The 57,671-nt window shown below is 64.3% G+C and carries 55 protein-coding genes, 1 tRNA gene, 1 rRNA gene and 1 pseudogene (1 of these 58 running past the window's edge); 23 read left to right on the top strand and 35 right to left on the bottom strand.

The window, feature by feature from the left end:
• The 15 genes from CH289_RS21905 to CH289_RS21835 form a co-directional block, all read left to right on the top strand.
• Positions 1-89: the end of a hypothetical protein gene (locus tag CH289_RS21905; RefSeq protein WP_256977433.1), read on the top strand. It extends 1,189 nt beyond the left edge of the window; the window shows 89 of its 1,278 coding nt (coding positions 1,190-1,278); its start codon lies beyond the left edge, outside the window; its stop codon occupies positions 87-89.
• A 47-nt stretch (positions 90-136) separates the two neighbouring features.
• Entirely contained in the window at positions 137-760 is a 624-nt protein-coding gene (locus CH289_RS21900; RefSeq protein WP_256977431.1) for a hypothetical protein, read from the top strand.
• A gap of 22 nt (positions 761-782) precedes the next feature.
• On the top strand, positions 783-1,448 hold the full coding sequence (locus CH289_RS21895) for a hypothetical protein (RefSeq protein ID WP_094728569.1): 666 nt from the start codon (positions 783-785) through the stop codon (positions 1,446-1,448).
• A complete protein-coding gene (locus CH289_RS21890; RefSeq protein ID WP_094728567.1) occupies positions 1,445-2,749 on the top strand; it encodes a MinD/ParA family ATP-binding protein in 1,305 nt (434 codons plus the stop codon). The genes CH289_RS21895 and CH289_RS21890 overlap by 4 nt, the downstream gene beginning before the upstream one ends.
• Positions 2,750-2,787: 38 nt before the next feature.
• Positions 2,788-4,872: a cutinase family protein gene (locus CH289_RS21885; protein WP_094728577.1), complete on the top strand. Its 2,085-nt coding sequence runs from the start codon at positions 2,788-2,790 to the stop codon at positions 4,870-4,872.
• 162 nt (positions 4,873-5,034) lie between these two features.
• Positions 5,035-6,732 carry a peptidoglycan DD-metalloendopeptidase family protein gene (locus CH289_RS21880; RefSeq protein ID WP_094728565.1) on the top strand — a complete coding sequence of 566 codons (1,698 nt, stop codon included), beginning with the start codon at positions 5,035-5,037 and terminating at the stop codon, positions 6,730-6,732.
• Entirely contained in the window at positions 6,729-7,328 is a 600-nt protein-coding gene (locus CH289_RS21875) for a hypothetical protein (RefSeq protein ID WP_094728563.1), read from the top strand. The genes CH289_RS21880 and CH289_RS21875 overlap by 4 nt, the downstream gene beginning before the upstream one ends.
• A 49-nt stretch (positions 7,329-7,377) precedes the next feature.
• Positions 7,378-7,797 (top strand): hypothetical protein, encoded by a 420-nt coding sequence (locus CH289_RS21870; RefSeq protein ID WP_094728561.1) that lies wholly within the window; start codon positions 7,378-7,380, stop codon positions 7,795-7,797.
• A gap of 75 nt (positions 7,798-7,872) precedes the next feature.
• On the top strand, positions 7,873-8,625 hold the full coding sequence (locus CH289_RS21865) for a hypothetical protein (protein WP_094728559.1): 753 nt from the start codon (positions 7,873-7,875) through the stop codon (positions 8,623-8,625).
• An 8-nt stretch (positions 8,626-8,633) separates the two neighbouring features.
• The gene (locus tag CH289_RS21860) at positions 8,634-10,847 is read left to right on the top strand and encodes a hypothetical protein (RefSeq protein WP_094728557.1); all 2,214 of its coding nucleotides are present in this window, start codon (positions 8,634-8,636) and stop codon (positions 10,845-10,847) included.
• Between the two features lie 8 nt (positions 10,848-10,855).
• A complete protein-coding gene (locus CH289_RS21855; RefSeq protein WP_094728555.1) occupies positions 10,856-12,439 on the top strand; it encodes an SCO6880 family protein in 1,584 nt (527 codons plus the stop codon).
• Between the two features lie 16 nt (positions 12,440-12,455).
• Positions 12,456-13,949, top strand: coding sequence for an ATP/GTP-binding protein (locus CH289_RS21850; protein ID WP_094728553.1), 1,494 nt, complete (start codon positions 12,456-12,458; stop codon positions 13,947-13,949).
• A complete protein-coding gene (locus CH289_RS21845; protein WP_094728551.1) occupies positions 13,946-14,125 on the top strand; it encodes a hypothetical protein in 180 nt (59 codons plus the stop codon). The genes CH289_RS21850 and CH289_RS21845 overlap by 4 nt, the downstream gene beginning before the upstream one ends.
• A complete protein-coding gene (locus tag CH289_RS21840) occupies positions 14,122-15,966 on the top strand; it encodes a type IV secretory system conjugative DNA transfer family protein (protein WP_094728549.1) in 1,845 nt (614 codons plus the stop codon). The genes CH289_RS21845 and CH289_RS21840 overlap by 4 nt, the downstream gene beginning before the upstream one ends.
• Complete coding sequence (locus tag CH289_RS21835) at positions 15,963-16,622, top strand: hypothetical protein (RefSeq protein ID WP_094728547.1); 660 nt, start codon at positions 15,963-15,965, stop codon at positions 16,620-16,622. The genes CH289_RS21840 and CH289_RS21835 overlap by 4 nt, the downstream gene beginning before the upstream one ends.
• A gap of 255 nt (positions 16,623-16,877) precedes the next feature.
• Here CH289_RS21835 and CH289_RS21830 read toward each other — a convergent pair whose 3' ends face one another.
• From CH289_RS21830 to mobF, 4 genes and pseudogenes are all read right to left on the bottom strand, one after another.
• On the bottom strand, positions 16,878-17,957 hold the full coding sequence (locus tag CH289_RS21830; RefSeq protein ID WP_094728545.1) for a hypothetical protein: 1,080 nt from the start codon (positions 17,955-17,957) through the stop codon (positions 16,878-16,880).
• 164 nt (positions 17,958-18,121) lie between these two features.
• On the bottom strand, positions 18,122-19,132 hold the full coding sequence (locus CH289_RS21825; RefSeq protein ID WP_143545121.1) for a hypothetical protein: 1,011 nt from the start codon (positions 19,130-19,132) through the stop codon (positions 18,122-18,124).
• Between the two features lie 182 nt (positions 19,133-19,314).
• Positions 19,315-21,612, bottom strand: a complete 2,298-nt coding sequence (locus CH289_RS29065) for an ATP-dependent DNA helicase (RefSeq protein WP_462052413.1) — start codon at positions 21,610-21,612, stop codon at positions 19,315-19,317.
• Between the two features lie 597 nt (positions 21,613-22,209).
• Positions 22,210-23,355 (bottom strand): annotated as a pseudogene (gene mobF, locus CH289_RS29060) (MobF family relaxase); the annotation flags it as partial.
• A gap of 245 nt (positions 23,356-23,600) precedes the next feature.
• Here mobF and CH289_RS21815 point away from each other — a divergent pair.
• Both CH289_RS21815 and CH289_RS21810 read left to right on the top strand, forming a co-directional pair.
• Complete coding sequence (locus tag CH289_RS21815; RefSeq protein WP_094728539.1) at positions 23,601-24,086, top strand: hypothetical protein; 486 nt, start codon at positions 23,601-23,603, stop codon at positions 24,084-24,086.
• Between the two features lie 196 nt (positions 24,087-24,282).
• Positions 24,283-24,486, top strand: a complete 204-nt coding sequence (locus CH289_RS21810; protein WP_143545120.1) for a hypothetical protein — start codon at positions 24,283-24,285, stop codon at positions 24,484-24,486.
• Between the two features lie 160 nt (positions 24,487-24,646).
• On the opposite strand, the gene CH289_RS21805 is transcribed toward CH289_RS21810, so the two are convergent.
• The 9 genes from CH289_RS21805 to CH289_RS21765 all read right to left on the bottom strand — a co-directional run bounded on the left by CH289_RS21805 (position 24,647) and on the right by CH289_RS21765 (position 30,804).
• On the bottom strand, positions 24,647-24,982 hold the full coding sequence (locus tag CH289_RS21805) for a hypothetical protein (protein ID WP_094728535.1): 336 nt from the start codon (positions 24,980-24,982) through the stop codon (positions 24,647-24,649).
• A 41-nt stretch (positions 24,983-25,023) separates the two neighbouring features.
• A complete protein-coding gene (locus CH289_RS21800; RefSeq protein WP_094728533.1) occupies positions 25,024-25,296 on the bottom strand; it encodes an urea amidohydrolase in 273 nt (90 codons plus the stop codon).
• Entirely contained in the window at positions 25,293-25,832 is a 540-nt protein-coding gene (locus CH289_RS21795) for a DnaB-like helicase N-terminal domain-containing protein (RefSeq protein ID WP_094728531.1), read from the bottom strand. Before CH289_RS21795 ends, CH289_RS21800 begins: the two co-directional genes overlap by 4 nt.
• Before the next feature lie 90 nt (positions 25,833-25,922).
• Positions 25,923-26,228: a hypothetical protein gene (locus CH289_RS21790; RefSeq protein ID WP_094728529.1), complete on the bottom strand. Its 306-nt coding sequence runs from the start codon at positions 26,226-26,228 to the stop codon at positions 25,923-25,925.
• Between the two features lie 184 nt (positions 26,229-26,412).
• On the bottom strand, positions 26,413-26,979 hold the full coding sequence (locus CH289_RS21785) for a hypothetical protein (RefSeq protein WP_094728527.1): 567 nt from the start codon (positions 26,977-26,979) through the stop codon (positions 26,413-26,415).
• A gap of 437 nt (positions 26,980-27,416) precedes the next feature.
• The gene (locus CH289_RS21780; protein WP_094728525.1) at positions 27,417-28,277 is read right to left on the bottom strand and encodes a DUF2637 domain-containing protein; all 861 of its coding nucleotides are present in this window, start codon (positions 28,275-28,277) and stop codon (positions 27,417-27,419) included.
• Positions 28,274-28,606, bottom strand: a complete 333-nt coding sequence (locus CH289_RS21775) for a hypothetical protein (protein ID WP_094728523.1) — start codon at positions 28,604-28,606, stop codon at positions 28,274-28,276. The genes CH289_RS21780 and CH289_RS21775 overlap by 4 nt, the downstream gene beginning before the upstream one ends.
• A 17-nt stretch (positions 28,607-28,623) precedes the next feature.
• A complete protein-coding gene (locus CH289_RS21770) occupies positions 28,624-29,412 on the bottom strand; it encodes a ParA family protein (RefSeq protein ID WP_094728575.1) in 789 nt (262 codons plus the stop codon).
• A gap of 1,194 nt (positions 29,413-30,606) precedes the next feature.
• Positions 30,607-30,804: an excisionase family DNA-binding protein gene (locus CH289_RS21765; protein ID WP_019664588.1), complete on the bottom strand. Its 198-nt coding sequence runs from the start codon at positions 30,802-30,804 to the stop codon at positions 30,607-30,609.
• A gap of 165 nt (positions 30,805-30,969) precedes the next feature.
• Here CH289_RS21765 and CH289_RS21760 point away from each other — a divergent pair, with 165 nt between their 5' ends.
• Positions 30,970-31,578, top strand: coding sequence for a helix-turn-helix domain-containing protein (locus tag CH289_RS21760; protein ID WP_256977426.1), 609 nt, complete (start codon positions 30,970-30,972; stop codon positions 31,576-31,578).
• On the top strand, positions 31,571-32,779 hold the full coding sequence (locus tag CH289_RS21755; RefSeq protein ID WP_094728518.1) for a site-specific integrase: 1,209 nt from the start codon (positions 31,571-31,573) through the stop codon (positions 32,777-32,779). The genes CH289_RS21760 and CH289_RS21755 overlap by 8 nt, the downstream gene beginning before the upstream one ends.
• Positions 32,780-32,961: 182 nt before the next feature.
• On the opposite strand, the gene CH289_RS21750 is transcribed toward CH289_RS21755, so the two are convergent.
• Positions 32,962-34,014 carry a hypothetical protein gene (locus tag CH289_RS21750; protein WP_256977425.1) on the bottom strand — a complete coding sequence of 351 codons (1,053 nt, stop codon included), beginning with the start codon at positions 34,012-34,014 and terminating at the stop codon, positions 32,962-32,964.
• A 140-nt stretch (positions 34,015-34,154) separates the two neighbouring features.
• Positions 34,155-34,361: a hypothetical protein gene (locus CH289_RS21745; RefSeq protein ID WP_008720325.1), complete on the bottom strand. Its 207-nt coding sequence runs from the start codon at positions 34,359-34,361 to the stop codon at positions 34,155-34,157.
• Between the two features lie 126 nt (positions 34,362-34,487).
• On the opposite strand from CH289_RS21745, the gene CH289_RS21740 reads away from it, so the two are divergent.
• The 4 genes from CH289_RS21740 (at position 34,488) to CH289_RS21725 (ending at position 37,989) form a co-directional block, all read left to right on the top strand.
• The gene (locus CH289_RS21740) at positions 34,488-35,303 is read left to right on the top strand and encodes a DNA/RNA non-specific endonuclease (protein WP_094728516.1); all 816 of its coding nucleotides are present in this window, start codon (positions 34,488-34,490) and stop codon (positions 35,301-35,303) included.
• A gap of 65 nt (positions 35,304-35,368) precedes the next feature.
• Positions 35,369-35,875, top strand: coding sequence for a hypothetical protein (locus CH289_RS21735; protein ID WP_094728514.1), 507 nt, complete (start codon positions 35,369-35,371; stop codon positions 35,873-35,875).
• Positions 35,872-36,513, top strand: a complete 642-nt coding sequence (locus CH289_RS21730; RefSeq protein WP_256977424.1) for an RES family NAD+ phosphorylase — start codon at positions 35,872-35,874, stop codon at positions 36,511-36,513. The genes CH289_RS21735 and CH289_RS21730 overlap by 4 nt, the downstream gene beginning before the upstream one ends.
• A gap of 426 nt (positions 36,514-36,939) precedes the next feature.
• A complete protein-coding gene (locus tag CH289_RS21725; protein ID WP_094728510.1) occupies positions 36,940-37,989 on the top strand; it encodes a ComEC/Rec2 family competence protein in 1,050 nt (349 codons plus the stop codon).
• Positions 37,990-38,788: 799 nt separating this feature from the next.
• Here CH289_RS21725 and CH289_RS21715 read toward each other — a convergent pair.
• The 20 genes from CH289_RS21715 to rrf form a co-directional block, all read right to left on the bottom strand.
• Entirely contained in the window at positions 38,789-39,145 is a 357-nt protein-coding gene (locus tag CH289_RS21715) for a hypothetical protein (RefSeq protein WP_462052412.1), read from the bottom strand.
• A 399-nt stretch (positions 39,146-39,544) separates the two neighbouring features.
• Positions 39,545-39,618: transfer RNA gene (locus CH289_RS21710), tRNA-Pro, on the bottom strand.
• 82 nt (positions 39,619-39,700) lie between these two features.
• Positions 39,701-41,146, bottom strand: a complete 1,446-nt coding sequence (gene der, locus CH289_RS21705) for a ribosome biogenesis GTPase Der (protein ID WP_019667868.1) — start codon at positions 41,144-41,146, stop codon at positions 39,701-39,703.
• On the bottom strand, positions 41,143-41,841 hold the full coding sequence (cmk, locus tag CH289_RS21700; protein ID WP_020113240.1) for a (d)CMP kinase: 699 nt from the start codon (positions 41,839-41,841) through the stop codon (positions 41,143-41,145). Before cmk ends, der begins: the two co-directional genes overlap by 4 nt.
• The gene (locus tag CH289_RS21695; RefSeq protein WP_019667870.1) at positions 41,841-42,944 is read right to left on the bottom strand and encodes a pseudouridine synthase; all 1,104 of its coding nucleotides are present in this window, start codon (positions 42,942-42,944) and stop codon (positions 41,841-41,843) included. The genes cmk and CH289_RS21695 overlap by 1 nt, the downstream gene beginning before the upstream one ends.
• 11 nt (positions 42,945-42,955) lie before the next feature.
• Entirely contained in the window at positions 42,956-43,639 is a 684-nt protein-coding gene (gene scpB, locus CH289_RS21690) for an SMC-Scp complex subunit ScpB (RefSeq protein ID WP_019667871.1), read from the bottom strand.
• Positions 43,632-44,471 carry a segregation and condensation protein A gene (locus tag CH289_RS21685; RefSeq protein WP_019667872.1) on the bottom strand — a complete coding sequence of 280 codons (840 nt, stop codon included), beginning with the start codon at positions 44,469-44,471 and terminating at the stop codon, positions 43,632-43,634. Before CH289_RS21685 ends, scpB begins: the two co-directional genes overlap by 8 nt.
• A gap of 3 nt (positions 44,472-44,474) precedes the next feature.
• The gene (locus CH289_RS21680; protein WP_026348255.1) at positions 44,475-45,374 is read right to left on the bottom strand and encodes a ParA family protein; all 900 of its coding nucleotides are present in this window, start codon (positions 45,372-45,374) and stop codon (positions 44,475-44,477) included.
• Positions 45,375-45,679: 305 nt separating this feature from the next.
• The gene (gene xerD, locus CH289_RS21675; RefSeq protein WP_020113238.1) at positions 45,680-46,594 is read right to left on the bottom strand and encodes a site-specific tyrosine recombinase XerD; all 915 of its coding nucleotides are present in this window, start codon (positions 46,592-46,594) and stop codon (positions 45,680-45,682) included.
• Between the two features lie 7 nt (positions 46,595-46,601).
• On the bottom strand, positions 46,602-47,258 hold the full coding sequence (locus CH289_RS21670) for an NUDIX domain-containing protein (RefSeq protein WP_020113237.1): 657 nt from the start codon (positions 47,256-47,258) through the stop codon (positions 46,602-46,604).
• Entirely contained in the window at positions 47,255-49,000 is a 1,746-nt protein-coding gene (locus CH289_RS21665; protein WP_020113236.1) for a CTP synthase, read from the bottom strand. Before CH289_RS21665 ends, CH289_RS21670 begins: the two co-directional genes overlap by 4 nt.
• 152 nt (positions 49,001-49,152) lie before the next feature.
• On the bottom strand, positions 49,153-50,097 hold the full coding sequence (locus CH289_RS21660; protein WP_026348256.1) for a copper transporter: 945 nt from the start codon (positions 50,095-50,097) through the stop codon (positions 49,153-49,155).
• On the bottom strand, positions 50,094-51,278 hold the full coding sequence (steA, locus tag CH289_RS21655) for a putative cytokinetic ring protein SteA (protein WP_026348257.1): 1,185 nt from the start codon (positions 51,276-51,278) through the stop codon (positions 50,094-50,096). Before steA ends, CH289_RS21660 begins: the two co-directional genes overlap by 4 nt.
• Positions 51,279-51,467: 189 nt before the next feature.
• Complete coding sequence (gene recN, locus CH289_RS21650) at positions 51,468-53,234, bottom strand: DNA repair protein RecN (protein ID WP_027499081.1); 1,767 nt, start codon at positions 53,232-53,234, stop codon at positions 51,468-51,470.
• Between the two features lie 2 nt (positions 53,235-53,236).
• Positions 53,237-54,193, bottom strand: a complete 957-nt coding sequence (locus CH289_RS21645; protein WP_020113233.1) for an NAD kinase — start codon at positions 54,191-54,193, stop codon at positions 53,237-53,239.
• A complete protein-coding gene (locus CH289_RS21640; RefSeq protein ID WP_020113232.1) occupies positions 54,190-55,017 on the bottom strand; it encodes a TlyA family RNA methyltransferase in 828 nt (275 codons plus the stop codon). The genes CH289_RS21645 and CH289_RS21640 overlap by 4 nt, the downstream gene beginning before the upstream one ends.
• A 1-nt stretch (position 55,018) precedes the next feature.
• Positions 55,019-55,234 carry a hypothetical protein gene (locus tag CH289_RS21635; protein ID WP_019667883.1) on the bottom strand — a complete coding sequence of 72 codons (216 nt, stop codon included), beginning with the start codon at positions 55,232-55,234 and terminating at the stop codon, positions 55,019-55,021.
• A 58-nt stretch (positions 55,235-55,292) separates the two neighbouring features.
• The gene (locus CH289_RS21630) at positions 55,293-56,309 is read right to left on the bottom strand and encodes an HAD-IIA family hydrolase (RefSeq protein ID WP_020113231.1); all 1,017 of its coding nucleotides are present in this window, start codon (positions 56,307-56,309) and stop codon (positions 55,293-55,295) included.
• Entirely contained in the window at positions 56,306-57,199 is an 894-nt protein-coding gene (locus CH289_RS21625) for a tetratricopeptide repeat protein (protein WP_020113230.1), read from the bottom strand. Before CH289_RS21625 ends, CH289_RS21630 begins: the two co-directional genes overlap by 4 nt.
• A gap of 385 nt (positions 57,200-57,584) precedes the next feature.
• A 5S ribosomal RNA gene (gene rrf, locus CH289_RS21620) occupies positions 57,585-57,671 on the bottom strand; the annotation flags it as partial.

The raw sequence follows: 57,671 nt of genomic DNA, 5'->3' as shown, positions 1-57,671 counted from the left end.
AGCAACCCACCGTTGCCGATGTCGTCGCCGCGGCCGGTCCTGCCCTCGACCAGGTGGGCGCCACCCTCGCCGGCCTGCTGCCCGCCTGACCTGCTTCTTCGTCCCAGAGTATTCACGCCAGGAAGGACTACGCCAGATGTCGCGACGCTCCATGGCATCCCCGATCCCCAGTGCCACCGGCCCTGCCCGATCAGGGATGTCATCGGGTGGGCCATCACCCCACCCCACCAAATCCCGCTCTCGCCGCCGCCGACGACTGCTGTTCGCCTACCTCGCTGTCCTTGCTCTGATCTTCGGAGCGCTGATCGCCGCGTTCACGGGCGACGACGACTCCGAGACCACCGCGACCCCTGCTGTAGCCCTTCCCACCAGCGCCGTCCCGTCGACGACCGCGACCGTGGCCGCTGGCCCGGATTGCTCGATGCCCGCCGGGGATCAGAACACCGGCGAAGGCGTCATCGCCGCATTCGAACACGCCTACTACGTACAACGTTCCGGCGCAGCAGCCCACGCACTGGTCTCCCCCAACGCTCCATCGAGCGCCCCGTACACCGTCGTGACCAACCTCGACGCCGGGATCGCCACTGTCGCAGAAGGCACGACCTATTGCTTCGATATCGACCCGCTTCGCCCTGGGGTGTTCACCCTCACCCTCACCGAATCCGGTCCAGGCGGCCCCGGCACCCAGTATCGCCAACGCATCACCACCACCACCGAGGTCGACGGCCGCTACGTCATCGCCTCGATCGACCAAGCCTGAACCCACGAGAGGACCACTTCACATGACCAGTGCAGCCAACGAATGGGATCAGGCCGCCGCCGCTGTCCGCGACGCATCGCAGGACCTACGCACCGCAGACAGCGCAGACCTGCGAGCCTGGGCCGAACAGACAGGACTGTTCAGCCGCTCCATGTGGCCGAAGATCAAGCGCGAGCTCTACAAGCAGCTCGACGTCGACTACGACACCCTCCGCGCTCAGGAAGGCGAACAGGTCGCCGAGCAAGTCGCCCAAGCCGCGGTATCGGCACCGCTGATCGAACTCTTCACTGCCGGAGACGAACGCGGCAGCTTCGCCGTTGTCGGCAACGGTGAGGACACCGCCTGGTACGGCACCTTCCACGCCAAAGATGCCGTCTTCCGCCACGGTAACCAGGACTCGGCCGACGACTCCGCAGCCGGAAAAGCAGCGTTTCTCGCCGGCAAGCTCCGCGACGAACTCGGTGTATCCGCGATCCGGCTGATCCTGCACATCTCCAACCCGAACGTCGACGGCACCCGGTTGGCCGCGATCGCAGCCAAGAGCGGCGTCCACCTCGAGCGTCTCGACATCGACGACGACAACCCCGCCGCGGTGTGGTGCGAAGTCCCCGGACACCGCGCCTGGCAGGCGATTCGACTCAGCGACCTACTCGTCGAAGACGAGGAAGCAGAGGAGGTCAGCCGATGACCACCCGCGACCCCCACCACCCCGACTCCGAACACGAGGACAACAAAGTATCGGATTACCAAGCCGAATCGGCGGTCAACCTGCGCAATCAACGCTTGCGTCGTCCCGAAGCAGAGACCGATACCACCGAATCAGAGAGCGCCACAGCCGAATCGGACCAGGTGCCGGACCCCTACGGCGTCGGCCAGGACGCACTCGCGGCGGTAGAGACCCCAGACGTCGACCCCGACACCCTCTACCGGGCGAGGATGTTCGACCGACAGGACGAGGACCCGACCGTCGAACCCGCGACCTGGGGACTGCGCGGACGCGTCAACGCAGCACTCGGCATGCACATGCGCCCCAAGAGCGACACCCCGGAGGTCCGGTTCCGTCAGTCCGTTCACACTGTGCAGCAACCACTTCCGGGATGCTCGGTAGTGTCGGTGATGAACCCGAAAGGCGGCGCCGGTAAGACTCCGACCGCACTGATGCTCGGAGCGACATTCGGCAAGCACCGCGGCCAGGGTGTCGCGGTGTGGGATGCCAGCGAATCGACCGGCAGCCTCGGTGATCGTGCGGCCCGCACGACCGATCCGGAGTTGACGGTGTGGGACCTGCTCGCTCATGCGGGCGAACTCGCGTCGACGTCGGCGGTGTCCGGATCGCTGAACTCGTTCCTGCGCCGCCAACCCACGATGGACGATGTTCTCGCATCCGATAATTCGACCACCCAGTCGCGCAGTATCGGGTGGGACGAGTGCGCGGCGATCATGGCGGTGCTGCGTCGACACCGGGACCTGATCGTCGTCGACACCGGCAACAACCCGCTCGCGGAGAACTGGCAGTGGGCGATGCAGCATTCCGATGTTCTCGTCGTGCCCCTTCCTCTGCGGATGGACATCGCCAAGCAGGTGTATCTGATGCTCGACGGTGTCGCGGCCCGCGGTTACGGGCACCTGCTGGCGCAGACGGTGATCGTGACCTGCACGACCCCAGACTCCTCCCCGGAACTCTCGCAGGTGATCTTCGACGATCTCAGCGACCTCGGTATCGCCGCACACAACTTCGTCGAAGCACCGTACGAACCGGCGTTGGCGCGGGGTGGGCGGATCTCGTACAAGGATCTGCCCACCGCGACCATCGAGGGCTACACCAACGTCACTGCGCTGGTGGCCGACACCCTCGGCGACGCACGCCGCAAAGCCGCGTTCGAGTACTCCGATCCGTTCGCCCCCGAATCGCTCTATCGACATCCTCCGCAGGAAAACCTCTCGCAGCTCGCGCAGTGGGAGCGGCGACGACCTCGCCGCGGAGCGTGACCCGTTTCGAGTCCGTGTTCAGCACCCCAGGGAGAACCATGATCAGCAGCACCACCACTCGCGCCGGTAGCCGGTGGCATCGACCTCTCGCACAGATGGGCGCGGCGCTGGCCGCAGCATCGTTACTGGTGGCCACCGCGGTAGTACCGGCCGGTGCCGCGCCGTCGCAGTCCGCTGCGAGCTCGTGCGCGAAGTACGTCGCGGTCATGACTCCGGGCACCTGGGAGACAACCGCGGCCGCGAACCCGACGGTCCCGGTGGGGATGCTCAAGACGGTCGGTGAGGCACTGAAAGCGAAGTACGGCAACCAGATCGACGTCCTCTACCCCGCCTACTCGGCGTCGGCGTTCGATCAGGGCCGCACCTACGCTGACAGCAAGAAAACCGGTAAGGATTCGATCAACAACATTCTCACCTCGGCGTGCGCGAGCGCGAAGTTCCTGCTCGCCGGCTACTCCCAGGGCGCCGACGCCGCCGGCGACATCGCAGCGGAGATCGGCAACGGCCTCGGCGTGATCCCCGCCGCCCGAGTGCTCGGTGTCGGACTGGTCGCCGACCCGCATCAAGGAACCGCCGGCGGCACACTCGTCGGCCCGAAAGTCGACGGCCAAGGCATCGGCGGTGTCCGGCCCGAAGGCTTCGGCTCCCTCGCCCCACTGGTGCGCCAGCTCTGCGCACCGACGGACCTGTACTGCTCGACGAACGCCGGCACCGACGGACTGATCGCCGGTCTCGGCAAGGTCCTCGCCAACCCCACCGACAGTGAGAGCGCCGCCGCAACCGGGCCGTCGGCGTCCCTGACGATCGGCGGCTCCGCTCAAGGCGGGGTCACCGGCAGCACAGCGGCATCAGCAGGCTCGGCTGCGCAGGCCGGAACGACCGCGGCACCCGGTACCGGCACCGACGATTTCGCGTCCTCGCTGGTCTCGGACTTCTCCCGCGTCGACCTCACCGGCGCCGCGAGCACGGCGTCGGGCCTCTCTGATCGCATCGGATCGCTCCCGGAGACGGTCGGGGCGAACCGCTCGCAATCCCAGGTCGCCGGAGTCGAAGCCTCCGCTACCTCACTCGCCAATACTTTGTCCCCGGTCGCCGACATTCAATCGGTGATCGCCGCCAACCCCGGTATCCGGTCCGCGCTCGACACCGCCGCCGACGGCACACCGGAGAAGCAGACCGCAGGCGTGCTCAATGCGCTCGACCAGATCGACATCGCCGGAGCAATCAGCACGGCCACCTCGATCGCGGACACTGCTTCCACGGTGCTCGGCGGCACCGGCACCACCGCCGGGCTCGCAGACTCCGCGCAGGCACTCACCGGTCAGATCGCACCGTTGCAGTCCGTGGCACCGGATGCACTGACCTCGGCGACACAGGTCCTCTCACTGCTCAAGCCGAAAACGGTCGTGGGCCAGATCGTCAACGTCGCCACCGGCTTCTCCTCGATGGACTACCAGGGCATCGTGAACAACCTGATCGCGTTGCCGCAGAAAGTCGCCGCTCTCGACGTCCGCGAAGCGCACCGCATCGCCGGGGAGCTGAACAACCAGTTCGCACCGATCGTCAAGATGGCCGCCGGGGTGGATCTGCACACTCTCTCCGCCCTGGTGGCGATGATCCCGGACCCGTCCGGATCCGCACAGATCGCCTCACTGGTCCTGGGATTGCTCGGAGGCGTCGATGTCATCCGGTTGGCCAACGACATCGGGGCGATCCAGGAAGTCGGCTGGAAGATCCTCGAAACCGGCAACCTCGCCGCCGCCGCAGAACTCCTTCCGATCGGGCTCGATCTCGCCTCCGTCGCCATCGGCGTCGTCTCCGGATCCGGATCGAAGACCAGCCCCGACCAGCTCGGCGCGCAGACACAGGTCACAGGACAGTCTGCTGCGATCGGTCAGCAGGCATCGAGCGGCGACTTCGCCAGTCTCGCAGGCTCCCTCGTCTCCCTCGCGTCCTCTCCGGGCGCGGGTGATCTGACCGAGCTCGTCGGCGCGGGCATCGATGCCGCAACGTTCTTCGCCTCCGGAGCGCACCAGTCCTACAGCGACTTCACAGTCGACTCCACCGGCCGCAGCGCTCTGCAGTGGCTGATCGACTTCTTCACCCAAAAGCTAGGAGGCTGAACTACTTCCGACAACTCACTAGGCGGTGGGTCGAAGGTCGGCAGCCGGGCGGGCAGCCAGATCGACGACCACAACGCACATCACGCAGAGCACAACACAGCACAACCGGTGTCCGGGCGGGCATCGATCACATTTTGTCGATCGAATGAAGGACATGCACCCATGGCAGGATCGCAGAACGGCAAAGGTACGGCAGCGGGCGCGCTCAGCGCACTGCTGATCGCCGTCATCGCCGCGATCGCCTTCATCGGTGTCCTCTCCGGAGACCGGACACCACCAGACGACGAAGGCACCTGCCTACCCACCGGCGCTACGACTGCCCCACATTCGGGCACCGTGGTCATGCCGCTCCGCGAGGGCACCTACCAAGCGACGAGCCCGTTCGGGCCGCGCACCAACCCGGTCACCGGCGCCCAGGAAGGCCACCAGGGGCAGGACTACTCCGCCGCCACCGGCACCCCGATCTACGCGGCCACCGACGGCACCGTCGCAAAAGCCGGTCACGCCAGCGGTTTCGGTAACTGGATCATCATCGACACCACTGTCGACGGACAATCCCTCTCCACCGTCTACGGACACATGAACGACGACGGCGTCGACGTCACCGAAGGCGGCACCGTCACCGCCGGTGATCCGATCGGAAAAGTCGGCAACGCCGGACAATCCACCGGACCGCACCTGCACTTCGAGGTCTGGCCCGGAACCCGCCTCGCAGACGGCTCCAGCGCGGTCGATCCGGTGGCCTGGCTCGCCGCCTCCGGCGCTGCGGCACCCTCCGACACCGGCAGCGATGTCCTGGCCGCCGACACGAGCAGCCCGACCACCAGCCCATCGGCCGCGCCGCCGAAGCGGGCATCGAGCCGCGACGTGGCACTGGCAGCGTCGGCGAAACCCGGATGCGGCCAGCCCACCGGAACCACGGGACTGCGGCCCGGATCGGTACCCGCGGACTTCGAACCCTGGATCGTGAAAGCCGGCACCGTCTGCCCCGAGGTCACCGCACCGATCGTCGCAGCCCAACTCGAACAGGAGGGCGGCTTCGACGTCAACGCCCACAACGCCGGATCCGGCGCCGACGGGCCAGCACAGTTCATGCCCGCCACCTGGGCCGCGAAAGCCGTCGACGGCGACGGCGACGGCAGCAAGAGCACCCGCAGCATCCCCGATGCGGTGATGACCCAAGCTGCCTACGACTGCGAGCTCGCGGGCATCGCCAAGGAGTCCCTCGCCTCCGGCGCGCTGACCGGCGATCTGACCGAGCTGTACCTGTCGATGTACAACTGCGGCCCCGGCGCCACCCTCTCGCAGGGCCGGGTCTGCCAGAACACCGAAACCCTCGACTACGTCGCGAAGATCCCGCGCGCCGCGGCCGAGAAGTTCTCCGTCGCCGTCGCGGTCCACGACGCCGGCCCCGGTCTCGTGGCCGGTGGACCGTTCGGGAACAACGTCGTCGCAGCCGCGATGGCCTGGCTCGGCACCACCTACGCCTGGGGCGGCGGAGACCAGGGCGGACCGACCAAGGGTGTCAGTGACGGCGGCGGCCGCGCGGACATGATCGGCGACTTCGACAAAGTCGGCTTCGACTGCTCCGGCCTGGTGCTCTACGCCGTAGCGCAAGCCTCCGGTGGGGCGATCGTTCTCCCGCACCAGGATTCCGCGCAGATCGCCGATCCCCGCGGCCGCGTCGTCGCCACCGCAGCAGAACTCGCGCCCGGCGACATCATCCAACCCCACTCCGGTCACATCTTCATCTGGCTCGGAAACAACCAGGTCGTCGAGGCTCCCCAGTCCGGCGACGTCGTCAAAGTATCCGACTGGACCCCGCCGCCCACCGGCCTGACCGCACGGAGATTCGGATGATCACCACCCGCACCATGCTCGTAGCACTGCTGCTCACCGCCGCAGTCCTCACCGGCTGCACGGACACCACCGGGGCGAACAACGACGGCCAGACGATGCCCAGTATCCCGGCGCAGCAATGGAACCCCGGCTCACCCGATCCGCAGGCGAATGACCCGGTCCGCACTCCCGCCCCCGCCGCGACCGCACTACCGAAGACCGCTCCGGCTGTCGACCGGGAAGATCCCGACGCCGTCGCGGCCGCGGCGTTGTCGATCTGGTTCACCTGGAACACCGCCGTCGACAGCGGACCCAACGATGCAGCGGCCCGCACCGCACCGCTGCTCACGGCCGACTATGCCCGCGAAATCACCTCCACCACAGCGCAATCGAGCCCCGGCGCCCAGTGGCTGTCCTGGGCCGCCGACGGCGTGGTCCTGACCCCGGCCTTGACCGTCGACGACGAACCGACACCGCCGCAGACCGAGGAGCTCGCCTACCGCGCCTACCGCGTCACCCAGAGCGTCGCCGGCGCGCTAGTGAGCGAATCGATCGTCGCAGTCGTGCTCCGACACGGCACGGACGGTTGGGCGGTGAGCCGCATTCAAGACAAATAGCGCTCCTCGAACCCTCACCGACCCCCGTTCCGTTGGAAAGGAAAGTGCCATGAAACTCACCACATCACCCGCGCCCATCACGGCAGGGCGCCCCAATCACCGAATCCGCCGCGTACTCGCAGTGCTCACGATCACCACAGCGCTGACCGTCCTCGCCGGCGGTATCGCCTCCGCTCAAGCAGTCAACCCCTTCGACGGGGTCAGCCCCGATGTGAGCTTGTTCGGACCCGCATTGAATCAGACGTGGAAGCGCCTGTTGGCCGCAGTGTGGGGTGCGTGCATCGCTTTCGCCGGGTTCTCCGTTTTGACCTCGTTCCTGAAGGTCCGCAAAGCCCGCGGCCGGAACATGCCGAGCGATCTCTCGGACGCCTCCGATGACCTGAAGCTCTCGTTCTACATGTTGGGAGGCACCGCGGCCGTATCTCCCATCGTCGGGGCATTGCTGTTCCTGGTTCAGCCTGCCGCCTGATCCATCCGACCCCATTCGACACCCCGTCGATCGACCCCACCGATGCGGCTGCAGCCGCAGAAAAGAGAAGTACTCATGGGAAACGACTACCGCAACGTCACCTCCGACACCTCCGGCCCCGTCCCTTCCGACGCAACCCGTGCAGCCTTTGCACGCACCGACCCTGGACGCAACTATCGGCGACGAGCGCCGTTCGTCGCCGCGGCCGCCGGCATCGCCGTCTTGGTGATTGCACTTGTCTTGGTCATCACGCTCGGTGGCGGCTCGGCACGTGATGGCAACGGCGGAAGCAGTGACGCTATCCGCGCCGTGCACGGACCGACCACGGTCAACGACGGTGTGCCCAGCGGCTACACACGCGACGAGCAGGGAGCATCGACCGCCGCGGTCAACACCATTCAGGCAATCGCGCAGGCCGGTCAGGGCCGTGTCGAGATGAACGATGTGCGCTCGGCCATGATCGTCGCTGAGCCGGGTCGAAATCTCGCCGATGCTCTCGCTATCGAGAGCAACCGCGACGAAGACGACGATGTGCTCTCGCTTCTTCCCGGTGCGGTGACGGTCACCTCGTTCACCCAGGATGCCGCCCAGGTGTCGATCTGGACGATCGGGGTCGGACAGTCCGAGATCAACGACACCGGCAAAGTCGCTGTCTCGACGACATATTCGACCACCGACCTGTCCCTGGTGTGGCAGGAGGGGGATTGGAAGGCCCAGGACTGGTCGTTCCGGCAGGGCCCTCGCCCCGAGGACGCCTCCTACCCGACCGCTGATTCGACTCTCGGTGGCCAGTTGACCGCCGGGTACTACACCTTCTACATCGACTAGGAGAGAACATGATTCGTCGTCTCGTTCTAGCAGTGGTCATCGCCGCTCTGGCGGCCCTGTTCGGGCCGTCCGCACTCGCGTCCGCACAACCGACGCCAGTGCCCGAACCCGGTGCGGTGACCGGCCAACAAACCGCAACCCGGCTACCGGAACACTTCCCTGCCGATCTGAAGAAATTCATCGGCGGCACAGAGGAATTCAAGACCGGTCCGTGGTTCACCGGCAACTGCAAGGAACAAGGCGGCGACCTCGGGCTCTACATCTCCGAAGCTCTCTCGAACGAGAACCGGCTCATGTACTGGACCGCGCCGGACGAGCAGAAGGTCGACATGATCGGCGGCGCCACCCTTTCTGCGGGCAGTGAAAACGCAGCCATCGACACCGTCGACGAGGCGAAGAAAGCCGTCGCCGACGGCGCCGAACCGCCTGACGACGCACTCCCGACCGTCTTCCCGGCCGGCGATACGAGCTTTCATCCACCGACCGGTACGTGCGCTGCCGATCTGACCCGGTGGGGTACGAAAGAGTGGAGCACCTGGGGCTTCGCGTGGGCGACGACTCCCGACGCGGACTCTCTGACAGCGATCGAGGAGCTGCCCGGCGCCGACATAGTTCCCGACGCCGCGTGGTCGGACCCGTGCTCGGAGGGGTCCGGTGACCAGTACTGCATGCACGCCTTCTTCGTCGACTGCGGACAAGCGAGCTCGGAACGCGATGTTCGCCAGTGCCAGGACTGGAATCTGGCGATCGGACGGCTGTTCATCGGCACCGCCAACTGGATCGATCAGAACACCGGTTTCACCGAACGGGTCAAGCAAGCGGCGAGCATCGTCATCGAGTCGACGCCGCAGTACAAGCTCGGCAAAGCCTACGTACAGGCATTCTCCTGGGTCACCGGTGTCGCGGGTGATGTGGTCGATTTCGTCACGGACCCCGCCACCGTCATCGACGACTGGGCCAACTCGACCAAAGCCGGAGCGCTCTCCCTCACCGACGCAGTCCTGCGAGGGCTGACCAGCACCGGCGACTTCGATCCGACCCAACCCTGGTTCCTGACCTGGTACGTCGCCTCGACAGGGCTGGGAATGATGGTGATGTCCTTCGCGGTGTTGATCGCGATCGCCCGATCGCGGCAGAAGGGCTCCCCGGCCGAGCTGGTTGCGAACGTCTTCGGCTATCTCCCGGCCGGGTTCATGATGATGCTCTTCTCCCTCACGGCAGCTCAGTTTCTGATCGAGATCGCCAAGGCCGTCACCGACGGGATCACCGCGTTGTCCGGATCGACGGTGACGGAGATGGTCGAGAACATCTACAACTCCATGTCCGCGATGAACAGCGAAACCGTCGTCGGTGGATCGATCGTCGGGTTCCTCTTCTTCGGTCTGCTGCTGCTCGGCGCTCTGTCGGTGTACCTCGGGCTGCTGATGCACCAGATCGGCCTGCCACTGGCCGCGTGCGTCGCCGGAATCGGGTACGGCATGTGGGTACACCCCACCTGGCGCGTCAAAGCGCTACGCCCGGTGCTGACCTTCGTCGGCTTGGTGTTCAGCAAACCGCTGCTGTTCCTGGTCATCTCGATCGTGCTCGCCGCAGCGAACAACGGACTGCTCAACGGCGGCGGCGGATCCGGCGATCTGACCTCCCTCGGGTCCCTCGCTCTGGTCGGGACGGCCATGGTCGTCGTGGGCCTCGCACCCTGGGCACTGCTCAAGTGGGCACCGATTCTTCCCACCAAAGCGGATTCGGAAGGTTTCGGCTCCGGCGGTGGGTCGATCGCCGGCGGTGTCGTCGGCGGTCTCGGGAGCTCGGCGCTGTTCCGTAGCCGCAGCGGCGGAGGAAGTAGCGGGGGCGGCGGCGGAGGAAGTAGCGGGGGCGGCGGCGGAGTAGATGGTGCCCGGCGCTCGACACCCTCGGGCAGCGGTGTCGACGCGGCCACGCGTACGCCCCACGCAGCCGAGTCCGGTGGATCACACGCCGGCGGCGGTTCTGCTCCGCACACCCCGCAGCACGACGGCGCCGCCGCCGCATCCACGGCCGGTGGTGGTGGTTCGAAGATCGGCATGGCCGGACGGCTCGGCGGCAAGCTCGCCGCGGGCTCGGTCGGGGCCGTGGCCACCGCAGGCGCGGTGGCGGTGCCGATCGCCGCGCAGTCCGCGGCCGCGGCGATGAACAAAGCCAAGAGCTCCGCCGAATCCTCGGCGTCGGAATCGGAAGGCAGGTAAGTACCCGGATGAGTACCGACACCACGCACGAGAGCGTGCAGCGCACCTCGATCCTCGGCGGCGAGATCGCCCGCCGCGGGTTGACCGGAATCGCGGCACCGGTGCTGATCACCTGGTCGACCGCCCTGGTCGGCGGGATCACCGCGTACTTCGTCATCGGCGGCGGCACCCTCGCCGTCGGGTTCGTCGCGCTGCTCTGGCTCGGGGTGTTCGCGGCGACCTTCGAGTTCGGTGATCGCTCCTACGCGGCCACGACACTGCACAGCCTGCGCACCTGGTCGCGCACACGCCGCGGCGAACACATCTTCCGGCACCCACTCGATCCTGCCTACGGTCAGCCCGGCCTCGACCCAGGCTGGGAGTACCCGGTCCCGTTGGGCCGCACCGAGCCTCTCGACGTCGCGGGCACCGGGTTGGACGAGATGTTCATCGTCCGCACCGCCAACCCAGGCGAGCGGCCTTACTGCACGGTCGTTCTCGCCGTCCAAGGCCTCGCCGGAGGTTTGCGCACCGATGCCGCGTGGGCGAGCACGTCGGAGAAGTTCGGCCGGTTCGGAGCCTCACTGGCCAAGGCGACCTCACTGATCCGTGGAATTCAGATCCTGCACCGCTCGATCCCCGCGGACCTGACGATGCACGAGGACTGGGTCGAGCACCAGGTCGAAGCCCTCGGCGACCTGCGGTTGTCCGCACCGGTCGCCTCGTACGGAAACCTGCTCGACACCATCCGCCCGCACACCGAAGAACACCGCGCGTACGTGGTGCTCAAGTTCCCGCAATCGGATGCGTTCGAAGACGCAGCATCTCGCGCTGCAGGCGGTAAGAACGCCCGCTTCGAAGGTGGCATCGCCCAGGTCGTGCGTGATGAGACGATGCGGGCGGTCTCCAAACTCGTCTCCGCCGGATTCGGGCGCGTGGAAGTCCTCGGAGAGCAGCGCACCTGCGCGGTGATCCGCGCGTTCATCGACCCCACCCACCGGCTCGACCGGCACCAAGGCGCACGGTGGAGCAACTGCTGGCCCTCCTATATCGGCGGCGAGAACGCTGCGGTGATATCCGGCCGCTGGCACACCCGCGTGGGAATCATGCCGCCGGCGAGCATCGAACCGGTCGAACTCGGCCCACTGTGGCTGGCGCCGCTGTTGACCGGTGTCTCCCCCGACCCTGGCGACGACGAGACAGCACCGTCGCCGACGATCCGAACCATCAGTGTCCGAATGGATTTCGTGCGCGACAAGATCGCCCGCGAGAGCGCATCGCACGACTTCACCCAGGACGAGGCCGCCCAGGAAACCCAACGCCGCAGAGGCAAGATCGGTGACGGGTCGAGTGAGGTGATGGCGACCGCATCGGGCCGACGTCGCCAGGACCTGAAGCCCGGATCCGGGCATCACGGCGTCATCTACTCGATGGCGATCGCCGTCACCGGGCGCGACGAGGACGACCTCGAGCGTGCCTGCATGCGCGTGAGCGAATCGGCCGACGAGTCGGCGATCAAGACCATCGATTGGCAGAGCGATGACCACGACGTCGCCCTGTTCGCGACCTTGCCCCTCGGCCGCGGTCTGGCCGTCACGCGATACACCAAGTAGGCCTGGAGCATTCGACATGCCATCTTCCGCCACCACCGGCCCGGCGACCCATTCGCGGCCATCTGCACGGGGCCGCAGCCGACTGTTCGCAGACACCGCGCAGCACCTCGGCGAGGGCACGCGTGTTGTCGATGCCGTCGACACTCTCCCTCGTCCGGTAGCCCGCAGGAAACCGCCCCGTCGCCGCAAGATCCTCGACCGGTTCGGGTGGTACGAACCCCGCCCGGAAGGTGCGTGGACTACCACAAGGCAGGGCGAAGCACTGAACCTGGCGATCAGTCGCCGCAGTGTTCGCCATCAAGGCCCGATCACCGGATTGAACCGGATTTCACAAGATGTGGTGATCACCGATCCGTTCGAGCTCTACGGCACCGACATCTCCAACATCAACGTCTGCATGGTCGGCGACATCGGCAAGGGTAAATCGTCGCTGATCAAGACCGGTTCCTGCTGGCGGCAACTCATTTTCGGCCGCCAGGTGGTGGTGATGGACAAGAAACGACAGGGCACCGAGGGTGAATACTCGGTGTTCGCGCGCGTGCTCGGCGTGCAATCGGTCCGGTTCAAAACCGGCGGCGGCGGCGCACGGTTGAACCTGCTCGACCCGGCGATCACCACCGGCGGTGAACACGCCGGAGGCCTCGACGGCGTCACCCCGGCCGGTCAGGAAGCGCTCGTGCTCGCCGTACTCGCCGACACGATGGAACGCCCGCTGACCACCTCGGAGAAAAGCGCCGTCGGCCGGGCACTCGAACTGGTCAACCAGGAAGCCGCTGCCGCCGGCCGCGAACCGATCCTCGAGGATCTCGCGCGTCGTCTCATCGAACCCCGGAGCGGCGACGGGGATTACTTCGGTGACCGCTGGGCGCAGCGATCCCTCGAATGGGGATACGAACCCGGCCTGGCGCTGCTACGCCTGGTCGACCGCGACCTCAAGGGCCTCGTCGACGCACCCACCTCCCCGGAGGTCCGCGAAGCGCTCGAGCATCCGTTCGCGCACTTCGACATCTCCGCCCTTCCGACCGAAGGACCCGCGCTGAGGGTGGTGATGACCGTCATCAACACCTGGCTCGCCAACCTGCTCGCTGCCCGCTCGTCGATATCGAAGCAGACCATCCTCATCGTCGAGGAAGGCTGGCACGTCGCCGAGGGTTCGACCGGCAGCGTCTTCCGATCCAACATGAAACTCTCACGCGGACTCGGGCTCTCGACCGTCTCTGCCTTCCACCATCCCTCGGACATGTCCAAGGACTCCCCCGCACGAGCGCTCATGCAGGAAGCGGGAATCGTGTTCCTGTTCGCGCAGGAACGCTACGACGACGCCCGTGAAACCGCCGAGATGTACCACCTACCAGCGGGATCGGTGGAAATCATCATGGGCCTCGGCCAAGGCGAATGCCTGGTCAAGATCGGATCCGCCGACCCCATCCTGATGGAACACGTCCGCTCCCCCGAAGAGATCGCACTGACCAACACCGACGAAGCCGTGAAAGGAACGAGAGCCGCATGAACCCACCACAGGTGATGACCGAACAATCACCGCCGGCCGACGCACTCCTGCACTGGGCTGCATTGATCGCCAAAGCCGCTGTCCTCGACGGCTTCATCGACCTCGATTCCGAGGCCCGAAACGACATTCCCCGTATCGGGTTCCGAACTACTCCCGCGAAAGGACAAGTCCGATGACGCGCAGGACGCCGCCGCCGCGGCCGAGAGAGCCGATCATCGCGTCCGAGGCGGTGACCATCGCCGTGTTCGTGGTCGGGTTGCTGTTCGCGGTCGTCGGCGGCGGACTGGTCTCCTCCGTGGCCGCGGGCACGGTCGTTGCGATGCCGGGCAACGGCGGCGAGCTCGCCGAGATCTTTCTCGGCCTGATCACCCATCCCGGCGATCCCGCCTCGGGCTGGCCCGACGGCGCCCAACCCGGTCCGGCGTGGATCACCTGGACCTGCATCATCGTTCTCGGCGCCGCGTATACGGCCGTCGCACTCTGGATCAACTCCGAACTCGACGACCGGCGCTTTCGCCGCGAGCAAGCCGAACGCGGTTTCGCCACCCGCAAGGACCTCGCCCGCGCCGGCATCGACGCCAAAGGCGTGCGTAAGGCCGCGACGCAAACCCGAGCATCGCTCAAAGACGTCTCACCCTCTCGGCTCGATCCCGCGGAGGTGGCGATCCTGTTGGGCTACAACGTGATGGATCCCGATGTCGCGGTGTATCTGAGGCAGAACGACTGCATGCTCGTCGAAGGTGTCACCGGATCCGGAAAGACCTGGCGGCTGGCGTATCAACGCTGCATGGACGCACCCGGCCCGCTCCTGGTCACCACGACCAAGGTCGATCTGATCTCCGCGACCTACGAGCACCGATCCGCGCTCGGTGAGATCGGGATCTTCGATCCGGACAACATCACCGGCTGGCCGACTCGGCTGCGCTGGTCCATTCTCTCCGGGTGCCAGGACCCCGACGTCGCAATCCGCCGCGCCCAAGCACTGGTCGGGGCGATGCCGATGGGAGATACGAAGAACGGCGGCTACTGGGAAGACAAGGCCGTGGTGCTGCTGCGCTGCTACCTCCACGCAGCGGCGATCAGCGGCGCGGGCCTGGGCACCCTGCGGGTGTGGGTGAACTCCCGCAAGGGCCGTGAGCCACGCGAGATCCTCGCCCGGTCGATGCCGGAATGGGAAAGCGAACTCGCCCAGATCCTCGACTCCGGATCGGACTCCTCCGACGACATGATCGGCGCCGCCAGCAGACTGCTCGCACCGCTCGCCTCGCAGGCGTTGATGGAGGCGATCGACGTCCCGATCCACCAGTCGTTCGACATCGAGGCGTTCATCCGGTCCGGTGCCGACACGCTGTATCTGGTCTCCAAAGGCAAGGACAACTCGGCCGCACCGTTCGTCGCCGCGCTGGCCACAGAAGTCCACTACCTCGCCGATCGATACTCTCAAACGCTGCCCGGTGGCCGATTCGATCCCCCGATCCGGTTCGAGCTCGACGAAGTCAACAACGTCGCGCCCATACCGGGTCTGCCGGATCTGATGTCGGACTCCGGTGGCCGCGGCATCACCATCCACGCTTACGCCCACAACGAGGAACAGAACAAGCTGCGGTGGGGCCCGGTCGCGGGCAAGATGTTCGCCGACAACTCCCCCGCCCGTTTGATCCTCCCTGGTCTCAAAGGTGAGGAATTGCAGGCGATCTCACGGATGCTCGGTGACCGGTTCGAGTGGCAACCCTCCGGCAACAAGCAGAGCGGGCCGACGCTGCGGGAAGTCCCGATCATGACTCCAGCCGAGATCCGCACGATGGAGCCCGACACCGGGCTGCTGATCTACCGGAATGCGCCGCCGATCCTGGTGTCTCTGCGGTCGGTGTGGGACGACAAGGACACCCGAGCCGCGGTCCTGCATTCGCAGGAGGTGTTCGGCGACATCGTCTCCGGCCGGGAATCAGTCCATCGTGCGGAGCGATCTGTTGCCGTTGTTCTCGACAAGGTCAGTGACGGGACGCAGGTCTCGTGACCGCCGCCCAGGAATCCGCGGAGGAAACCGAGGAGCTCGAACCGTCCCGGTTCACCTGGCGCTACCTCGACACCGAGCAGGCCCGGCAACTGTGGGAGGAGTTGATCGACTGGACGGCGTGGATTCGGGAGCGCTACGAGCTCGAGGTCAAGATCCCGCCGTGCTGGTACCGCCACAGTCCCGTCGTCGAAGAACTCTCGGCATTGATGGTGGCCTGGACCGACGCCTACTACCGGGGCGATGGGTACCGCGACGACCTCACCGCCTGGCACACGCAATGGTTCTGGCCGGTCGTGCACCGTATCCGCACGATCAGCGACTTCGAGACGTGCACCCATTCCCGGTGCGCGCACCGGCCGGTGCAGCCTGCCACCCTCGACGGCCTCGACGAGTTCATCGCCGCCGACGTCGACGGCCGTCCCCCGCCGGCGCCGACGCCTGCACCGGTCCCGACTCGGTCGCTGCAGCCGGTGGCGGACATCACTTCCGCGCAGGAGGTGCGCAGCATCCCGGCCGACGATATGGAGATGGCGATCGACTCCGGCCTCGCCGAGCCGGTCGACCCCGCCGATCCCGACAGCGATGTGAGGTTCGAGGACCTCGTGTGGAGGTTTCACGGCCGACTCGGCGCGTGGATTCCCGCTCCCCCGACCTGACAAAAGCTGCGGTTCGACACTCCAGGGGTGTCTGCACGCTGATGTGCATCCCGCCCGGATACATCACGTGCATCTCAGGCATCGCCGCCACGGGCGTTGCACCGCTGGCCTCCGATCGACCGAACATCTCGTCCACCCGCCCGGACGGTATCCGGTCGATCGGCGGCCGCTCGACGGCAAATGCACCAACACCCGTCCAGGGTGCTGGTGCATTTGTCTTTGTCTTTGTCTTTGTCTACGGGGTACCGCAGCCGCTCACATCGACGGCCGTCGATGCTCTATCTGATGTGTTGTGTCCATCCGGTTCTGGTGACGCTGGTGTTCCGCCGCGTCGGTTGCACGCGGCGCCGGCTGTTTCGGTTCGCGTCGAATTCCGCGATCGGCCGGATTCGAACGCTGGTGCGCTCGCTGACGTAGATCGGCTTCGGTCAGTGTCATCGCCGGCAGAGGGGTGCTCGACTTCACGGACGGTCTGCTCGTCGACGGGTCACCCCATTCTTGGATCCGTGCCAGCGACATCGTGGTCGAGAAGTTCTGGTGCAGATCGAAGAACTTCTCGAAGGTGTCCCAGGCGTCGATGGCGGGACTGGTCTTCATGGCGGTGGTTGCCTGATCGAGCTCGGCTATCGCGCGTTGGGTGTGCGCTCCTCCGGGCCAGGTGCGCAGCTCGTGGACCCTGGCGTCCTCGGTCCATTCCGCTGTCTGCGCTCCGATGAGTTCACCGGTCGGGCACAGCCGTTGAACAGTGTTTTCGCGCCGAGCATTCAGATCGGAGATCAGCACTCGGTGGTGGTCCTCCAGGACCGCCAGGTGACTGCGGGCCGCCATCGTCGCGGTCGGTGTTTCGGCCAACCGAAGGGCTGCGATGTCTCGCCGGACGGCGTCCATCTGAATCACCGCCCCGACGTGATCGACATGGAGATCGCCGTAGTGTCCGAGAGTGGAATCGGCGTGAAGGTCGTGCCGCATCGCTGCCGGCATGATTGCTCCGTGCTCTTGATGGAGTTCGGCGGCGAGTTCCTCTGGGCTCGACGCGAACTGCCACAGCTGCTCATCGGGTGTGAGGTTCGGCCATTCGACATACCCGTGATAGGCCGGTTGGCAGATCTCACCTGGTTGAGGGAAGTCGGGACTGTTTCTGCCCAGCTGCAGTCTGTTCTCGAGGTGGTCGTAGAATTTTTCGCTCAACTGGGGCCTGGTTGTCCATGCAGTCAGGACGTGGCCGTCGGATAGCGCAAATTCACGGAATGGCGAATCGATCTGCAGTATGCCGTCGTCTCGGTACTGCAGCATCATCAGTTCGTAAGGGTCGTTGCTGTTGTTGTAGCGAGCCATTGCCCATGCTCCTCGTTCACGGATGACGCGCGTGCCTGCATCGGCTCGCGCACGGTCTGTCGATCTCCTGGCGTGGTGTTACTTCTGGCTCGTTGCTGCTGCTGGCGGTGCGCACATGGACGGGCCTAGGCCCGCGAGCGCGGTACTTTGTGAACCTTGCGACCTCACATCGATGGCCGGCGACGCTCTGCTTGGGTCGCAGTGTTCATCCGGTACTGGTGTCGCTGGTGTTCTTCGTTGTCATTGGCCCGCATCACCGGCCGTTTCGGTTCGCGTCGGATTCCGCGGTCCTCGGCCTCGTTTTTGGCCTGTCCGCACACGCGCCGATCTGCTTCGGTGAGCGTCCTCGCCTCTGGCGATAACGGATGTACCGCCGACGGACGGCTCTGGTCACCCCATTCCCGAATCCGGGCCTGAGACATGATGTTCGAGAAGTTATCTTTCAACGCGCGCACTGCGGCCGGGTCGTCGATCGCCTGCGGATCGAAGGACGGCTTGTTGGCGATGATCAGGCGGTCGAAGTCGGCAGCCGCGCGGGCGGCGTGTTCTCCGCCTGGCCATGATTTCAGTTCTCGGATGCGGGTATCGCGAATCCACTGCTCAGACTGCGCAGCGATCAGCTCATAAGGCAAGCAGTGTCGTTGATTGGTCTCCTGTCGTCGCGCGTCGAGATCCGCAAGCAGCGTTTGATGGTGTTTCTGCAGCACCGCCAAATGTGTGCGGGCCGCGATGGCACTGTCCGGCGTTTCGGCCTGACCGAGTGCCGCCGCATCGCGTTTCAACGATTCCATCTGCACAACCGCACCGAAGTGGTCGACGTGAAGATCGCCGTACCTGGCGACCGTGGAGTCGGCATGCAGATCCTGAAGCATCGATACAGGCACGGTCACCCCCTCTTCGCGTTGCAGACTCTCCGCGAGCTGTTCTGGATCACGCATGTACTCCCATGTGTCACGGGGTGTCAGGTTCGGCAGCGCGAGGTCTGCATGAAAGCTCGGCGTGCACAGTTCGCCCGGCTGTGGGAATCGTTCGTCGTGTCTGGACATGCCGAGAACACCCTCGACATACTCGAACAGCTCCGGGGACAGTTCCGGGCGGGTTACCCACGTGCGCAGCACCCTTCCGTCGGTCATGTTGGCAGTTCGTGTGGGTGCATTGATCTGTTCGTTGCCCACACGCAGCTGCCACAGCTCGTACGGATCGTCGTCGTTAATGTAGTGGGCCATCGGGGAGCTCCTCACTCACGAAGGAACGCGAACCAGTTTCGTGGCACGCGCATGGCGTGGTTCTTCTGACTCGGTGCTGCTTCTGGCGCGGTGGAGCTTCTGGCGTTGGTAGGACTTTGTTGCCGATGGGGTCAGATACGTGGCCCGCGGTTCGGTCCTGATCTCCGGGCCTGTTGTCGGCGGAGTTGTTCGCGGCGTTCGGCTTTGCGTTCCTCGGCGGCGCGTCGCTGTTCGGCGGCGCGTTGTTCTGCTGCCTCTCGGCGAGCGCGGTCGGTGACCACGATCGGATCCGGACGCGGCGGTATCGGTGTTCCCGCCGGCGCGGAGCCACTGGCGGTGCGCACGCCGATCTGCTCCCGGACGGGCAGTGTCTTGAGGCGGGCGTTGACCTGATCCCATGCGCGGGCGGCGTCGCCGTGGTCGGGGCGATCACCGATGAGGGTGCGGTCCGTGTCGATGCCGAATTGCTCGCGGTAGGCACCGACCTGCGCGGCGGTGAGCTGCCATTTGAGGCGGTCCCCGCCGGAGTCGGGTAGATCGCCCAGATGTCTTGTCCAGGCGGGTTGCTCGTCGGCGGCGCGCTGCCCGAGTTCGCGGGTACGGTGGGCGATTTCGCTGTAGCGGCGGCGCGTCCAGGCGACCAATTCCGGGTCGACGCCGTCGCGGTTCTGCATCGGCGGCAGCACCCATGTCGGTGCGCTGTGGTCTCGTGCTTCGCGTCCGAGGGGCCAGCGTCGTTCGGCGTCGTCGAGTAGCTCCGCTGCGCTCGGGTCGGGGTGGGTGATGCCACGGCGTAGTTCGACGATCGCGGCGTGGGGGTCTTTGCCTGCTCGTTCGGCGTTGCGTAGGTGGGCTGCGAGTTCGGGCCAGGAACCGGCGTCGTCGAGGATCGACTCGGCCTGCTCGCCGAACTGGGTCCGCACGGTCGGTTCGACGGTCTTCGCCCAGACGTTCATTTCGTCGGCACCGGTCGCGATGTACTTTTCCAGACGCCAGTGCATCACCGCCGACACCGAGTCCGCGGTGCTCAGTTCACGCTGTAAGCGGGCAGCATCGAGGGTTGGGCCGGCGTCGAGACCTAGTTGCTCGACGCGGCGATACTGACGGACGAACGAATCCCACTCCGCTTCGGAGGTCATCTTCGCGGTCAGCTCCGGTCCCATCCGATTACGCACGATAGCTTCGATGCGATGGGCGTCGATGACGTCGTCGGCGTACTCGTAGCCGCCGACGTTGTAATCCAGACGCAGATGCGCGATCGCTGCCTCACGTTGCTGTTCGGTGGCGGAGGTATCCGAGCCGTCGCGGCCGATGACGGTGCGTACGACTTCGTCGGCGATCTTCTTATCAGGGTGCACGTGGATCAGGTGCGGGTCGACGATCCGGTCGATCGGCACATACAGCTGATTGGCCGCACGTCCGCGGGTCAACGCGACGTAGAGGGCTTGCCGGTTCATTGTGTCGTCGACGAGCACGTGGACGGCGTCGACGGTTATGCCCTGAGCGCGGTGGATCGTGGTGGCGTAACCGAGCTCGCAACGCTCGCGCACGTAGTCGGCGGGCAGCCGGACCCGTCCCCCGTGATCGAGATGGCGCACCGACAACGACCCGTCGCGGTGCGCTGTTTCCACGGTCCACAGATCACCGTTGCGGACGCGTTCACCCTGGGTCCCGGTCACGCGCAGGTCCCTGTCGTTGAGACGGGTGACGACGGTGTCGCCCTTCGAGGCGCGGAGCCCGTCGGAGAGGTCGTTTCCGCCTTTGGCGACGACACCGCTGATGATGCGATCGGTGCGGGCGCGGTCGTTGAGATCGCGAACCGTCTGGTTGCTGCTGGCGATCATCAGCGAGGTCGTTTCGTCGTCGGCGCCGGCGGACCAGGCGGTGAACACCTTCTCGGCGAGCTCGTCGGCCATCCCGTGCTGCACTCGGTCTTTCGCGGCGTACCAGGCGGCAACGGAGGTGTCCCCAGCCCGCAACCGCAGGGAGATCTCGGCTTCTTCCTTGTCTCGGAATCGGTGGACGTCGACCAGTTCGGGGGCGGCGGATTCGCGGGCGATCATTCGCAGTGCGCCGCCGGTGTCGACGGCGGCGAGTTGCTGCGGGTCACCGAGGAGCCGAACGATGGCGCCGCGTTCGGCGGCGATATGGGTGAGTCGGTCGAGGTCGTGGGTCGACGCCATCCCCGCTTCGTCGACGAGGATCATCGCCCCGGGTGTGATGCCGGTGTCGAGGCCGTGCTCGCGGCGGGTGAGGACGTCGGCGATGGTGCGTCCGGTCACCTCGAGTTCGTCACCGAGGACGCCGGCTGCTTTCGCGGACGGGCCGAGGGCGATGACGTCGTATCCGGTGGCGCGCCAGGCGTCGACAGCGACGCGCATAGCGGTGGTCTTGCCGGTTCCGGCCGGCCCGATACCGGCGCCGAGCAGTGCCCCTGAGAACAGGAAATGCTCGACCAGCGCCCTCTTGTCGGCGCCGAGGTCCCAGCCTTTGCGGGCAGTGTGCGCGGCCAGCGCGGAGTGGTAGGCATCGGCGGTGGCCATGACCGCGGTCGGTGTGTGCGCGGCTCCCACGAGCCGGTGTTCGGCCGCGAGGATCGCTGCGTTGGTGTAGGTCTGGTTGCCGTGCACGGTCAGGATCGAGGCACCGTCACTGCGTTGCAACGCTGCCGGTGCCGCGTCGACCTGGCGGGTCAACCGGATCGAGTGCGCGCCGAGCGCGGACTCAGTGATCCGCTCGACGACGGTGTCTCTGCTGGTGTCGGTGTCGAAGACGATGCCACGTAGTTGGCGTTGCACTTCGGCTTCGATATGCCAGCGGTTCCAGGTCGCCCGCCCTCTTGCCACTCGCTCGACGACAGTTCCGGCGATCTGTCGGTAGTCCAGATTCTCGGCGGACGTTTCTGTGACCGCATGCCCGACACAGCCGCGCAACGCTTTCGACAGGGTCCGTGCACCCAGGACACCGACGGCGCGGGTATGCCATTCAGCGCGTTGCGCGGCCAGCGACGTCGCCGGCGGTTTCTGCTCGCGGGTTTCCAACGTCGCTTTGTCCGCAAGGCGCATCTGCATCGTCTTCGACGGGTCCTTGCCGTGCACGGTGCGGTAGTCACCGACGAGTTGCTTGAGGCGGCGTTCGATCGCGTCGCGGCGGGAGAACTCGCGCAGCAGTTCGGGCGGGACACCGTCGATTTCGCGTACCGGCCTCTTGTTGGCGCCGATACCAGGACGGTCGGTAAACCTCGCTCCGATCTCGCGGGTGACGTACTCCTCGATGAGGGTGTTGTAACGCTCGGATGCGGACACAGCGAGCTTGTGCAGTACGCGCCCGTCAAGGCTGCGCCACTTGCCGTCGACGCCTTTGACTTTGGTGGAGATAGCGACGTGGGTGTGCAGATTCGGATCGCCGTTGCGGTTGTCGCGGTGATCGAAGCGGGTGTACATCAGGCCGGTGGATTCGATCTGTCCGACACCGGCTTTCCCGACGCGGGTGTAGGAGGCGTTGTCCTCGACCCATGCCACTGCGTCGGTGACCGCGGCGGAGTGTGCGCGTTCGATACCGCGTCGGACGTCGTCATCGCCGAGGCCCCAAAGCACGGACACGGATTTGACGGGGGTGAACACGCAGTCGTAGCCGGCGACGGGTTGGCGTTCGCGTCGTTTCTGCGAGGCGATATAGCGGGTCAGTTCGTCTTCGGTAGCCGGTGAGCGTCCGACTTCGCGATGGAACTCGTCGGCGCCGAGTCGGTATCGGATCTGTTGGCATTCGTCCGCCGACAGAACTCGTCCGAGACTCCTGTGATCACTGTCGATCTCGGCACGAATACGTTTCATCAGCGGGACTTCATTGCGGTACACAGCATATCTTCGGCCCAACCTGACTTTGTCCACCGCATCATCCGCGGCGGCACCTTGGGCGACGAGTTCAGCAGTCAGCGCTTCGGCTTCGGGATGTAATCCTTCCCCGAACAATGCTCTCATCTGGTCCTCACGGACTTCCCCTTCGACGCCGAGTTCGGCGGCCGCGCGGCCTCCCCACAAGCCGGGGGGTGTGCCCTCGGCGGTGTAGTAGTCCGTGAGGTTCTGGCCCTTCTTCGCAGTGACGTCACCGACCGCGACTTCGCGTGTGAGGTAAGTATATCCGTCGCCCGCGTGAAGTGGATGGACGGTCATCATGACGCCACCATAAGCGCTCGGCGCCCCACAGTCACTAGTAGTGCAAGAGGTGTGTGACGTTTGTTCTGAAATTTCGGAGACGATTCGAACAAATCTCGAGTAGACAATATCTGGATCTCGAACGAACACGGACTGACATGGACAGCTGAGGACGAAACTGGCAGCTGGACAGAGCATTCGGCGATTGACTCGTAGCGTCGCATGCCTTCGCCGGTCGGCGGTTCGGCGGTACCCTGGCCGGTATGACTCCCTCAAACGGTGGACTCGTCAGCGCGCGGGAACGTGCTCGGCGCGCGAACGCGCAGCGACTGGCGGACGCACAATCGCGATTGAAGAATCAGGAGCAGGATTTGATTACTTATTTCGATGCCACCCGCGACGAACGACGGATCACGGACGATGTGGCACAAAGAATCGCGCGGTTACGGCGAGATGCTCAGTCCAAACTCGACTCCGCCTATCACCGACGCGCCGAAGCACTCGCTGCACTCAAGAAGCGCGGTGAAACATACTCCAGCATTGCAACGTTGGTCGACCTCTCAGTTCCGGAAGCGACGCGGCTGATCAAATCGACGATGGCCGCGAAGACAACCGGCAGGATCGACGCTCCCCGCGAATCGGCAGACGGCCGAGGTGCCTCGGGCAACGAGGCCGCAGATCGCACCGGCAATAGCGATCCCACAGCAGCTGCAGCTGCCCCGGTGGATGAAGCTGCCTGGACGAAATAGAGCGGACGGGCGCAGCACGGCCTGGCAACGAGCGCTCTAGCTGCGGCGGTCATTGCTCCCGCACGCGTCGAACGTTCTTGGTTCGAAGCAACACACTTGCAGTGCAAGAACGGACACGAGCGCGAACGGGACCGTGGGCTCATTTTGTGTCGGTGGCGTGGTGTTCAATCCAACCTGTGCGGGAGGAGGTGAATTCATGATCGCAATTGTTGTCATTGCTGGCATCGTCATCGCAGCGCTGTGGCGCGCGGGCGAAACCGAGTCTGGGTGGCGTTTCGCACCTCTGCGCGCAACCGGGCTCATTGCCGGGGGCGTGTTTCGCGTCGGCGTGTTCATAGCGACGATCGTGTTGGCGTTCGTCGTCGCTGCCATCGGTGGCGCGTTGCGCAGCACCTTTTGACACCCAACTCCAGGTTTGATGATTGGGTGAATCTGCAGGGGTTGTCGGGGCGGATGTCGCCGGTTCCGTCTAAGCCGTGAGACTGCTGCAACGTTCAGAATCTGTAGCGCTCGAATGAAACGCGCATTGATGACAGACCGTCGAGCCGACGTCGTACGTATCAGATCAGTACGTCATGCGCCCATTCATACACCCAGCGTGGCAACAAAGGTGCTTCGAACGCTGCGGTCGCGAAGTCCGATCCGCTGCGAACTGCGTCCTCGGGGATCTTGTCGACTGTGCGTGACCCGAAAGATCTAGCCGCGACGATCCACTGTCCTCGGTGGTGTACTCGAATCGCGGTCGACACCGCGCGCCGGCCACCGGAATATCCAGCGGTGAGCTCGTGGCAGTCCCATTCGACGTGTTGGTTCTGTCCGAAGAAGTACGTCAACGTCTCGGCGAACGATGGCCCGTACAGGGCACCTCGATCGGTGTCGATGCGAATGAATTTCACGGTGTGAGCCCTTCAATTGTCCGCGCTGTTCCGAAGTGTGGTCAGAACAGGGCGATTTGGCCGCGGTTGGCGAGACCGTCACGGAACGCTCGAAATTTGCTCAGGAGGTCTGCAGAGACTGAATCGGTGTGACCGATAGACCGTGCGATGTCGCCGAGCGTCTCGCCGGCGGCCATCGCGTCGTCGATCTCGCGGCCGGCAGCAAGATCCTCTACGCCTTCTAGATCAAGTTGCTCGACGTCGGCGGTGGTGAATCGGCTCTGCGTGATGGCAGCGCGCCGCCGCTCGTCGTCCAGCTCCGCTCGCGCGTTCATACGGCGCCGCCGCTGCGGAAAGCATTCAGGCGGTTCGTCGCTGCACGTTGCGCTCTGCCGATGTCGACGAGCTGGTCGAACAGGTACTCCTCCGGCGCCTCCTCCGCTAGTTGCTGAATTTTGATTCCCGCGTCGAAGAAGCTGCGGCGATAGCTTTCCGATAACACCATGCCTGCGTAGTCGGTGGCCGATGCACCGCATGCGTTCGCTGTGGTGGCGTCGGTCAACGCTCTCCGCAGCCGCGCACCACGGTGTCCACTGGCACCGGCCCGGGTGAGGACAGCAAGAACGCTCGCAGGATCGTGCGGACGACTGCCGACCACTAACTCCTGCACGACGCCGTACAACTCCCGATAAGCGGGATGATAGAAATCGTCGGCCTGCAGTGCTCCTGCGATACGCGCGCATTCGTCGCTGTCCTGCAGCCACATCAAAGCGCAAATCGCCAGCGCTTCCGGTGCCGTCTCCGGACGGTCGGTGAGGTCCGTGTCGTCTTCGCCGTCGCCGGTGGGTTCGACTGCTCTCAGCGCGGTCATCTGTTCGCCTCGTTTCTTTGTCGCGGATCACTTGCGGAAATGGTGAATACGAGACGTCGAATACGGTTTCCGTCTCGCGGTGGGATGGGGTCAGATGTAGAGGAGGTTCGGTGGTGCGGTGCCGTCGAATTGCTCGAGGCTGTCCAGGACGGCGTTGTAGTTTTCTGGCCTATAGCGACCGAGTCCGACGATGAGGGCGCAGGTTCCGTCGAGTGTGACGAGGTAGGACGGCGGGCTGCCGTTGTCTTGCGATGCGTGCTCGCGGGCGTCGAGGAGTGCGTAGCGGACTGCATCGGCGGCTGCGCGCTTGGCAACGGCAAGGTTGGGTTCTGCTCCGGTGGCGGTGAGGATTTCGGGATTGTCCTCGGGGTGGGTGGTGACGGTCCAGGTGATCATCGTCGGTGGATCCTTTCGCTCGTGCCAGCTAGCTTCTTGCCTTCGAGCGTCGCACGGGCGACCCGGCGAGTCGTTCGACGCGAAGACTATTTCCGCGCCGTGTGGATAACTGCCGTGTCGGATCAGCCTGTGGATGAAACCTGTTCGGCCCCGGGGCGCGGGGCCGAACGTGTGGTATCGGGTGTCAGACTTCGTCGAAAACGTCGAGAAGTTTCGCGGGGTCACGGCGGTAGCGGCCACCGTCGAGAAACACTCCGATCGCCGCGCGGTGGACGCGTCGAAGTTCGGCCATGAGGGTGTCGTATCCGATGCGGTCGGTGATGCGCCAGGTAACGGGTCCCATGTGCAGGTCTACCCAGTGGATGGTTCGGCGTTGTTCGGGGCTGTAGCGGTGGTTCGGCACTGCAGTGTGTTCAGGGCTGCCGAGCCAAAGTACAGCGACAGCAGCGGCACCGAATTCTGCTCCGGGTTGGGCAGGGTGGGGAGTCTGTCCGTCGGCTCCGGTGAGTGCGGCACGTACGGTGGCGAATCCAGTGATGACGGCGGAAACAGTTTCGGCGCTACGGAAGGTCATCATGACGTGGCCTAGTGCGACGATCATCTGCGCTTCGTCGGTGGCCGCAGCGGTGACGGTGACGGTAGCCTCCTGGGGTCCCGCGACCAGGACCGTGGTGTGAGTGACGATTCCGGTGGTCCGGGCGTTGTGCGCGGCGGTGGTCTTGCGTCCTGTACGGGAGATGTTCTGCGGCATGTCGGGCTCACTTTCTGTTGCGGGACCGGCTCCCCCGGCCCTTTCGCTCTGCCAATTTCTTTCGCCGTCATCTGGCTCGAAGGAGAGAAGGCGGTGCACTGGACCGGCGTCCTAGGCCTGATCCGGAAAGTTTTCAGCCGTAGGCGCTTTGAAAAGTTTCCGGAGCCCATCGGGCCGGAGCGAAGCGGAGTCAGGGCTGGGTAAGACGGGTCAGGGTGCCGCATGCTCGACCGGAGCCAGATGTGCGAAGGAAATTGCTCTTCTTCAGTGCGGAGCGCAGCGGAGTTCAATTCGGAGGCCACCGAAGGTGGCCCCAGGGCAGTACCGGTTCGAGGCGCAACGGACCGTCGCGGGCGACCACCTCACGGCCAGCAACAGTCCGGGGCGATTGTGCGGGAGCGACGAAAGCATGGTGGCTCGATGCCGCGGCAGCACTCTTATTCCACCGAAATTCGATCAGGCTCCGTGTTCGGCTCGTCATCGAACTCGAATTGCCCATACCCAGAGGCGTTTGCGCCCCCTGCGTTGGTCTCTTCCCACTTTCGATATCGACGCATCGCAGTCGATGCAACGGAACCGTCCGTCTCCTTACCGATTCGTGCCCACGACCATTCTCGGTGTGCGTGCCTGAGCCGTACTGTCTCCGCAACCTCTGGTGTCAAGGCGTCCGCGTGCCCGGAAGGCGAGTCCTCTGACTGACCGACGACATGCTCCGCCTGAGGCTCGTCGTCCAGTCCCCCTCCGTGCTGGCTGGCCTCGCCCCTTGTCCAATCAGAATCATCTGACAGTGCACTCGGAGCGGACTCTGGCTTTACAACCTCGCGCGGTGCTCGAAGGATCACAGCGAGCACCTCGGTCATGGCAAGGAGTGCAATGGGCGCAATGGTGGCAATACCCGCCGACACCACGGCTGGAAGCAAGGTCGAACTCAACACCGCATGGTACGAGTTACCTGCAATGGACGCTGTTGCAGCGACACGCATGATCGACACAACGAAACGCCTGCCCCTGACCGTGCGTTCATCGGTGTGGTTCGACAAGGCAATTGCGGTCACTGTCGTCGAGACGATTGCACCGTCCAACACGACTGGAATCACCCACGCCTCGTATTCGCCAATTCCGGCCATGACCGCAAGGTCTCGCAACACAGCGAAACTGAGCCAGAACGATGCACCCGCAATGCCGACCGTGAGTGCAACGGCCGTGGCAAGCGCCCACTGCAGAATGCCCGGATGTATCGCAACGCCGTCGGAGTCGCGGGCCGTAGACGGCGGATTGGCATGATGCCTCCGGCTCATCGGATTCTCGGTCCTCGGGCGAGTGGACCTGTTCGTTGCGGGAACGGCTGGCCGTCGTTGAAGTTGTTGCGCAACAACTCCAAGTACTCCTCGACCGCCGCGTTCACGAGGTCCGACGGGCCCCGCGGTGCACCAGGTGTTGCAGACAACGCTTCGGCTGCATTGAGCAGATCCTCCACAGTGGACTCGTACAAGTAGTACGAACGCTTCCGCTTCGCGGTGTCAGCTGAGTGTTGCGCAACGGTCTGCGTCGAGGCGACGGCGCCAGGTGACCGTTGCGCGTCCTCCGGCAAGTCGACCGGGCTCGAACCGGCGAGTGCGCTCTTCATTCGTTCGGGCCGGGCCATCACAGCTGCCCATTCACGAGCAACGTGAGAGTGTCGCGGTAGATCGTCGACAGACTGCGTGACTGAGTTGTCCCCCAGTCGACAAGACTTGTCTGCGCCTCCATCGAGTCTTTGATGACTACCCGCTTGGGAACAGTGTCGCCGAGTACGTTGATGCTGGCAGCGATCTCGACAAGTTGTTCTCGGCCGCTGATCGTCCCGATCTCATGGAGGTTGACGATTGCACCGAACATGTCGAGGTCCGGGTTGTAGCTACGTTTGACCGCATCGATGGTGCGTCGCAATCGCGCCAGTCCGTTGGCGGAGAACAGCGCCGACTGAGTCACGACGACGGCCGTGCGTGCCGCAACGAGCGCGTTGATTGTCAGCAGATCCAGGCTCGGCGGGCAGTCGATGAGGACAACGTCGTAGACGCCTCGGACGAGATCGAGTGCGTCGCGCAGCCGCCGTTCACGGCCGGCGCCGGCGATGACCAGTTGATCACGGACATAAGCCAAAGACTCGTTCCCTGGGACGGTGGGCACAAGGTCGACGCCAGGCCAGACGGTGGGGACGACCGCGTCGGCGATCGTCGCTTTCGACGACTCCGAGAGGACATCGGCAACACCGATGTCATCGCGCTCGAGCTGCAGCTTGGCGAGAACTGTACTGACGTTGCCCTGGGGATCTATGTCAACGACGAGCGCGCGCCGGCCAGCCTGGGCTGCGGCGTAGGCGAGGTGAAAGACCGTAGTGGTCTTGCCGACTCCACCCTTTTGATTGCAGAACGCGAAGATCTCAGCGGGCATGGTGGGTCTCACTTCCATTGGATGAGTCGGGTGAATTGGGGGTGATGCGAGAATGGGATGTCATGCGCTCCGTGGAACCGTGGGATGAGTGACCCCCCGTGCACGCATTGGATGCATTACGGGTAACGGATGCGATACGCGCGTCACGTGCAATAGGTGAATTACGCGCCGCACTGGCATAGGAAGCGTTTGCTACCAATACTTCCCGTGCGCGAATCTCATCCCCGACGGCCATCGGCGGTACTACATCCATTGGACGTTTTACGGCCGTTGCCAGTGAGTCATCTGTGGCACTCCTTGCGGGTAATACAGGCACAGCGGAGACGAGATGCACTCGACACTCATCACAGGGAGGCACCCGTTCCCTCCAACTGCGCTGGGCGCTCCTTATGAACAAGCACTGGACAGAGTTTCTCGGGTGCACATGAGGCCGAATTTGTTGTCTTGGTTGGGTCCTCGGTAGATCGATACCGGTGACCGATACGAAGAACGGAACTGCGGTTGTTTTTTGACTCCTGTGCGGATGGTGGTCTGACGAGTCGGACGATGCAATGCAGGTGGTTTGTGGAGAGCTCAACTGGTACCTCCCGTAGTGGTGACGTAGGAAAGACAAGGGACTTCGTTCGTTCCTTCTCGGACCCCCCATGGCCCTGAGCCAATTTCCGCACCCACGTTGTCCGCTCCACGCCCGGTAGCCCCGCGCCGTGGTGGGCGCGCGGCTAATCGGTATCGCCACCCGGACGATGATCAGTCGAACAGGCGGTGCCTCGGGGCCGGTCTCCGAGGATTTACAAAGGGTGCACAGGCCGGCGGCAGGCTGGTTGTTCGTCGGGCTCTGCCAGAAAACGACGCTACGACAAGCTCTTATCGACAGCTGTCGACGGCACGCAGGACCCGCGTAGGGTCGGGCGATAGCGACATGCGCGTAAGCAGTTTGTACGCAGGTGGATTCACCGATATGTGGGTGAATCCAACCTGCACTCGTCCCGCTCTGCGTCTACGAAGTTCTCGACTGCATCTACGGATGAGTGCGGCAAAACGCCTTGTGAGGCGGATCAAGACCGATTAGAATTGGTGGATGAAACTCCTTCCTGCAAGGTAGAGGTTTCGACGACGCCCTCGGCCTCGGTGCTGGTTACACCGAGATTCGCCGGGGGCGTCTCTAGTTCATAAGGGTCTGGCGTGAGCGGCATGTCAGGCAACGCCCGAGCTGGCGCGTGCCGCTTCCTCGAGTCCGACGATGTATTCATCGATGGCTGTGTCGGGGATCAGTCGCCGCTTACCGACCTTGACGCTGCGGATTTCACCGGCGGCGAGCTTGTTGAACAGGTTGGAGCGTCCGAGGCCCGTGCGGGCCATCGCTTCCTGGACCGAATAGAGCTGACGAGACATCGAGTTTCCTTTCTTCGATTGTGTAGTTTCACCACAATCGAAGACGCTTTCGCGACTAGTCCATGTGGTTCCACCACAAGGTAGCAATTTAGTAGCGTTGCCACAACATCTTCGAGAAATCAGCTAGAATGCGTTCTTATGACACAGTCCTGGGCTGAGCAGATCGTGGCCCGAGTTGCCGGCGAAGTTCGGCGACTCAGAGGTAAGGAGCACTCTGCGCTCTCCGCGGCCAAGCTCGCCGACCGCACCTTTGATATCGGTTTCGGCATTTCACGTTCAGTGGTTGCCGACCTGGAGACTGGCCGCAAGAAGAGCATCGATGTACCCGAGCTTCTCGTTCTTGCCGCAGCTCTTAATGTCTCGCCGGCCCAGCTGGTCTTTCCCGATCTCCCTCGAGGCAGAGTCGAGGTGTTGCCCGGTCTGGATCAGGAATCCCACGATGCCTTGCGTTGGTTCAGCGGTGAGGCCGGATTGATGAAGCCGTCTGCGGACTGGTCCGACGCGGAAACAGCACAGCCCATCGAATTGTGGGTGCGGGAGCAATTCGATCCGAACAATGACCGAGTTGGCATCACGCGCGAGTGGCTCCAGGCGCTACAGGCGATGCGACGTGCGCGCGTTCAGATGCGCAACGGTCTGTCCGAGCAGGACTCAGTGGAACACGTCGAAGCTATGAAGTTCATGTACGAAGACGCGAGACGTCGATCGGAAGAGCTTTTTCGCCAGATGACCGAGCTCGACATGAGCGTCGGAGACGAGGTCTCCGATGGCTAGGCAACAGCTTCCCCCGCAGATCAAGAAGCTCGAAGTACGCGACAGAACTACGGGCCGGATGATGGCGCGATATCAGGTGACCACCGACGCGGGAATCGACCAGGTCACCGGCAAACGACGACAGATCCGGCGGCGCTTCGAATCCGAAAAGGAGGCAAGAAAAGCGCTGTCCGAGTCTAGTACCGAAGCGATTCGAGGAACCTTCGTAGCTCGATCCCAAACTACACTTGCCGAAGCGGCAGAATTGCATTTCGCAGGGCGACACCGCCTTCGGGAGACCACTCTCGGTGGGTACCGAGAAGTCATGAAGCCCGTGTTGGCATGCCACGGCGACCTACCGGTCCAAAAGCTAAGCAAGCGGCACATCGATCTGCTCGTCGTCGAACTCCAGCAGGGTGGCCTGCCGAAACCCAACGGACAACTGACTCGCCCGTGGGGTCCACGGTCTATCAACCTGATGCTCACAGTCCTTTCAATGATTCTCGACGGCGAGTTCAAGCAGGGTCACGTACAGCGCAACGTTGCTCGCCTCGTTGACCGCGTGCCGAGAGAGTCGAAGCAATTACAGACATTTACGACATCAGAGGTCAAAACACTTCTGACGACAGTCTCAGGAGACAGGAACGAACACGCCTGGCGCTTGGCGCTTTCGGGCTTACGGAGGGGCGAGGTCTGCGGCTTACGTTGGAATGACGTCGACCTGCGCGACGGCTTTCTGACAATAGGCAACAACCGCGTTCTGACGGCTAGCGGTGAAATTGTCGAACAAGAACCGAAGACCAAGAAGTCATTAAGGACACTCCCTCTCACTGACGATCTGAAAACAGCACTGAAACATGCGAAAGATCGTCAATCCGCTGAAAGAATCTCGCACCGCGAGGAGTACGGGCCCGGGACTCATGTTGTATCCGACGAGCTCGGCTATCCCGTCCGCCCGGACGTACTCGCGGCCAGGTGGGAGCGATTGACGAAGACCGCAGGGGTAAGCGAGATCCGATTCCACGATGCGCGGCACACGTGCGCGACCCTGATGCACCTCGCCGGTGTTCCAATCGCCGTGATCGCCGCGTGGTTGGGACACGCCGACGCTAGCTTCACGATGCGGACGTATGTGCACAGTCAGAGCAACGCACTTACCGAAGCGGCAAGTCAATACGCTGCCTTGTTCGCGAGGCCGGCGGAGGCGGACCAGCCGACGTAGTCCTGCAGTGCAAGATTAGTCGGTTTTTTTATCATCAGGCAACCGGATGCCGATACAACGCCGTACGTCAGGACCCTAGCTCTGACGTAACTGCCGGGCCCACCGATAAACCGGTTTTATGTCAGGTAGGTCCGTCAGATTCTCCTGATGCCCCTGTGGGGCGTCGGTGGCACGCGGCCTTCTCAGGGAGTGGCCTCGTCGCCGAGCAGATCGAGGGTGCGCTGCAGCAGTGCTTCGATGCGGTCCTCGACGTCGTCGACGATGTCCGGGACATGCGCCAGGGCAGTGTGGGCTCGCCGCCTCGCGTCGACACCCGCGCGATAGTACCCGGAACCGAGCCCCGGCAACACGGGGGCGTTCTCGGCAGCGACGGTCTGGACCTGCTCGACGGCCGCACTCGATCTGCTGACACGGCGCCGCAGGGTGTGAGGCGGTGAGATACCGGTGCGGTGTGCGGCGATCACCGATCCGTTCTCGGCAGCGGTCATCGGTGCGGCCGGCAACGGTAGGTGGCCCCACCGGTCGATCGGGACCGCGACAGGACCGCCGCGGTCCGGCAACGCGGTCATATCGGGAAACGTGTTGCGCTGCAGATGCTCTGCGAGCAACGCCGTCGAGGGATACCGATCCGAGAACCGTAGGACCGTGTTCCACCGTTCCCACACCTCGACCGGCTGAAAGCCGGTGACCTCGTGGGGGTCGATGCGGATACGGTGGTGTCCGCCGATCCATATGCTGCCTCCGTCGACGCCGATGTCGCCGCGGTCGAGTTCTGCAATTGCGGTATAGGACATGCCTGATCCGGCCAGCAGAAGGAATACGGCGTCGCGGCGTCCAAACAACGCTGCCGTCGACCCTTCGGTCGGCAGTGCGGCAGCAATGGCCTGGTAGCGCGCGGCACGTCGGATGGTTCTGTCGGCGCGCGCAGAGTCCAACGTGAGGCGTAGCGAGGTCACCCGTCCCGGGGCGGGGTGGCCGGCGTCGAGGTGAGCGCGGTTGATCGCGGACACCCGCCGCAGCTGCACCGTGTCGCGGGCAGGGTTCTCGTCGAGGAACTGCGCCAACGTGACCGGCGAGGCGGGTAGCGGCGGGGTGTCGGCGGCGTCGCACCAGTCGACGAACAGCCCCCATTGGTACTGGTAGCTCGTCACCGCACTTGCCTGTCCCGCCGCCATGTGTGCGACGGTACCGGCCTGAACCGACAGATCCGGATCGACGACGCCAATGCTCGTCAAGGATTCCTGACGCCGTTCCGGGGATGTCGCCGCTGGGTCCCGGCATGAGCCCTGCTGATCATTCGACAAGGCTGACCGACGACGAGAGCCACAGGACCCATGCGGTCCTGAGGCTCTCGGTCAGCGGCGTGAGCTGGCAACTATTCGGCTAGTTTGGCGATCGACTGCGCCCAGAGAAAGTACTTGTTGCGACCGAGGTCGCCGATGGTCTTGATGTTGAACGCGGCTTTGAGGTGCTCGGCGTCACCGGGGCTGACGCCCTGCAGTGCCTCGACGGGTGCGTCGACGAGTTCGGTGAGCGGCTTGTCTTCGTATGCCTTGTCGAGCTTGTCAGCGATTCCAGCCATGGATATGCCTCCTGGATCTCGGGTGCAGGCGCTCGGTTTCGGGCGCCGCCATCCGAGGGTACGGACTCGAGCCTGAGAAGAGGGTGTGTTCACGTACCCGTCACGATCGACCGGTTCACTGAAGGCGTGACCTCACCCTCCGGCTACGACGCCACGTTCCTCTCCACGACCGAACTCGACCCGCCCACACGCACTGGGCTGGCCGTGCTGCCGTACACCCACTTCACGGTCGCGATCGACCCCGAGCGACTTCTCGCAGCATCCACGGCGGTGAACATCGACGGATCTCAACTACGCGACGTCGAGCGTGGTGACGACTGGCGACTCGATCCCCGACTGCCGGCCGCGCAGCAGGCCGGCCCCGAGCTGTATGCCAGCAACGATCTCGACCGCGGCCATCTGGTGCGCCGCCGCGACCCCGTCTGGGGCACCGCGACGGTCGCCGAGCAGGCCAACGCCGACACGTTCCACTACACCGTCTGCGCGCCGCAGACCGCGACCTTGAATCAGTCGAAAACGTTGTGGCTCGGCCTCGAGGACTACGTTCTCGACCACGCCCGGCAGTACGGGCAGCGATTGTCGGTGTTCTCCGGATGCATCTTCACCGCCGACGATCCGGTGTACCGGGGCGTGGCCATCCCACGCCGGTTCTTCAAAATCGCTGCTTGGCAACAGGATACGGTTCTTGCAGCAACGGGGTACGTCCTCGATCAAACACCGTCGCTGGGGCCGATCCTCGACCGCCCCGCCCGCGCCGATACTGCAACTCCCCCACTCGGCCCGTACCGAACCTTCCAGGTGCCGGTCGAAGACATTGCAGGCGCGACCGAACTGTCGATGAACCAGCTCATCGCCGCAGATCGGTACGCGCTCCAGCCCGCTGCACGGCTCGAAGCCCAACGGTGGACCGAACTGTCGTCCTTCGCTGACATCCTCGTGTAGCACCAGAATGCGGCTTTGATTGACCTACTTGACTTGACCTGATTGACCTCCGTAGTGTGGTTGGCATGAGCACACCACTGCAGGATCTCGTCGCCGCTGAACTCGCCGCCAGCGGGCTCGACGGGACCGAGCTGAACCCGAGCGATGTCGCGTACGTCGAGAACGGGATCCGCAGCGTGCTCTCCGGGCTGAGGGCTCGCCGTGCCTGGGAGAACCATATCGGCGCGATCCTGACCCACAAGCAGGTCTTGGATGTGACCGGGTGGACGAAACAAGCACTAAGCCAGGCGGTTCGAGATCATCGAGTGCTGCGCCTGTTCGCCGCCGACGGGTCGGTGGGGTACTCCGTGGCAGGGTTCGACGACAACACGCCTGCACGGCCGATCCTCGGGATCAAGGATGTTCTGCGGGTCTGGGCAGGTGCCGACGCCGGTGGGTGGATGGCTGCGTCGTGGCTGATGACCGAGCAACCCGAACTCGCCGGGCGCACGCCTCGGCAGGTGTTGCTCGATGGTGACGGGCAGTCGGTCGCCGATCTTGCTCGCGCGGCGACCGAGCAGCTCGCCGCGTGAGCGCTCCGCGTACCGCACTACATCTACTCGCCCCTCCCCCGCCGGATCACCTCCGTGATCGCTTCCCTGCCTTCAGGGTTCCGGCTGGAACGGCGGTGTTTCGCTGCCACAGCGCTGCCCGCGGGCCGTTGTGGTTCGCGAACGGCGGCCACGGCCGCTTCGACCTCGCAGACGCCTACGGCACCTGCTACACAGCCGAGTCCGAACAGATCACCCTTCTAGAGGCGTGGGGTGGGATGCGGGTTGTCCCGAGCACCGAACTCAGAACCCGCGCAGTCACACGCCTTCATGTAGCCGGCGCACGTGTACTTGCGGATCTGACATCGAACGCTGCTGCTCAGTTCGGCGTCACCGCAGAGATATTCAGCACCGGCAATTACCAGCTGACACAGCTGTGGGCGTCGGCGCTTCGCAGTGCAGGATTTGCCGGGATCCGATACTGGGCCCGGCACGACCTTGCCCATACCCACGCCTGCCTGGCCCTCTTCGACGCCGCCGGCGCCCACACATCGGCAGGCGAGGATCCGCAGAGCTATGCGGTGACGACGACCGACACGCTCTCCGAGCGAGCGGACCTGATCGACGCACTACAACGCGACACCGGCATCACCGTTCTGCCCGTCCCACCGTCTCTCTGAGTGCCGTCGGCCGGGAACAGTGGACGAGCTCGCCCGCCGTCGTTCATTCAAACGGTATACACGGGCCCTGCCAGAGTCATTCGAACAGCCGACAGTCTCGGCGCAGCGAATCCTGCGTGAACAACAGTTACCGCGCCGTCAAGCAATGTTGACGGTGCGCATCCCACTGGCTGGCCGTACGTATGAGACGCGGCATCAAAAACACACGGATGACATTACAACCTGTTGTGTCGCACGCATGTTTCAGACACAAGGTGTAGTGTCTGCGAATAACAAACCAAAAGCCCCGGAACGGGCACACCAGAGGTAGCGGCTTCGGAGCTATTGGCTGAACTTGGACGTTCGCAGCCAACGTAACTCCGTGGAACCAGCGCGTCAACATGGGCGTGCGCTTCGCTGTCTCGCGCATCTGAGAGGCACCTACACGTGTATGAGTTAGATTTCTTGCCTGTTGAAGCTGAAGATGGCAATGGCACGAAGAGTGGCGACGCGATCACGGGCAGATTTTGGCTAACTGATGGGACTTCGCGGGTCATCGTCGTCGATGCCGGGTACTCCGCGATCGGAGAAGACGTCGTCGATCACGTTCAGACTTACTACGACACCGATCGGATCGACCTACTCGTCTCGACGCATCCAGACGCAGATCACCTCAACGGACTGGTTTTCGTACTTGAGAACCTCAGCGTCGGAGAGCTGCTTATCCATCGACCGCGGGACCATTTTGTTAGTGGGGACGCGGAATTTTTCTCCAACATCGAGAGGATCGATACGGTCATTGCACTTGCGGAATCGCAGGGAGTTACGGTCACCGAGCCGTTTCGCGGATTAACCCGGTGGGGTGGCCAATTCCGAGTGCTCGGTCCGACGCTGGACTATTACCAGTCGCTGATTCAGCAGTACATCTTGGACGAGAGATCTGGTGTGGCTGCGACCGCTCGCGCAAAGAGGAGTCTGACCGCGGCTTTCTCCAAGGCTGTGGACCTGCTGTCGAGGGTTCTGCCGTTCCTGCCACCTGAAACCCTTGAAGAAGATTCGGTTACCAGTCACCGCAATAACACCTCTACTGTGCTCTTGTTGTCCGACAACGAGAGCAGGGTGCTCCTCACGGGTGACGCGGGTGTGCCCGCCCTGTCGTTGGCTGCCGATGAGTACGAGCGAGTGATAGGTGAGTTCGCAACTGCGCCGGTCGACTTGTTCCAGGTCCCGCATCACGGGAGTCGGCATAACCTGTCTCCGTCTTTGCTCGATCGGATGATCGGTCCGATTGGCGCAGCGGTCCGGGTTGTTGCCGTGGTCAGTTCTGCTAAGGCCAGCACCAAGCACCCGAACCCGAAGGTAACGAATGCGCTCCTTAGACGTAATGCTCATGTTGTGGCAACAGAGGGCCAGATCGTTTGCAGCCAGAACAATGTCAATCGAGCGGGGTGGACACCGATTCCGAGTCTGGGACCGCTAGTCGAAGATTCGGAATAGACGTGGAATTGCCAAAAATGATTGATACATTTGATTTTCGCGCTTACGGTCTCCCGAGTCTGATCGTGAGCAGTCCGGTAGTCGCGCTCCTGCAGGTCATCGCATCCGAACTCGGCGCTGCCGCGCAGTGGTGGCAGGTCGTACCAGTGCCTCTATGGTTGGCGGTGTGCACATTGTCTGTACATCTTGGTCACAATCCAGGAAAAAACCTTGAACCGACACTGTGGGCGAGCTGGGGTGGGCCACCCACAACGTCACTTCTTCGATGGGTGAACGCAGGAAATCCCGAGCGGGTGGCCGACTTACACCGCACACTAGCCCTGTTGATTGGCTCAACGCTCCGTTTGCCCTCTGAGTCGGAGGAACGTGCAGACCCCCGACGCGCCGATCAAATTTATGAGACGGCGGTCGGCCGAATAATTGCGTTAACCCGAGACGCAGGAAACTACCCGCTACTAAAGAACACTTTAGTTTGGTACTGCTTCCGACGCAGCTTGCTTGGATTGCGCCCGAAAGGAATCATAATCGGGGTCGCGGCAACGCTTGCTTGCGCCATTCTGGGGGTCCTGGCTGCCTGCTCAGTTGTGGACATCGGCGTTGCCGGCCCGTTCGTAGCTGCGGGAATCGGTTGTGTTCAGGTGTTGGTGCTGGTTGGTTTTGCATCGGAGGACTCCGTTCGAGCTGCAGCCGACAGGTATGCCCAGGAACTCGTCAAGCTCACGTACGCCCTATAGATTGGACGTAATCCTCGCGTCAGACCGCGGCATCGAGGTTGGTTCTGCACTGTCGCGAGAAGGCTCTAACGGCGACCGTGCCGACTGTTGATCGCCGCGATCCAAGTACCGAACGTAGCGACGGCGTAGGCCCGCTCCCCTGTTTCGGTACGGGTGTCGGCCGCGTCGACGAGGTAGGCGGCGACGGTGATCGGGTGCGCAGGCAACGTCACGTGACCATTCATGTCGCACCAATTCATAAAGCGTCTCCACGCGGCCGCGTAGGTCTTGCGCGTTCCCTCCGACCGCGAGGATTGCACGGCGGCCGCGATCCGTTTCGTGACGGCGGGCGGGACCTCCGGCCCGACCGCCAACGACCTGCCGCCTTCGGGGGTGCCCGCGACAGTGCTCACAGCAGGTGCACGGCCCGGCCGGAAGTCCATATGAGCAGCCTAATGCAGGTCACTGACATGTCCCCAGTGCAAAACTGCGCTGACCGGGAGTTTTGGCTTAGATGGTGCGGAGAATGCAATTTACGGCGTCAAGATCCGACGGCATTGTCAGTGCGAACTCCGCCGGGCCGGCAGGGCGGTAGCAAACATCTAGCAATTCCCAGGTCTCACTTAGTTCAGAGAAGTCCACGGTGGGTTGGAAGTGCCCGCGCGCATTGCGCGGGACTGGTGGACGCACGAATCTGCGGACACCGCAGACATGAATCCATATGGACCCAAAACGCGAGTTCCGACCGAGTTGTGACAACTCGTGACACTGAGGCTCTATTTCGAACGAAAAAGGCGGCCCCGGATCTCTCCGAAACCGCCTCTGAACTGCGCAAATAGATGTCGGGCTGACAGGATTTGAACCTGCGACCACTTGACCCCCAGTCAAGTGCGCTACCAAGCTGCGCCACAGCCCGCCGCGCCGGTTAAGGCGCTCGATGAGATTACCCCAGCCCCACCCCTGACACGAAATCGCCTGGTCAGGGGTGGGCGGAGAATCTATCGGCGGTTGTTGCCCTTGCCCGGCCGCTCGCGCTTTTCGCGGATACGGACCGAGACACGGACGGGGCTGCCGTCGAAGCCGAACTCTTCACGCAGACGCCGCTCGATGAACCGGCGGTAGCCGGCCTCGAGGAAGCCTGTGGTGAACAGAACGAATGTCGGCGGACGGGTGGTCGCCTGGGTGGCGAACATGATTCTCGGCAGACGCCCACCACGCATCGGCGGGGGCGTCGCGGCGACGACCTCCTTGAGCCAGTTGTTGAGCCTGCCGGTGGGGATTCGCTTGTCCCAGGATTCGAGAGCTGTTTCGAGGGCCGGAACGAGCTTCTGCACGGCCCTGCCGGTGTGCGCGGAGATGTTGACACGCTGCGCCCACGGCACCCGAGCGAGATCGCGATCTATCTCCTTCTCCAACTGCAGTCGACGGTCCTCGTCCACGAGGTCCCACTTGTTGAACGCCAGCACGAGCGCACGGCCCGCGTCGGCGACCATCGACAGAACACGCAGATCCTGCTCCGAGATGACCTGTGACGAGTCGATGAGCAGGATTGCGACCTCGGCGGCCTCGATGGCCGATTTCGTCCGCAGCGACGCGTAGAACTCGGCGCCGCTGGCATGGCTGACTCGCTTGCGCAGGCCGGCCGTATCGACGAAACGCCATGTCTTACCGCCCAATTCGACGAGGGAGTCGACGGGATCGACGGTCGTACCTGCAACGTCGTGCACAACGGATCGCTCGTCGCCGGACAGCTTGTTGATCAACGACGACTTGCCGACGTTGGGCTTACCGACCAAGGCGACTCGTCTCGGACCGCCGCCGGGAATACCTTCGCGGGGAGTTTCCGGGAGCGCTTCGAGAACGCGATCGAGCAGATCACCGGTGCCGCGGCCGTGCGTCGCCGACACCGCATTCGGCTCGCCGAGGCCGAGCGACCACAGTGATGCAACCTCGGACTCGGTGCGTCCGTCGTCGACCTTGTTGGCCACCAACAGCACCGGAGTTTTCGAGCGGCGCAGCACTCGCGCAACCGCTTCGTCGGTCGTCGTCGACCCGACGCGTGCGTCGACGACGAGCAGAATCGCGTCGGCGGTGTTCATCGCCAACTCGGCCTGGCGCGCAACGGACTGCTGCAGTCCCTTGGCGTCGGGCTCCCACCCGCCGGTGTCCTGCACCAGGAACCGACGTCCGGCCCAGTTGGCCTCGTAGGACACTCGGTCACGCGTGACGCCGGGAATGTCCTCGACAACTGCTTCGCGTCGGCCGATGATGCGGTTGACCAGCGTCGACTTTCCCACGTTGGGCCGTCCGACGACTGCGAGAGTCGGGACTGCGACCGCTGCCTCTGCATCGTCACCGTCGACGTAATCGAGAAGGTCCCACTCCCCCTCTTCGCTCCACGTGCCGTCGCCTGCGACCTCGCCTGCGTAGAATTCCTCGGTCACTGCTTCACTCCAGTTCTGTCGTGCACAACCTGGAGCAACGCGTCGATGACGCCGTCCATGCCCAGATCGCTGGTATCCACGATCACGGAATCCTCGGCAGGCCGCAACGGAGATACGGCGCGAGTGGAATCCGCATGATCGCGGCGTTGGACGTCGGCGAGAACTGCCTCGTAATCGTCGACCCGTCCCTGAGAGATGTTCTGTTTGTTGCGTCGGTCCGCCCGTGCTTCCGGCGACGCCGTCAGGAAGACCTTGACGTCGGCGTCGGTCAACACGACGGTCCCGATGTCGCGACCCTCCACGACGATCCGCGGAAACGACGCCGAGATGTCGCGCTGCTTCTGCACCAGGAGCTCCCGCACCCGAGGAACGGCCGACACAGCAGAGACCGCCTTGGTGACGGCCTCTCCTCGGATCTCCTCCGAAACGTCCTCACCTGCAAGAGTGACTGCCTCCGCCGCGGGGTCGGTGCCGATGTCCAGAGGAAGCGTCGCGACGACGTCGGCCACCTTCTCCGAATCCGTCGGATCGATTCCGGCGCGCAGCACCCACACCGTCGCCACGCGGTACATCGCACCGGTGTCGAGGTACCGAGCGTCGAGTGCCGTGGCGAGCTTGCGCGAGACCGTCGACTTACCGGTTCCCGACGGCCCGTCCATGGCAATGACCAGCCCGTCGATGCCGAGATCGTTCATCACAGACCGACCGACTCGTAGAGCTTGCCGACCTCGCCGCGTCCCAGCACACGCAACGTGCCGGGACGCTGGTCGCCGAGAGCAACGTTGCCGACGTCGGTGCGCACGAGGCGACCGACCGGGAATCCGACCGAGTCGAACAGGCGCCTGACGATGTGCTTGCGGCCCTCGTGCAGCGTGACGCGCACGAGTGACAGGCCGTTGGAGATGTCGAGGAGCGCGAACCCGTCGACCTTCACCGGACCGTCGTCGAGGGTGACGCCGGCCTTGAGCTTCTTGCCCAGATCCCGCGGGATCGCGCCGAACAACGTGGCCAGGTAGGTCTTCGACACCTCGTACGACGGATGCATCAAGCGGTGAGCAAGATCACCGTCGTTGGTGAAGAGCAGAAGGCCCTCGGTGTCGGCATCGAGACGTCCGACGTGGAACAGTCGCTGCCCTGCCTGCACGCGCTCGGAGACGATGTCGCCGACGCACGGGCGTCCCAGATCGTCGGACATGGTGCACTGCCATCCACGCGGCTTGTTCATCGCGAGGTGAACGAGTTCTTCCTTCACGACGATGCGTGTGCCGTCGACGCGGACGATCGCGACGTCCGGATCGATCCGGATTCCCTGCTCGGTGACGATGCGGCCGTCGACCTCGACGCGACCGTCGGCGATCAGTTCTTCGGCAGCCCGGCGCGATGCGACACCGGCCTGAGCGAGCACCTTCTGCAGACGCACACCCTCACCGCGCGGGACGTGACGCCGCTTGGCGTCGGGCTCGATGTACTGGTGCTTCGCGGGCTTCGCGTTGGAAATGGTGGTCGACGGAGCCTGCTTCTTCTGCGGCTTCGGTGGCTTGGGCCGAGAGGGCTTCTTGCGCGGCACTGCGTCGTTGCTGCGATCGTTGATGCCACTGTCGACCGGCTTGTTCTCGAAGGGTTTGCGCTGGTCGACGCCTTTGCGCGGGACAGCCTTGCGGGGTCCTCCGGCGCGGGGTGCATCGTCCCTGCGTCGGTTCTCGCGCGGATCCTCCGACCGTCCGGTCGTCGGCTTCCTACGCGGAGCCTGTCGTTTGTTCCTGTCCGGTGTGCCATCACGGCGAGCGGGCTTGTTCACTTCTTTACCTATCAGTCGTCCGAGTCGAGCTCGGCTACCGGATCGGGTTTCGATCCGCGGTTCTTGGTGGAGCGGGTGACTCTCGGGTCGGTATCCATGCTGTCACTGATCTCGTCGATCAGGTCCACTCCCGGCAACAACGGTGCCAGCGGTGGCAGATCCGTGAGCGAAGCCAGACCGAGCCGTTCGAGGAACAACTCGGTTGTGGAGTACATGGTTGCGTTCGATTCCGGATCCACTCCAGCTTCCGAAATCAGTCCGCGAGCGAGCAACGTGCGCATCACTCCGTCGACGTTGACCCCTCGCACGGCGCTGACTCGCGCGCGGGTCAACGGTTGACGATATGCGATAACGGCGAGAGTCTCCAATGCCGCGCGTGTGAGCTTGGACCGAGCGCCGTCGAGAAGCAGCCTCTCCACGTACGGCGCGTACACCGTGCGCGTGTAGAAACGCCAGCCGTCACCGGCGTATCGGAGATCGATTCCGCTGCGTCGTTCGGTCAGATCCGCGGACATCCTCTGGAGAATCGGCTTCACGCGTCCGACATCGCTCCCGACGGCCGACGCCAACTGCTCGTTCGATGCCGGCGAATCCACCACCAGCAGGACGGCCTCCAGAGCCGAGACGAGCGTGGCGTCGTCCAGCTCGTCCGTCTCCTCCGCAGACTCCACGTCGAGCGGCTGTTGCTCATCCATAATCCACCGCCGAGACCAGAACCTGCCCCGACTTCTCCTTACCCGTCCACGTCACCAACAGCTCACCCAGCGGCTCGGGCTGCTCGAACGCCAGAACCTGCTCGCGAAACAACTCGAGCAGCGCAAGGAACCGCGCGACGATCTCCACGGTGTGTTCGCATCCCTCGGTCAGCTCCGAGAACGGCGTCCATGCGCCCTCGCCTTTGCTCTCCAGCCGTTCCATGACCCACTTCGCCTGCTCGGGAACCGACACCGAGTGCTGGTGAATGTGATCGAGACCGACCTTCGGGATCGGCTTCGGCCGGAAGGCAGCCGCCGCGATGTCCGCAAATCGAGCTGCATCGACGCCCAACAGCACCTCGGGGATCAGGTCGGTGTAGCGGTCCTCCACGGAGACCGACCGCGGATACCGACGCAGGGCTGCTGCCTCGAGCTCGCCGAAGAGCTGAGCAACCTGCTTGTACGCCCGATACTGCAACAACCGCGCGAACAGAAGATCGCGCACTTCGAGAAGGGCAAGATCCTCGGCGTCCTCGACATCACCCGACGGCAGCAGCCTCGCCGCTTTCAGATCCAGCAGAGTCGCCGCGACGACCAGAAACTCCGTCGTCTGATCGAGGCCCATCTCCTTGCCCAGGCTCTTGGTGAAGGAGATGAAATCGTCGGTGACAGTGTGCAGCGCGACTTCGGTGACGTCGAGGCGATGCTGACTGATCAGTGTGAGGAGGAGATCGAACGGCCCCTCGAAGTTGAGCAGCCGAACACGAAAACGCGACGGGTCCTCGTTCTCGGGTACTTCGATCGGCGTGGTCTCGGTGGCGGTGTCGGTCATCGGTTACGGACCGGAACGGTAGATGACCTCACGGGCCAACGACCGATAGGCTTGTGCACCAGACGATTTGGGCGCCCAGGTGGTGATCGGCTCGCCGGCGACGGACGTCTCGGGGAACCGGACCGTCCGAGTGATCACCGTGTCGTAGACGACGTCGCCGAACACCTCGACGACACGAGTCATGACCTCACGCGAATGCAGCGTCCTCGCGTCGAACATCGTCACCACGATGCCGGCCAGCTTCAGCCGAGGATTCAGCCTGTCGCGCACCTTCTCGACGGTGTCGTTGAGCAGCGCCAGACCGCGCAGACTGAAGTACTCGCACTCCATCGGAATGAGCACCTCGTCGGCGCAGGTGAGTGCGTTGACGGTGAGCAGACCCAGGGACGGCTGGCAGTCGATGAGCACGTAGTCGTACCGATCGAGCACCGGATGCAGAACCCGACCGAGCGTCTGCTCGCGGCCCACCTCGGTCACCAACTGGATCTCGGCTGCCGACAGGTCGATGTTGCTCGGCAGGAGATCCAGATTCTCCACCCGCGTGCGCATCAGGACGTCGTCGGCGGAAATCTTCGGTTCGACGAGCAGGTTGTAGACCGTCAGATCCAGCTCGTGGTGCGCGACGCCGAGGCCGGCCGACAACGCACCCTGAGGGTCGAGATCGACGAGCAGGACACGCCTGCCGTAGGCGGCAAGCGACGCACCGAGGTTGATCGTCGACGTCGTCTTGCCGACGCCACCCTTCTGGTTGCACATCGCGATGATCTTCGCGGGACCGTGCTTCGCCAAGGGCTGGGGATCGGGGACCTCCCTGGTCTTGCGACCGGTCGGGCCTAATTCGGTTGCCGCAGGAATGGTTTCTCTCGTCTCACGGCTGGTGTCGGGCTGACGCGTATGGAACAACGCGCCTTCGTTGTGCGGATGCTGGGGCGTGAGGCCGTCGGGAGTGGCCTCGTAGCTTCGATAGGACGAGTCACTCGCCGGAGCCGAGTGCGTGGCCGGGCCCTGCGGTGCCGGTGGAGCGGGAGGCGTAGGGGTCGACTCTTCCCAGGTCTTCTCCGAACCAGACTCCGCCGCTGGCGGCCACGGTGTCGACACGTCTCCAGCGCTCCCCTGTCCGTTCGTACTGTGCGATTCTTCCTTCGCGACTGCTGTCCAACGCTACCGCGTGCTCGGTCGACACCTTCGCCGGACACGCGCAAAGCATGTCACCGGGCGCGCGGATGCGCCTCGGCCCACACTTCACGAAGCGTGTTGACGGTGACAAGGGTGTAGATCTGCGTCGTCGTCACCGATGCGTGCCCGAGAAGCTCCTGAACGACGCGCACATCCGCACCACCGTCGAGCAGGTGCGTAGCGAACGAATGCCGCAATGTGTGCGGGGAGACCGCGGTGGCGATACCGGCCCGTTCCGCCGCCGTGTGCAGCACCTGCCACGCACTCTGCCGTGACAACCGCCCGCTCCGAGCATTGAGAAACAGCGCAGGAGTCGCCTTCTTCGCCAGCGCCGGTCGACCCCGCACGAGATACGCGTCGACGGCGTCGACCGCCGGACGGCCGATCGGTACGACGCGCTGCTTGTCGCCCTTGCCGCGCAGCAGTACCGCACGGTTGTCGGTGTCGATGTCGTCGACGTCGAGGCCTACGGCTTCCGAGATACGAGCGCCCGTCGAGTAGAGCAACTCGAGTAGCGCCTTGTCCCGCAGCCCTCTCGGAGCGTCGGCGCCGTCCGTCGTCGCAGCGTCGAGAATCGCGATGACCTGATCCAGCGGCAGAGACTTGGGTAACCGACGACTGGGCGTCGGCGGCTTGACCGCCCTCGCCACGTCGACGCGGGTGAAGCCTTCGAGTGCCGCGAACTTGTGCAGCCCGCGGACCGCGATGAGGGTGCGCGCGGCGGAACTCGCAGCGAGAGGTGGAAACTCGTCTCCCCCACGTCGGAGCTCGATGACGAACGCGGTGACGTCCTGTTCGCCGACGGCTCCGAGATCGTCGATGTGATGCCCGGACAGGAAGGCCTCGTACCGCCGAAGATCCCGGCGGTACGAGGACAGAGTGTTCTTCGCAGCACCGCGCTCGACCTCGAGGTGATCGAGATACGCGGATATCTGCTTCGCCAGCACCCCTGACCTATCCGTGAGAACGCTTCCGCAGCTCGAAGGTCGTCGGAAGATCCGGCCACGGGGCGTCGGCGGGCCGCAGCGGCGTTGACCCAGCCCTGGACGCTGCCAAGGCGAGGATCCCCGACACCGCGGAGGCGTTGATGAACTCGCCGGACAGGGCGCGTTGGACGGCTTCGGTCAACGGGACGAATTGCAGCACCAAGTCCGCTTCTTCGTCCCGTGCTTCCGGGCGGTCCACCTCGGACAGATCTTCCGCGAGGAAGATCCGCACACACTCGTCGGTGAAGCCTGGCGACGCCGTCACGTCGACGAGCACCGACCACGTGTCCGCGGCAAGACCGGTCTCCTCGGCCAGTTCGCGCTTGGCGGCGTCGACAGGTGGCTCGTCGAGCTCGTCGAGCAGACCGGCAGGCAGCTCCCACAGGCGCCGACCGATCGGGTGACGGTACTGCTCGATCATCGCGACGCGGTCCGACGAGTCGAGTGCCACGATCGCCACAGCGCCGTGATGTTCGACGACCTCACGCTCGGCCACACGTCCGCCCGGCATCTCGACCTGGTCGAGCCGAAGCGCCAGAATTGCACCCTCGTACACGGTTTTGGTTGCGACGGTGGTGAACTCGTGGCGGTCCTGCGGACTCGAGCCGGATTCCGAAGTGGTCATCCGACGCTTTCGGTAGTGGCACCGGACACCGGGAACTCGGAATCCTTGGTGGCCTCTTCACCGTGCACATCGACCGGAAGACGCTCGGCGGCCTTGTACTTCAACGCCGCATTGATCAGTGCCGCGAAGAGCGGATGCGGACGCGTCGGGCGGCTCTTCAGCTCGGGGTGAGCCTGCGTACCGACGAAGAACGGATGCACCGACGCGGGCAGCTCGACGAACTCCACGAGGTGGCCGTCGGGTGAAGTCCCGCTGAAGACCAAGCCGCTCTTGGAGATTCGGTCACGGTAGGTGTTGTTGACCTCGTACCGATGACGGTGACGCTCGGACACCTCCGTCGCACCGTACGCACCGGCCACGACAGATCCCTTGTTCAACTTCGCCGGGTAGGCACCCAGACGCATCGTTCCACCGAGATCTGCCTCACCGGCGACAGCATCCTCCTGGTCCGCCATCGTCGAGATGACGGCGTACTTCGTGTCCGGCTCGAACTCGGCCGAATTGGCGTCGGTCAAGCCCACCGAGCGCGCCGCCTCGATGACCATGCACTGCAACCCGAGGCACAACCCCAGCAGCGGAACCTTCCGTGTCCGCGCGAACTCGATAGCTCCGAGCTTGCCCTCGATACCGCGAATACCGAACCCTCCGGGAATCAGCACCGCATCGACATCGCCCAAGGCAGCATGCGCACCGGCAGGCGTCGCGCATTCGTCGGACGGCACCCACTTGATCTCGACCTTCGACCGGTGCGCGAAACCTCCGGCACGAAGCGCCTCGGTGACCGACAGGTAAGCGTCGGGTAGATCGACGTACTTGCCGACGAGGCCGACACGCACCGTCTCGCGGGGCTCGTGAACACGCTCGAGGAGACCGCCCCACACCGTCCAGTCGACGTCACGGAACGGAAGTCCGAGCTTGCGGACGACGTACGCGTCCAGGCCTTCCTTGTGCAGGACCTTCGGGATGTCGTAGATCGACGGCGCGTCGGGGGTGGAGATGCAGCCGTCGACGTCGACGTCGCACATGAGCGCGATCTTGTTCTTGAGGCCCGGAGTGACCTCCCGATCGCAGCGCAGAATCAACGCGTCCGGCTGAATACCGATGCTGCGCAGCGCCGCGACGGAGTGTTGCGTCGGCTTGGTCTTCAGCTCGCCCGACGGGGCGAGGAACGGAACCAGCGACACATGCAGAAAGAAGACGTTCTCGCGTCCGACGTCGTGACGGACCTGGCGAGCGGCCTCGAGGAACGGCTGCGACTCGATATCGCCGACAGTGCCGCCGATCTCGGTGATGACGACGTCGGGCTGATGCCCCTGCAGATCCGGCCCGTTCATCGCAAGGATGCGACTCTTGATCTCGTCGGTGATGTGCGGGATGACCTGAACGGTGTCTCCCAGGTACTCACCGCGGCGTTCCTTGGCGATCACGGCAGAGTAGACCTGACCGGTGGTGACGTTCGCGAACCCGGAGAGATCGCGATCGAGGAACCGCTCGTAGTGGCCGACGTCCAGGTCCGTCTCCGCGCCGTCCTCGGTCACGAAGACCTCGCCGTGCTGGAACGGATTCATGGTGCCCGGATCCACGTTGAGGTAGGGATCGAGCTTCTGCATGGTGACGCGAAGGCCACGTGCGGTCAGTAGCTGCCCGAGGCTCGACGCCGTGAGGCCCTTGCCGAGCGAAGACGCAACGCCTCCGCTGACGAAGATGTGCTTGGTGTCAGATCGCGACTGAAGGCGTGACAATGATGCTCCCGTGACCAATCTGCAGGGCTTGCTCCTGCCAGAGAGCTGACAAGAGAGGTACAACGTCCATAATGGGCCTGCTACCCACGGGTCTTCACGGTAACACCACTACGGCAGTTCACGCGAACGACTCGCCACTTCTGTGCTGCGAGTTACCGCGCGGGGGCCCCCACCGTCACTGCCGTCGAGTTGGCCCCGGTGCCGTACCGCCCCGCAGCACCGTCCAATTGCTCCTGCAGCGCGAGGGTTGTCGTGATCCGTCCCGCCTCACGGTCGACGTTGTCGACCGTGCTCACGCCCGTGGACAACGCCGGATCTGCCCGCACGACGGCGACCGGCCCGTTCCCGTTCGCGGCTCCGGTGCGACCGGCAAGAACCGTGCCCGCTCCCCGGGCGTCGAGTCCGCCGGCGAACCTCGCGACGATCGCACCTCGATTGCCGTCACCGTCCTCGGAACTACCACCGGTGACGACCACTGCGAGCTGAGCGGGTGCAACAGCACCGTTGTCGTACGCGATGAACCCGCCGCTGCGCAGCGTCTCGAGAGCCAACGCGAGCTCTTCCGGCGTCGACTGAGGCTCTGCGGTCTGTGCGTTCAGCAACAACACCGAACCGAGCAGATCGCCGGCCATGCTGCCCTGATCCACTGCACCCGTGCGCAATTGAATCCCGGCAGGCACCACGTTGGTGAGGCGCGTCCGCAGATCGTCGCCGCTCGCAGCGGAGACGAACGAATCGGTGAGCGACACCCGGCCCGTCACCGCAGCACCCGACGCCTCGATGGACCGCGTCACGCCGTCGACGTCGCCTGGGTCCGCGTCGGGAGTGGTGATGACGACGACACTCCTGTCCAGCAACGCGTCGCGTACGACGCGGCCTGACACCGCAGCGTCGAAACCGTCCGCGGAGTTCAGCTGCTCGCCGAGTTGATTGTTGGTGTCCTGCAGCGCACCGACTTCGTTCTCGAGATCGGTCTTGTCGTCGCGAAGGCCCGAGACGAGGCCGCTCGACAGCAACCCGGAACCGAGAACCACGCCGATCGCGAGAGCAACGAAGATCGCCGCGATCGAAATGGCATGTTGACGCATCGAAATCACGCGAGCAGCCCCTGAACCCACGTCGCGAACTGATTCCAGAGGTTCACAGCCCAATCGAGCACGTCGCCGCCCATGTTGGACACCACCAGAGCGACGATCACCGCAACCAGAGCCGCAAGAATCAGCAGTGCGATGGCCCCGCCGGAGACGCGACTGCGATACAGAGTCGCAACGGCTTTGGCGTCCACCAACTTCGCGCCCACCTTCAGTCGGGTCATGAACGCCGCGGGATTGGTATTGCGGCGACCGCGGTCGAAGAACTCGTCCAGACTTGCCGGGCTACCGACGGTGACGATCAACGACGCCCCGTGGTGGTCGGCCAGCAGCAGTGCCAGATCGGCGGGCGCGCCCGTCGCCGGGAACGTCATCGCGCCGATGCCCAGATCCTGGATGCGCTCGAGACCGTTGGCATGACCGTCGGAGTCGGCAGGAAGAACGACCTCCGCGCCGGACTTGAGGGTCTGCGCCGTGATCTCCTCGGGGTCTCCGACGATCAGATCGGGTCGGTATCCCGCCTTCATCGCCGTGTCCGCGCCGGCGCCGACACCGATGATGATCGGCTGGTACTCCTTGATGAACGGCTTGAGATTCTTCAGATCCTCGGCGTGACCGGGACCGTCGGCCACCACCACGACATGGCGATCCTGCAACACGATGTCGATGTCCGGCACACCGACACCGTCGATCAGCAACGGACTCTCGGTGCGGATGAACTCGATCGTGTTGCCCGAGAACGCCTCCAGATGGTCGACCAGACCGGTCTTGGCCTCGATCATCCGATCGGAGATCTCGGCTTCGCTCTGCTCCTCACCTTTGGCGAGGCGACGGTCGCCCGTGTAGACGCCGCCGTCGTTCAAGCGGATCTTCGACCCGTCCTTGATCTTCTTGAACACCTCGGCGCCGGCCGAGTCGATCAGGGTGATGCCGTTCGCGACGATCACCTCGGGTCCGAGATTGGGGTACCTTCCCGAGATCGACGGGGAGGCGTTGACGACCGCCAGCACACCCGCCGAAACGAGCGCATCCGCCGTCAGCCTGTCCAGATCGAGCTCGTCGAGCACGACGATGTCCCCTGGACCGACGCGTTTCAGCAGCTTGGCAGTGTTGCGATCGACCCGGGCGATACCACTGATTCCGGGCAGCGAATCCTGATTGCGTGACAGCAGAGCCGGCATCTTCATGGCACCCATGATGACGCCGACGACACGCCCGACGGTGGAGGCGCGCCGAACCAATTACCACACTGGTCACATCTGTACCAGCAGGAGTGGAGCCTGCAGGAATGACCGGAAGGAAGGAGTGGAGCCTGCAGGAATGACCGGAAGGAAGGAGTGGAGCCTGCAGGAATGACCGGATCGAAGCTGCGGCGGTTATTTTTGTCGGTCTGCGCGGGCGGTGGCGAGTAGTTCTTCTGCGTGGGCCCGACCGGTTTCGGTGTCGTCCAGACCTGCCAACATTCGGGCCAACTCGACGACTCTTTCCGACGAGGACAGTGTTTTCACGCCGCTGTTGGCAGCGCCCTTCTTCGTGTCCGCTTTGTCGACCACCAGATGTGTGTCGGCGAATGCAGCTACCTGAGGCAGGTGAGTGACGACGATGACCTGGTGCGTCCTCGCCAGGCGAGCCAGCCGTCGTCCGACCTCGACCGCTGCGCGACCACCGACACCGGCATCGACCTCGTCGAAGACCATGGTGGCGCCCTTGTCGGACCCTGCCAACACGACCTCGAGCGCCAACATCACGCGGGACAGTTCGCCGCCTGAGGCGCTCTTGCTGATGGGTAGCGCCTGAGCCCCGTCGTGCGCCGACAGTTTGAACTCGACCTCGTCGACACCGCTGGCACCGGCATGAAGCTCTGCACCGTCGACCGACAGCGGCGCGGAGTCCTGGGGTCCGGCGGGGATCGTGCGCAGATCCAGCTGCAATTTGGCTTTGCCCATCGCCAGACCCGCCAGCTCCGTGCTGACGGCTTTGGCCAGCTTCGCGGCTGCCTTGGCTCGCGCAGCCGTCAGTTTGCTCGCTGCCGCGGACACCTCGACCGCAGCGGATTCGACCTTCGCGGACAATTCGGCGAGAGCGTCGGCCGACACATCGATCTTCGACAGACGATCACGCGCATCGTCGGCCCACGCGATGACACCGTCGACATCCGCTGCGTACTTCCGCGTCAACGACTTCAGCTCGGACTGACGGTTGAGCATCGTCTCGAGCGCGGACGGATCGGACGGTAGGTCGGAGAGGTAGCTCGTGATGTCCGCGCCGATATCGGTGACCAACGCCAACGCGTCGTTCAGCCGGGGCAGCAGATCGGTCAACGTGGTGTCGTCGGTCTGTTCAAGCCTTGTTCTGGCCTCGCCCAGAAGATGAAGAGCCGAAATGCCGTCGCCGACGTCGTCCGCAGCCCCCACCAGCGCTGCGCCGGCACCTTCGGCGGCTTCGCGCAGCGAATCCAGGTCGCCGAGCCGTCGCACGTCGGAGGCGATGGTGACGTCCTCGCCCATCTCGGGCGCGATGGCATCGATCTCCTGTAGGCCGAACTGCAACCGGTCGGCTTCCTGTGCCAGCTCGCGGCTGCGCTCGGTGCGGTCGATGAGTTCGGTTCTGGCAGCGAGCCACTCGGTGCGTGCGGTGCGATACTTCTTCAGCGGCGTGGCGACCGAGTCACCTGCGAACCGGTCGAGCGCATCGAGCTGACGGTCCGCGCGGAGCAGCCGCAACTGATCGTTCTGGCCATGGACGGTCAGCAACGAATCGGTGAAGCCGGACAGAATTGCTGCCGGGACACTTCTGCCCCCGAGGTGGGCGCGCGATCGTCCGTCTGCGTTGACGGTCCGCAACGCGATGATGGAGTCGTCCTCGTCGCGCTGAGCCCCGGCCGATTCGAGTACACGCTCGACCTCGTCGACAACTTGCGCCGACGCGGTTTCGGTGCTGAACCTGCCCTCGACGACTGCACGATCGGCGCCGAGGCGCACCCTGCCTGCGTCGGCGCGGGCACCCGACAGCAGGTGCAGGCTCGTGACGACCATCGTCTTGCCCGCACCCGTTTCACCGGTCAGGACTGTGAGTCCTTCGTGGAACTGTGCGCTTGCAGTTGAAATGACTCCGAGGCTGTCGATTCGAATCTCTTCGAGCATGCTTACCTCGCTCTCCCCCGCCATCCTGATGTAGGTAGCGCGAACTTGGTGACCATTCGATCGGCGAACGGTGCCGAATCCAGGCGAACCCACCGAATCGGCGTGCCCCCACGGATGACTTCGACGCGGCCGCCGGCAGGCAACTTCATAGTTCTACGTCCATCACAGAACACCAACGCGTCGTGCCCGGCGGCATCCGTTTCCACGGCGATGAACGACTCAGGACTGGTCACCAAAGGACGCGCGAACAACGCGTGCGCATTGCTGGGGATGACCAGAATCGCCTCCAACTCGGGCCACACCACCGGACCGCCGGCAGAGAAGGCATACGCCGTCGACCCTGTGGGCGTCGCGATCAACACCCCGTCGCAGCCGAACGCGGAGACGGGACGATCGTCGACCTCCAACACGACCTCGAGTACGCCGAGGCGTGAACCGTTCTCGATGCTGGCCTCGTTCAAGGCCCAGCCTCGCTCGACAACCCGGTCGCCGACGCGCACCGCGATGTCCAGCGTCATTCGCTGCTCGACGCGGTACTCCCGACTCACCACTCGGGTGAGTACCTCTTCGAGATTCTCTGCCTCCGCTTCGGCAAGGAACCCGATACGTCCGAGATTGATCCCCAACACCGGAATGTCCGCGCTGCGTGCAAGTTCCGCTGCCCGCAGAAACGTACCGTCCCCGCCCAGCACCAGCACCAGCTCACAACCCGCAGCGGCGTCGGGACCGAACTCGACGACCGACAGTTCCAGATCTGCACCAAGTGTCACGTCGGTACCGGAAGGGCCGACGGCTTCGATACGCGACGAATCCACCTCGTCCAACAACACGCGCAGGCGAATGCCCGCTTCACCCAGCACCTTCGCGACCCGTCTGGCGGTGTCGGCGATCTCGCGACGACCCGGATGAGCGACCAGCAAGACCTCGCGCACCGGAGTAGTCGCCGGAACGAAAGTCATTGTGGGCCCTCCTCGACCGCGCGTTCTACCAAGGCCTGCACATCGGCCTCCGCAGCAGGTTCCTGCGCGGACGAGTGCGATCGTAGCCACAAAAAATACTCGACGTTGCCCGAGGGACCGGGAAGCGGACTCGCCGTCACGTCCCGAAGCGACAAGTTCAGCTCGGCAGCGGCTCGTGCCACGTCGACGACCGTCTCGATGCGCAGCTGCGGATCACGAACCACACCGCCTGAACCGACACGGTCCTTGCCGACCTCGAACTGCGGCTTCACCATCAAGGCCAAGTCCGCATCGGGCGCCGTGCACGCCACGAACGCAGGCAACACCAGTTTGAGCGAGATGAACGACAGGTCCGCGACCACGACCTCGACACGACCTCCGATCGTGTCCGCATCGATGGAACGCACGTTGGTTCGATCGACGACATGAACCCGCTCGTCGGACTGCAAGCGCCAGACGAGTTGGCCGTATCCGACGTCGACAGCGACGACTTCCTTCGCGTCCTTGCTCAGCAGAACGTCGGTGAACCCGCCCGTCGACGCGCCTGCATCGAGGCACCGTTTGCCCGCGACCGAGAAGCCATCTCGCTCGAACACCTCGAGTGCTCCCAGAAGCTTGTGTGCACCTCTCGACGCCCACTGAGTTTCGTTTTCGGCCTCCGACACCAGCAACGGCGTACCGGCCTCCACGGCCGTCGCAGGCTTGGTTGCTACCGTTCCCGAGATCTTCACCCGCCCGGCAGCGATCAGCTCCACAGCGTGTTCCCTCGAGCGCGCCAGGCCACGACGAACGAGCTCGGCGTCGACGCGTGCGCGTCGTGCCATGTCAGCTCTTGTCCACGGAGGAGAGCGCATGAACGAGGACGTCGTGCGCCCGTCCGAGAATCTGCGCCTGAACGTTCAGATCCATCGGTGCGTCGCCCTCACCCGGCAGCCGGTCCAGCAAAGCGTCGACCTCCGACACGACGGCGCTCGGGTCGACATCGGGGGTCGCTGAATCCTGCGGGCGGTGCTGCCCTGGAAGTGGAATCGACGTGCTCATCGACGCTAACGCTATCGGATAGGTCCGACGTGTGCCCGAGCGCCCGACGCCGCGCCGGTTACGTAAGCAGTCGAGCGAGCACCTCGGTGCCGACCCCGTCGACCGTCACGGTGTTCCACTCTCGATCGGAACGATACGCAGCGTCGGCTACTGTCAGGAGTCCGTCCACGGTATCCGGTGCGTCGGTTCCCCTGTAGGTCACCACCAGCGCAGCGTCCCGGACCTCAGCGGACCAACCTTGCTTCGCCCCGACCCGAGACTTGTCGGAGGGCAGATTCAGCACGTCGAGGTCGAAACCGATGTGCGTCGGACGCTCCGACGGCACCGCACGCACCGCATCCAACGCACTGCTGACGCCGGTGAGCACGAGCAGCGACGGAATGCCGATGGTGCAGGCACCGGCGATGTCCGTGTCCAACCTGTCGCCGACGACCAGCGGGCTCGCAGCCTCACTCAATCGAATGGCGTCCTGCATGATGGGCGCCGCCGGCTTTCCTGCCACCAGCGGCTCGCTGCCGGTCGCCGTTCGAACGGCAGCGACCATCGATCCGTTGCCGGGCGCAAGACCTCTTTCGGTCGGCAGGGTCGCGTCGGTGTTGGTGGCTACCCACACAGCTCCTCCGCGGATGGCGAACGCGGCTTCGGCGAGAACTCCCCAATCCGTCGCCGGATTGTGCCCCTGAACGACGGCAGCAGGCTCGCCCTCGGCTCGACGAACCGGACTCAGACCCACCAGTGAAATCTCCGCCGACAATGCATCCGTGCCGACCACCACGACCGTCGAGCCGGCAGGGACACGCTCAGCGAGCATCCGAGCAGCGACCTGGGCACTGGTCACCACGAACTCCTCCGACGTATCGAACCCGAGCTCGACGAGATGCTGCGCAACATCCGACGGCGACCGACTCGCATTGTTGGTGACGAAATACTGCTTCTCGATACGCCCGGAGTCCTCCGAACGACCGCGCAGGTACTCCACCGCTCCCGGAATCGGATCCTTGCCCTGGTAGACGGTGCCGTCCAGATCGAGCAACAGAACGTCGTGTTGAGACCTCAGAACCGAATCAGTGGTCACTGCCCGGACAGCTCCTCGACGCGCTCCTCGGCGTCCGTCTCTCCGTCGACGTCGGCTGCGGCCGCGTTGAGGAACCACTTGACGCCCTCTTCGACGCGGCCCGCCGCCACCAGAGCGTCGGCGTACACGTAGAACAGCCGCGCAGCCGCGGTGCCCGAACGCGATGCATCGAGATCAGGAGTCTGCAGCGTCACCACTGCCTGATCGAATTGGCTCAGATCCATACGCGCACCGGCAACGACGATACGCAGCTCCGACGCCGCCTCACCGGTCAGCTCCCGCGCCTCGTCGCTTCGACCGAGTTCGATAGCTCGCTCCGGACGACCCAAGCCGCGCTCGCAATCCGCCATCACCGCCAGATGGCCCGGTCCACCGGCCATACGACGAGCTGCACGGAGCTCGGACAGAGCCTCCGCCCACTCACCGGCGTGATAAGCGGTCACACCTGCAGTCTCGCGGACCACGGCGATACGCCCCGCCCGCTGCCGCGCAGCACGCGCATGCTGCAGCGCGAGTTGCGGATCGTCGTCGAGCAAGCGGCTCGCCATCACGAGATGCCGTGCAACAGCAGTGGCATTGTTCTTGTCGAGACTCAACAGATCACGACGGATCGCAGGCTCGAGTTGACCGGCCTCGACCTCGTCGGGCAGATCCGGCTCCTCGGGACGCGGCGGACGCCTGTCCGCGGGTCCGCTTCCCCTGCGATCGCCTGAGAATCCGCCTTCACCGCCTCGACGACGAGGAGGCCCGTCGGACCTACCTCCACCGCCCTCGCCTCGACGAGGATTGCCCGAACGGCCTGCGCCACCGCCGGCACGGCCCCGCGAATCGTTGAAGCGAGGGTTTCCGTCGCCACGGAAGGAGCGGCGGTCGTTGCTGTCTTCCGGCACAACGGGTCCTTTCTATAAAGAGATAAAGCTCTGCGTCGGTCGACCGACACCGTTCATCCAAACAGAGAATGGGTTGAAAACTGAAAATTGCAGACCCCCGATGTGGGTTACGCAACTACACATGCGCAACGACCAGAACATAGACGCATCCACTCGTACTGCTTCGGACCTCTGGTTTCGTACTGAGTCTCCGGGTCCGGAAGGGTCGATTCACCCTCGTGTTGTGCGTGTGGCGGTGGTGGTGTCAGCGCACATTCGGGGGGTGTTTTCGTGGGTGCTCGACCGGTGTCCGAGGGGGTCCTGCACGGTGGGGTGTGTTTTTGGTTCGGGTATGCAGAACACCCCCGGGGACCGTGTGGTTCCCGGGGGTGTTCTGTGAAAGTGTGTTCGGCGGTGTCCTACTCTCCCACACCCTGTCGGGTGCAGTACCATCGGCGCTGGAGGGCTTAGCTTCCGGGTTCGGAATGGGACC

Origin of the sequence: Rhodococcus sp. RS1C4 (genome assembly GCF_002258225.1) — a bacterium.
GTDB lineage: Bacteria > Actinomycetota > Actinomycetes > Mycobacteriales > Mycobacteriaceae > Rhodococcoides > Rhodococcoides fascians_E.
This window is presented reverse-complemented; position numbering and strand designations above follow the sequence as displayed.

Excerpts from the sequence above, each read along its gene's own strand:
- CH289_RS21900 (WP_256977431.1), top strand. The coding sequence starts at position 137 with ATGTCGCGACGCTCCATGGCATCCCCGATCCCCAGTGCCACCGGCCCT.
- CH289_RS21895 (WP_094728569.1), top strand. The coding sequence starts at position 783 with ATGACCAGTGCAGCCAACGAATGGGATCAGGCCGCCGCCGCTGTCCGC.
- CH289_RS21890 (WP_094728567.1), top strand. The coding sequence starts at position 1,445 with ATGACCACCCGCGACCCCCACCACCCCGACTCCGAACACGAGGACAAC.
- CH289_RS21885 (WP_094728577.1), top strand. The coding sequence starts at position 2,788 with ATGATCAGCAGCACCACCACTCGCGCCGGTAGCCGGTGGCATCGACCT.
- CH289_RS21880 (WP_094728565.1), top strand. The coding sequence starts at position 5,035 with ATGGCAGGATCGCAGAACGGCAAAGGTACGGCAGCGGGCGCGCTCAGC.
- CH289_RS21875 (WP_094728563.1), top strand. The coding sequence starts at position 6,729 with ATGATCACCACCCGCACCATGCTCGTAGCACTGCTGCTCACCGCCGCA.
- CH289_RS21870 (WP_094728561.1), top strand. The coding sequence starts at position 7,378 with ATGAAACTCACCACATCACCCGCGCCCATCACGGCAGGGCGCCCCAAT.
- CH289_RS21865 (WP_094728559.1), top strand. The coding sequence starts at position 7,873 with ATGGGAAACGACTACCGCAACGTCACCTCCGACACCTCCGGCCCCGTC.
- CH289_RS21860 (WP_094728557.1), top strand. The coding sequence starts at position 8,634 with ATGATTCGTCGTCTCGTTCTAGCAGTGGTCATCGCCGCTCTGGCGGCC.
- CH289_RS21855 (WP_094728555.1), top strand. The coding sequence starts at position 10,856 with ATGAGTACCGACACCACGCACGAGAGCGTGCAGCGCACCTCGATCCTC.
- CH289_RS21850 (WP_094728553.1), top strand. The coding sequence starts at position 12,456 with ATGCCATCTTCCGCCACCACCGGCCCGGCGACCCATTCGCGGCCATCT.
- CH289_RS21845 (WP_094728551.1), top strand. The coding sequence starts at position 13,946 with ATGAACCCACCACAGGTGATGACCGAACAATCACCGCCGGCCGACGCA.
- CH289_RS21840 (WP_094728549.1), top strand. The coding sequence starts at position 14,122 with ATGACGCGCAGGACGCCGCCGCCGCGGCCGAGAGAGCCGATCATCGCG.
- CH289_RS21830 (WP_094728545.1), bottom strand. The coding sequence starts at position 17,957 with ATGGCTCGCTACAACAACAGCAACGACCCTTACGAACTGATGATGCTG.
- CH289_RS21815 (WP_094728539.1), top strand. The coding sequence starts at position 23,601 with ATGACTCCCTCAAACGGTGGACTCGTCAGCGCGCGGGAACGTGCTCGG.
- CH289_RS21810 (WP_143545120.1), top strand. The coding sequence starts at position 24,283 with ATGATCGCAATTGTTGTCATTGCTGGCATCGTCATCGCAGCGCTGTGG.
- CH289_RS21800 (WP_094728533.1), bottom strand. The coding sequence starts at position 25,296 with ATGAACGCGCGAGCGGAGCTGGACGACGAGCGGCGGCGCGCTGCCATC.
- CH289_RS21795 (WP_094728531.1), bottom strand. The coding sequence starts at position 25,832 with ATGACCGCGCTGAGAGCAGTCGAACCCACCGGCGACGGCGAAGACGAC.
- CH289_RS21790 (WP_094728529.1), bottom strand. The coding sequence starts at position 26,228 with ATGATCACCTGGACCGTCACCACCCACCCCGAGGACAATCCCGAAATC.
- CH289_RS21785 (WP_094728527.1), bottom strand. The coding sequence starts at position 26,979 with ATGCCGCAGAACATCTCCCGTACAGGACGCAAGACCACCGCCGCGCAC.
- CH289_RS21780 (WP_094728525.1), bottom strand. The coding sequence starts at position 28,277 with ATGAGCCGGAGGCATCATGCCAATCCGCCGTCTACGGCCCGCGACTCC.
- CH289_RS21775 (WP_094728523.1), bottom strand. The coding sequence starts at position 28,606 with ATGAAGAGCGCACTCGCCGGTTCGAGCCCGGTCGACTTGCCGGAGGAC.
- CH289_RS21770 (WP_094728575.1), bottom strand. The coding sequence starts at position 29,412 with ATGCCCGCTGAGATCTTCGCGTTCTGCAATCAAAAGGGTGGAGTCGGC.
- CH289_RS21765 (WP_019664588.1), bottom strand. The coding sequence starts at position 30,804 with ATGTCTCGTCAGCTCTATTCGGTCCAGGAAGCGATGGCCCGCACGGGC.
- CH289_RS21755 (WP_094728518.1), top strand. The coding sequence starts at position 31,571 with ATGGCTAGGCAACAGCTTCCCCCGCAGATCAAGAAGCTCGAAGTACGC.
- CH289_RS21745 (WP_008720325.1), bottom strand. The coding sequence starts at position 34,361 with ATGGCTGGAATCGCTGACAAGCTCGACAAGGCATACGAAGACAAGCCG.
- CH289_RS21735 (WP_094728514.1), top strand. The coding sequence starts at position 35,369 with ATGAGCACACCACTGCAGGATCTCGTCGCCGCTGAACTCGCCGCCAGC.
- CH289_RS21715 (WP_462052412.1), bottom strand. The coding sequence starts at position 39,145 with ATGGACTTCCGGCCGGGCCGTGCACCTGCTGTGAGCACTGTCGCGGGC.
- cmk (WP_020113240.1), bottom strand. The coding sequence starts at position 41,841 with ATGAACGATCTCGGCATCGACGGGCTGGTCATTGCCATGGACGGGCCG.
- scpB (WP_019667871.1), bottom strand. The coding sequence starts at position 43,639 with ATGGATGAGCAACAGCCGCTCGACGTGGAGTCTGCGGAGGAGACGGAC.
- CH289_RS21685 (WP_019667872.1), bottom strand. The coding sequence starts at position 44,471 with ATGACCGACACCGCCACCGAGACCACGCCGATCGAAGTACCCGAGAAC.
- CH289_RS21670 (WP_020113237.1), bottom strand. The coding sequence starts at position 47,258 with ATGACCACTTCGGAATCCGGCTCGAGTCCGCAGGACCGCCACGAGTTC.
- steA (WP_026348257.1), bottom strand. The coding sequence starts at position 51,278 with ATGAAGATGCCGGCTCTGCTGTCACGCAATCAGGATTCGCTGCCCGGA.
- recN (WP_027499081.1), bottom strand. The coding sequence starts at position 53,234 with ATGCTCGAAGAGATTCGAATCGACAGCCTCGGAGTCATTTCAACTGCA.
- CH289_RS21645 (WP_020113233.1), bottom strand. The coding sequence starts at position 54,193 with ATGACTTTCGTTCCGGCGACTACTCCGGTGCGCGAGGTCTTGCTGGTC.
- CH289_RS21640 (WP_020113232.1), bottom strand. The coding sequence starts at position 55,017 with ATGGCACGACGCGCACGCGTCGACGCCGAGCTCGTTCGTCGTGGCCTG.
- CH289_RS21635 (WP_019667883.1), bottom strand. The coding sequence starts at position 55,234 with ATGAGCACGTCGATTCCACTTCCAGGGCAGCACCGCCCGCAGGATTCA.